Annotated in this window: 46 protein-coding genes and 5 pseudogenes (1 of these 51 running past the window's edge); 16 read left to right on the plus strand and 35 right to left on the minus strand. The window is 59.1% G+C overall.

Features of this window, described 5'->3' with window-relative positions:
* Window positions 1-73: 73 nt before the first annotated feature.
* The 7 genes and pseudogenes from ACZRJ6_RS21440 to ACZRJ6_RS21470 form a co-directional block, all read right to left on the minus strand.
* Window positions 74-547 (minus strand): annotated as a pseudogene (locus tag ACZRJ6_RS21440) (coiled-coil domain-containing protein); the annotation flags it as partial.
* Between the two features lie 49 nt (window positions 548-596).
* Window positions 597-1,349 (minus strand): hypothetical protein, encoded by a 753-nt coding sequence (locus ACZRJ6_RS21445; protein WP_463969986.1) that lies wholly within the window; start codon window positions 1,347-1,349, stop codon window positions 597-599.
* Between the two features lie 37 nt (window positions 1,350-1,386).
* Window positions 1,387-2,067: a C39 family peptidase gene (locus ACZRJ6_RS21450; protein ID WP_463969987.1), complete on the minus strand. Its 681-nt coding sequence runs from the start codon at window positions 2,065-2,067 to the stop codon at window positions 1,387-1,389.
* 62 nt (window positions 2,068-2,129) lie between these two features.
* A complete protein-coding gene (locus ACZRJ6_RS21455; protein ID WP_463969988.1) occupies window positions 2,130-2,888 on the minus strand; it encodes a hypothetical protein in 759 nt (252 codons plus the stop codon).
* Between the two features lie 67 nt (window positions 2,889-2,955).
* Window positions 2,956-3,516, minus strand: coding sequence for an adhesin (locus ACZRJ6_RS21460; RefSeq protein WP_463969989.1), 561 nt, complete (start codon window positions 3,514-3,516; stop codon window positions 2,956-2,958).
* Window positions 3,513-3,974, minus strand: a complete 462-nt coding sequence (locus tag ACZRJ6_RS21465; RefSeq protein ID WP_463969990.1) for a hypothetical protein — start codon at window positions 3,972-3,974, stop codon at window positions 3,513-3,515. Before ACZRJ6_RS21465 ends, ACZRJ6_RS21460 begins: the two co-directional genes overlap by 4 nt.
* 340 nt (window positions 3,975-4,314) lie before the next feature.
* On the minus strand, window positions 4,315-5,307 hold the full coding sequence (locus ACZRJ6_RS21470) for a FecR family protein (RefSeq protein ID WP_463969991.1): 993 nt from the start codon (window positions 5,305-5,307) through the stop codon (window positions 4,315-4,317).
* Window positions 5,308-5,613: 306 nt separating this feature from the next.
* Between ACZRJ6_RS21470 and ACZRJ6_RS21475 the strand changes: the two genes are divergently transcribed.
* The gene (locus tag ACZRJ6_RS21475) at window positions 5,614-6,651 is read left to right on the plus strand and encodes an Ldh family oxidoreductase (RefSeq protein WP_463969992.1); all 1,038 of its coding nucleotides are present in this window, start codon (window positions 5,614-5,616) and stop codon (window positions 6,649-6,651) included.
* A 45-nt stretch (window positions 6,652-6,696) separates the two neighbouring features.
* On the opposite strand, the gene ACZRJ6_RS21480 is transcribed toward ACZRJ6_RS21475, so the two are convergent.
* The gene (locus tag ACZRJ6_RS21480) at window positions 6,697-7,017 is read right to left on the minus strand and encodes an ElaB/YgaM/YqjD family protein (protein WP_350615579.1); all 321 of its coding nucleotides are present in this window, start codon (window positions 7,015-7,017) and stop codon (window positions 6,697-6,699) included.
* Window positions 7,018-7,180: 163 nt separating this feature from the next.
* Between ACZRJ6_RS21480 and ACZRJ6_RS21485 the strand changes: the two genes are divergently transcribed.
* A complete protein-coding gene (locus ACZRJ6_RS21485; protein WP_133103269.1) occupies window positions 7,181-7,432 on the plus strand; it encodes a hypothetical protein in 252 nt (83 codons plus the stop codon).
* 6 nt (window positions 7,433-7,438) lie between these two features.
* Here the strand turns inward: ACZRJ6_RS21485 and ACZRJ6_RS21490 are convergent.
* The 13 genes and pseudogenes from ACZRJ6_RS21490 to ACZRJ6_RS21550 form a co-directional block, all read right to left on the minus strand.
* Window positions 7,439-7,636, minus strand: a pseudogene (locus ACZRJ6_RS21490) (LysR family transcriptional regulator); the annotation flags it as partial.
* A 196-nt stretch (window positions 7,637-7,832) separates the two neighbouring features.
* Window positions 7,833-9,260 (minus strand): mannose-1-phosphate guanylyltransferase/mannose-6-phosphate isomerase, encoded by a 1,428-nt coding sequence (locus ACZRJ6_RS21495; protein ID WP_463969993.1) that lies wholly within the window; start codon window positions 9,258-9,260, stop codon window positions 7,833-7,835.
* Window positions 9,261-9,385: 125 nt separating this feature from the next.
* Window positions 9,386-10,888, minus strand: a complete 1,503-nt coding sequence (locus ACZRJ6_RS21500; protein ID WP_463969994.1) for a right-handed parallel beta-helix repeat-containing protein — start codon at window positions 10,886-10,888, stop codon at window positions 9,386-9,388.
* Window positions 10,889-10,904: 16 nt separating this feature from the next.
* Window positions 10,905-12,020, minus strand: a complete 1,116-nt coding sequence (locus ACZRJ6_RS21505) for a polysaccharide lyase (protein ID WP_463969995.1) — start codon at window positions 12,018-12,020, stop codon at window positions 10,905-10,907.
* Window positions 12,011-13,429 carry an alginate O-acetyltransferase AlgX-related protein gene (locus ACZRJ6_RS21510; protein WP_463969996.1) on the minus strand — a complete coding sequence of 473 codons (1,419 nt, stop codon included), beginning with the start codon at window positions 13,427-13,429 and terminating at the stop codon, window positions 12,011-12,013. The genes ACZRJ6_RS21505 and ACZRJ6_RS21510 overlap by 10 nt, the downstream gene beginning before the upstream one ends.
* A gap of 59 nt (window positions 13,430-13,488) precedes the next feature.
* Window positions 13,489-14,139: an alginate O-acetyltransferase AlgF gene (locus ACZRJ6_RS21515; protein WP_463969997.1), complete on the minus strand. Its 651-nt coding sequence runs from the start codon at window positions 14,137-14,139 to the stop codon at window positions 13,489-13,491.
* A 16-nt stretch (window positions 14,140-14,155) separates the two neighbouring features.
* Window positions 14,156-15,256 carry an alginate O-acetyltransferase gene (locus ACZRJ6_RS21520; protein WP_463969998.1) on the minus strand — a complete coding sequence of 367 codons (1,101 nt, stop codon included), beginning with the start codon at window positions 15,254-15,256 and terminating at the stop codon, window positions 14,156-14,158.
* Window positions 15,257-15,265: 9 nt separating this feature from the next.
* On the minus strand, window positions 15,266-16,693 hold the full coding sequence (locus ACZRJ6_RS21525; protein WP_463969999.1) for an MBOAT family O-acyltransferase: 1,428 nt from the start codon (window positions 16,691-16,693) through the stop codon (window positions 15,266-15,268).
* Window positions 16,694-16,707: 14 nt separating this feature from the next.
* Window positions 16,708-18,195, minus strand: a complete 1,488-nt coding sequence (locus tag ACZRJ6_RS21530) for an alginate export family protein (protein ID WP_463970000.1) — start codon at window positions 18,193-18,195, stop codon at window positions 16,708-16,710.
* The gene (locus ACZRJ6_RS21535; RefSeq protein ID WP_463970001.1) at window positions 18,192-19,631 is read right to left on the minus strand and encodes an SEL1-like repeat protein; all 1,440 of its coding nucleotides are present in this window, start codon (window positions 19,629-19,631) and stop codon (window positions 18,192-18,194) included. Before ACZRJ6_RS21535 ends, ACZRJ6_RS21530 begins: the two co-directional genes overlap by 4 nt.
* Window positions 19,632-19,641: 10 nt before the next feature.
* Entirely contained in the window at window positions 19,642-20,793 is a 1,152-nt protein-coding gene (locus ACZRJ6_RS21540; protein WP_463970002.1) for a PilZ domain-containing protein, read from the minus strand.
* Between the two features lie 16 nt (window positions 20,794-20,809).
* On the minus strand, window positions 20,810-22,342 hold the full coding sequence (locus tag ACZRJ6_RS21545; RefSeq protein ID WP_463970003.1) for a glycosyltransferase: 1,533 nt from the start codon (window positions 22,340-22,342) through the stop codon (window positions 20,810-20,812).
* Window positions 22,343-22,492: 150 nt separating this feature from the next.
* Window positions 22,493-23,800 (minus strand): nucleotide sugar dehydrogenase, encoded by a 1,308-nt coding sequence (locus ACZRJ6_RS21550; protein WP_463970004.1) that lies wholly within the window; start codon window positions 23,798-23,800, stop codon window positions 22,493-22,495.
* Between the two features lie 551 nt (window positions 23,801-24,351).
* On the opposite strand from ACZRJ6_RS21550, the pseudogene ACZRJ6_RS21555 reads away from it, so the two are divergent.
* A pseudogene (locus tag ACZRJ6_RS21555) lies at window positions 24,352-24,559 on the plus strand (IS630 family transposase); the annotation flags it as partial.
* Window positions 24,537-24,873 (plus strand): annotated as a pseudogene (locus tag ACZRJ6_RS21560) (nitrilase-related carbon-nitrogen hydrolase); the annotation flags it as partial. The pseudogenes ACZRJ6_RS21555 and ACZRJ6_RS21560, both read left to right, overlap by 23 nt.
* Window positions 24,874-24,883: 10 nt before the next feature.
* Here ACZRJ6_RS21560 and ACZRJ6_RS21565 read toward each other — a convergent pair.
* The 3 genes from ACZRJ6_RS21565 to ACZRJ6_RS21575 are packed head-to-tail and all read right to left on the minus strand — an operon-like array spanning window position 24,884 to window position 27,356.
* A complete protein-coding gene (locus ACZRJ6_RS21565; RefSeq protein WP_463970005.1) occupies window positions 24,884-25,432 on the minus strand; it encodes a GNAT family N-acetyltransferase in 549 nt (182 codons plus the stop codon).
* Window positions 25,433-25,451: 19 nt separating this feature from the next.
* Window positions 25,452-25,916 carry an LEA/WHy family protein gene (locus ACZRJ6_RS21570; protein WP_463970006.1) on the minus strand — a complete coding sequence of 155 codons (465 nt, stop codon included), beginning with the start codon at window positions 25,914-25,916 and terminating at the stop codon, window positions 25,452-25,454.
* Window positions 25,917-25,928: 12 nt separating this feature from the next.
* Window positions 25,929-27,356 (minus strand): nucleobase:cation symporter-2 family protein, encoded by a 1,428-nt coding sequence (locus ACZRJ6_RS21575; RefSeq protein WP_463970007.1) that lies wholly within the window; start codon window positions 27,354-27,356, stop codon window positions 25,929-25,931.
* A gap of 237 nt (window positions 27,357-27,593) precedes the next feature.
* On the opposite strand from ACZRJ6_RS21575, the gene ACZRJ6_RS21580 reads away from it, so the two are divergent.
* Both ACZRJ6_RS21580 and ACZRJ6_RS21585 read left to right on the plus strand, forming a co-directional pair.
* Window positions 27,594-29,219 carry a methyl-accepting chemotaxis protein gene (locus tag ACZRJ6_RS21580; protein WP_463970008.1) on the plus strand — a complete coding sequence of 542 codons (1,626 nt, stop codon included), beginning with the start codon at window positions 27,594-27,596 and terminating at the stop codon, window positions 29,217-29,219.
* A 400-nt stretch (window positions 29,220-29,619) separates the two neighbouring features.
* Window positions 29,620-29,724: pseudogene (locus ACZRJ6_RS21585) on the plus strand (outer membrane lipoprotein carrier protein LolA); the annotation flags it as partial.
* A gap of 178 nt (window positions 29,725-29,902) precedes the next feature.
* Here the strand turns inward: ACZRJ6_RS21585 and ACZRJ6_RS21590 are convergent.
* From ACZRJ6_RS21590 to ACZRJ6_RS21610, 5 genes are all read right to left on the minus strand, one after another.
* The gene (locus tag ACZRJ6_RS21590) at window positions 29,903-30,871 is read right to left on the minus strand and encodes a 2-hydroxyacid dehydrogenase (RefSeq protein ID WP_463970009.1); all 969 of its coding nucleotides are present in this window, start codon (window positions 30,869-30,871) and stop codon (window positions 29,903-29,905) included.
* A complete protein-coding gene (locus ACZRJ6_RS21595) occupies window positions 30,871-32,175 on the minus strand; it encodes an MFS transporter (protein WP_463970010.1) in 1,305 nt (434 codons plus the stop codon). The genes ACZRJ6_RS21590 and ACZRJ6_RS21595 overlap by 1 nt, the downstream gene beginning before the upstream one ends.
* Window positions 32,176-32,231: 56 nt before the next feature.
* Window positions 32,232-33,176 (minus strand): sugar kinase, encoded by a 945-nt coding sequence (locus ACZRJ6_RS21600; protein WP_463970011.1) that lies wholly within the window; start codon window positions 33,174-33,176, stop codon window positions 32,232-32,234.
* Complete coding sequence (locus ACZRJ6_RS21605) at window positions 33,169-33,951, minus strand: sugar phosphate isomerase/epimerase family protein (protein ID WP_463970012.1); 783 nt, start codon at window positions 33,949-33,951, stop codon at window positions 33,169-33,171. Before ACZRJ6_RS21605 ends, ACZRJ6_RS21600 begins: the two co-directional genes overlap by 8 nt.
* 79 nt (window positions 33,952-34,030) lie before the next feature.
* Window positions 34,031-35,125, minus strand: a complete 1,095-nt coding sequence (locus ACZRJ6_RS21610) for a LacI family DNA-binding transcriptional regulator (protein ID WP_463970013.1) — start codon at window positions 35,123-35,125, stop codon at window positions 34,031-34,033.
* A gap of 237 nt (window positions 35,126-35,362) precedes the next feature.
* On the opposite strand from ACZRJ6_RS21610, the gene ACZRJ6_RS21615 reads away from it, so the two are divergent.
* The 3 genes from ACZRJ6_RS21615 to ACZRJ6_RS21625 all read left to right on the plus strand — a co-directional run bounded on the left by ACZRJ6_RS21615 (window position 35,363) and on the right by ACZRJ6_RS21625 (window position 42,028).
* On the plus strand, window positions 35,363-37,348 hold the full coding sequence (locus ACZRJ6_RS21615) for a hypothetical protein (RefSeq protein ID WP_463970014.1): 1,986 nt from the start codon (window positions 35,363-35,365) through the stop codon (window positions 37,346-37,348).
* 172 nt (window positions 37,349-37,520) lie between these two features.
* Window positions 37,521-39,539 carry a hypothetical protein gene (locus tag ACZRJ6_RS21620; protein ID WP_463970015.1) on the plus strand — a complete coding sequence of 673 codons (2,019 nt, stop codon included), beginning with the start codon at window positions 37,521-37,523 and terminating at the stop codon, window positions 39,537-39,539.
* A gap of 215 nt (window positions 39,540-39,754) precedes the next feature.
* Complete coding sequence (locus ACZRJ6_RS21625) at window positions 39,755-42,028, plus strand: autotransporter outer membrane beta-barrel domain-containing protein (protein ID WP_463970016.1); 2,274 nt, start codon at window positions 39,755-39,757, stop codon at window positions 42,026-42,028.
* 97 nt (window positions 42,029-42,125) lie between these two features.
* Here ACZRJ6_RS21625 and ACZRJ6_RS21630 read toward each other — a convergent pair whose 3' ends face one another.
* The 3 genes from ACZRJ6_RS21630 to ACZRJ6_RS21640 form a co-directional block, all read right to left on the minus strand.
* Complete coding sequence (locus ACZRJ6_RS21630; RefSeq protein WP_463970017.1) at window positions 42,126-42,767, minus strand: DUF1345 domain-containing protein; 642 nt, start codon at window positions 42,765-42,767, stop codon at window positions 42,126-42,128.
* 97 nt (window positions 42,768-42,864) lie between these two features.
* Window positions 42,865-45,963 (minus strand): multidrug efflux RND transporter permease subunit, encoded by a 3,099-nt coding sequence (locus ACZRJ6_RS21635; RefSeq protein WP_463970018.1) that lies wholly within the window; start codon window positions 45,961-45,963, stop codon window positions 42,865-42,867.
* 19 nt (window positions 45,964-45,982) lie between these two features.
* On the minus strand, window positions 45,983-47,152 hold the full coding sequence (locus ACZRJ6_RS21640; RefSeq protein ID WP_463970019.1) for an efflux RND transporter periplasmic adaptor subunit: 1,170 nt from the start codon (window positions 47,150-47,152) through the stop codon (window positions 45,983-45,985).
* Window positions 47,153-47,408: 256 nt separating this feature from the next.
* On the opposite strand from ACZRJ6_RS21640, the gene ACZRJ6_RS21645 reads away from it, so the two are divergent.
* From ACZRJ6_RS21645 to nudC, 4 genes are all read left to right on the plus strand, one after another.
* Window positions 47,409-48,110: a response regulator gene (locus ACZRJ6_RS21645; RefSeq protein WP_463970020.1), complete on the plus strand. Its 702-nt coding sequence runs from the start codon at window positions 47,409-47,411 to the stop codon at window positions 48,108-48,110.
* Between the two features lie 4 nt (window positions 48,111-48,114).
* Window positions 48,115-49,413, plus strand: coding sequence for an ATP-binding protein (locus ACZRJ6_RS21650; protein ID WP_463970021.1), 1,299 nt, complete (start codon window positions 48,115-48,117; stop codon window positions 49,411-49,413).
* A 93-nt stretch (window positions 49,414-49,506) separates the two neighbouring features.
* Window positions 49,507-50,319: a crotonase/enoyl-CoA hydratase family protein gene (locus ACZRJ6_RS21655; RefSeq protein WP_463970022.1), complete on the plus strand. Its 813-nt coding sequence runs from the start codon at window positions 49,507-49,509 to the stop codon at window positions 50,317-50,319.
* A gap of 6 nt (window positions 50,320-50,325) precedes the next feature.
* Window positions 50,326-51,159: an NAD(+) diphosphatase gene (nudC, locus tag ACZRJ6_RS21660; RefSeq protein WP_463970023.1), complete on the plus strand. Its 834-nt coding sequence runs from the start codon at window positions 50,326-50,328 to the stop codon at window positions 51,157-51,159.
* Here the strand turns inward: nudC and ACZRJ6_RS21665 are convergent.
* Window positions 51,127-51,906, minus strand: coding sequence for a TSUP family transporter (locus ACZRJ6_RS21665; protein ID WP_149414213.1), 780 nt, complete (start codon window positions 51,904-51,906; stop codon window positions 51,127-51,129). The two genes, nudC and ACZRJ6_RS21665, sit on opposite strands and share 33 nt — an antisense overlap.
* A 158-nt stretch (window positions 51,907-52,064) precedes the next feature.
* Complete coding sequence (locus tag ACZRJ6_RS21670; protein ID WP_463970024.1) at window positions 52,065-52,760, minus strand: pirin family protein; 696 nt, start codon at window positions 52,758-52,760, stop codon at window positions 52,065-52,067.
* Window positions 52,761-52,990: 230 nt separating this feature from the next.
* Between ACZRJ6_RS21670 and ACZRJ6_RS21675 the strand changes: the two genes are divergently transcribed.
* Entirely contained in the window at window positions 52,991-55,459 is a 2,469-nt protein-coding gene (locus ACZRJ6_RS21675; protein WP_463970025.1) for a UvrD-helicase domain-containing protein, read from the plus strand.
* Between the two features lie 36 nt (window positions 55,460-55,495).
* Here ACZRJ6_RS21675 and ACZRJ6_RS21680 read toward each other — a convergent pair whose 3' ends face one another.
* A complete protein-coding gene (locus tag ACZRJ6_RS21680; RefSeq protein ID WP_463970026.1) occupies window positions 55,496-55,768 on the minus strand; it encodes a DUF1652 domain-containing protein in 273 nt (90 codons plus the stop codon).
* A 256-nt stretch (window positions 55,769-56,024) separates the two neighbouring features.
* On the opposite strand from ACZRJ6_RS21680, the gene ACZRJ6_RS21685 reads away from it, so the two are divergent.
* Both ACZRJ6_RS21685 and ACZRJ6_RS21690 read left to right on the plus strand, forming a co-directional pair.
* Window positions 56,025-56,849: an AraC family transcriptional regulator gene (locus ACZRJ6_RS21685; RefSeq protein ID WP_463970027.1), complete on the plus strand. Its 825-nt coding sequence runs from the start codon at window positions 56,025-56,027 to the stop codon at window positions 56,847-56,849.
* Between the two features lie 48 nt (window positions 56,850-56,897).
* Window positions 56,898-57,671, plus strand: partial view of an NAD(P)/FAD-dependent oxidoreductase gene (locus ACZRJ6_RS21690; protein WP_463970028.1) — the 5' portion only. 633 nt of this gene lie beyond the right edge of the window; the window shows 774 of its 1,407 coding nt (coding positions 1-774); the start codon lies at window positions 56,898-56,900; its stop codon lies off the right edge, out of view.

Genomic DNA, 57,671 nt, shown 5'->3' on the forward strand with positions numbered 1-57,671 from the left:
TTAGTTTTTGTTGGTGTGAGAGCTTACATTTTCTAAGATCCTCGACTCCTTTTCCAGCCGGTCAGATTTTTTCTACACCCTTAAATGCGAAGAGCCCGTTAAGCGTCAACTGACGGGCATCGTAGCGGGCGTAGGTAATGCCGGTTTCAAAGCTGAACTTGCCATTGCCGAAGAAGCCGCTGGCTTCGTCATACAAGTTGCTCACGCTTTGCGCAGGGGCCGAATCGTCCTTGAGGGATTGCCCATAGGAACTGCCACCTGCCGCCGCGCCAGAACCGCTGGCAGCAACGGTACTGCCGCCTTTCTTGAAGTCCGCCGGTGATTTGGCCAGGCGTTTGGGCGCAGGTGTAGCAGGCTGATCTTCGACCTGGCGAACCCGCTGTTCCAGTACCGCCAAGGCTTTTTGCTGTACATCGTAGCGTTGCTTGAGCTCTAACAGTTCCTGTTTTAGGGTTGCAATGTCGGCGTCCGGCGCGGCGTACAGTATGGTCGCGGGCAAGAGCGTACTTAAACAAACAACGGCGCGTAGCGATAACGATCGATGCATGAAGTAAGCCGTCCTTTTCTAATGCGTAGGTGTCGAGGGTCAGCGTAGTTCAATAACCGAGAGTACGTAGGCCCTTGAGTTGATCGAGATTGCAGTTCAGAACGCCGCTGTTGAGGCCACTGTTATTCATCACCACATTGAGGGTGGTGGTATTAAGTACCTGGTTGATATTGCCCGTCAGGCGTACGGCTTGTTGCATGCCGCCCTGGGCAATCCTTTGCAGGGAATCGCCCTGGCCGTTGCGGGCCTGGATTGCCATATTGATGCCGCCACCGGCGTTGGAAATGCTGACCTGACCTGCGCCGCTGGAACCGCTGAGGGTGCCTCCGGCCATCAATACCTGGCCTGAGTGCACGACATTGCCCGGAGCCAGGCCGTTTTCGCTGATGTTGATGCCGACATTGTTGTAGGCGCTGTTGCCATCCCCAGCCGCGCGTACGCTCTGGGTTACGCCCGTGCCGCTGCCCAGGCCCGCACCGCCGACCACTGTGCCGCTGCCGATGGTTGGATTCGAAGTCGGACCCTTGCCGGAGTCTCCGGTGGCGGAGACATAAAACTGTGGGGTAATGGTGGATGCGTCGATGTTCATGCTGGCTTTGCCGGTAATGCTGTCGCCGGCAGCGTTGGTCCAGGTGCTGCTCATGACAATGCCGAAACTGATGATCCGCCCGGGCATCACAAAACGACCGCGCAGCTCGGCAAGTTCCGAGTCTTTTATTTCTATCGGCTTAAACACCGATGAAGCATAAGCGGGCATCGAGGCTGCCAGGCACATGACCGTCAGCCAACGGAAAGTGTTCATCATTCGCTCCTGGAGCGTCCTGCCCCTTATTGCGCTTCTAGAAGAAGTCGCTCTGGATGAAACCGAAGTCCATCAGCTCTGAATCCCGGACAGGACTGAACTCGTTCAGTTTGTTCTTGGCGGTCAAGGGAGTAGGCGGGTCGAGCAGGGCATTGGCTTTGTCGTAACCTTCACCGAGCACGGCGAATACGATGCCGTTCCAGCCCTTGATGAAGTCGTCATGGGAATAGCGTTTGTTGCCCAAGACAGAGTCGCCGATATAAACCCAGTCCTTGTCAGCCCGCTGCATCACCACGAAGTGTTTGTAGCCGCGAATTTCCAGCAGCACCACGACGGGGACTCTCACTGTGACCAAGGTTTCTGGCGCTATCCGATAACCTTTCGCACGCATGCCGATGCTTTCGAGGTAGCGCTTCATGTCCAGCATGGAGAAACCCTGGGTTCGCACCAGGTCCTGATCGGCGTTGATCAGCATGCCTTTGATGACGTGAGCCTCATCGACGTCCAGCCAAAAGGCCTGGCGCAGGATGGTTGCCAGTGCCGCGGCACCGCAGCTGAAATCGGTTTTCTGTTCCACCAGGTTGGCGAACCGGCGCTCGCGGATGCTCTCGACCTTCTTGAAGATCACCGCACCGCCGGGCATGGCAGAAATCGCCATTTGCCCTGCCCAAGTCGGGCCGGCGAGCAGTAACAGGACGGTGAGGGTGGCGAGGCGCATGATCGAATGACCTGATGGACACTGGAATTAAAAAGGGCCTTGTTGCCAAGGCCCTAGTTGGATCAGAAGCTCAGTTTGCTGCCGCTTGGGCATGTAGTGCAGCCGCTGCCCAGAGACAAGGTGTTGCTTTGTTGGTTGCCCGAACCCGCGGCAACGTTGATCCCGATGTTGCCGGAAGCGTTGTTGCCAGAGTTTTGCAGGCTGGCGTTGTTGTTGACGTACTGAGACTTGCCGTAGCCGAAGTAGCCGTGCTTGGTAGCCGCCTGGTTGAGGTAGTTGTTGTTCAGCGATTCTTGCTCGGTGTTTGCCACAGAGGCAACCGAGGTGCCATCGGCCACCACGATAGTCAGGTTGTTTTTCTGTTGGTTACCTTGACCGGCTGCGACGTTGACGCCCACGTTACCGGAGCTGTCGTTGGCCGAGTTTTTCAGGGATGCATTGTTTTGCGTCCCTTGGTTTACAAAGTTGTTGTGTTGGCTTTGCTGGAAGATATCGGCCTCGGAGAGGACGAACCAGGCTTTCCCGGCACTGCTGGTGATTGCGGCCGCATTGTCTTGCTGGTTGCCGGTGCCAGAGGCCACGTTAGCACCCAGGTTGCCGTTGCTGTCGTTCAGCGATTTGGTAGCTGATGCATCGTTTTCGGTTTTTGTATCACCGAACTTGTTGTTTTTACTGACTTGAGAGTCAGTCACCACCGCAGCGACAACACCACCGGCTGGAGTTGGAGTTGGTTTGTATTTGTTGCTATCCGCTTGTGCAGCAACAGCCATGAGCGCAGCCAGAGCAAAAACCAGTGGTTTAAGAGCCATTGTAGGTTTCATGGTGTATCTCCTTGCTTCTAATTAGTTGGTTAAGTGTTGGTACGGTGTTGCACACAACCATCAGGGGTTACCTGATGTTAACGTTTAGGGTGTTAGCCAATCGGTTCCCCACCCCGGCACTCTGGTTCACCTGAGTCACACCCCGGCTGCCGGTGAAGGCCTGGTCGCTGGTAACGACCTGGCGGCTGCCAGTGGGTGAGGTGAGCCCTGAGTCTGGTAACAGCGTCGTGTTCTGTTGCGACAGGACGCTGTCATCGATGCCCTGCGGGCCAGCACTAATGCTGATCCGCACGGCATTGATCATTTGGTTGTTGGCCCCGGCCGACTGGTTGACCCCCAGTACACCGCTGCCATTGCTGAAAGAAGATCCCTGGATCGCCGCCTTGGCATTCAGGGATGGATCGGCCTTGCCGTCGAGTTTCTGGATGAGCGCACCGCCGACCTGGGCATGGGCACCGATGGCGATGGCGCGGCTGTTGATTTGTTGTTGCTGATTGCCGGCGGCCTGGTTGACTGAGAGATTGCCGCTGTACTGTTTGCCGGAGTTATCGATCACGGCATTGTTGTTGCTGTCGGCTATGACTGATGAGCAGCCCAACGCGAGAAGAATCAACCATGAACGGCTCATTGCTGCGCCCCCATCATGCTGCCGATATTGCTCAACGGGGCCATGCCACGCTGGATCGAACCGTTGATTTGCCCGGCGATGCTGCTACCGCCGCCGCCATGACCCGCCGCTGCGCCAGCACCCAAGGTGGACGAACTGGTTCCGTGGGAAGTGCTCAGCCCGGGAAGGTTGCCGTTGGGCAGAATGGCGCGAGTGATGGTGGAACCGCTGCTGACCCCGGCGATATCGTTATCGCTGAGTTCGCCGCTGGTGGCTTGCAGTACTTGTGCAGCGGGGTTGACGTTAACGGTGGTTGGATAAGGGTCGGGAGCGAATGAGGAACGGCCAGCCATATGACCCTGCACGTTGCGACCAGTGACGATGACACCGTCACCCGCGAGGGCCGCAAGACTCACACTGGCGCTAAGTACACAACTGATCAGCAGTAGGCTCATCGAGCCTGTATTGAGAGTGACCACGGCAGCATTCCTTGTTTTTAACGCTGACCCTAAACAGCGTTATCAGGAACAGAGCAGGAGCTGTGCCGTTTTTTATTTTTATATATTATTCAATGAGTTGGATTTGATCATCGCGATGCGGGCAACCCGTGTGTATCAGCGCTGAGACAACAGTACGTTGATCTGCCCAGCAGCCGCCCCAGCCGGGCATGGGCACGCCGCGGGGCGTTACCTGTATCAGCGATGAAACACGTTGGATAACAAAACAATGAACCCGCAGCCAGTGGACGGTTCAGGCAGGCCCAGTGTCTCAAAAGTGGACACTGTGCCTATGGCGAGGGGTGTGTGCCGCAGGGGCAGCTCAAGTCTTGGGCGCTTTGCCCGGTATCGAGTTGAGCACGGGGTTGCCGTCCTGGTTCTGGGTCAGGTAGACCGGCAGGACCTTGGGCAGCGAGGCGACGAGATTGTTGACTTCATGGATGTTGTAGATCCCGCCAATGCGAATGGCGCCGGTGCTGGCGTCTGCCAGCATCATCGGTTTGCTCAGGTAACGGTTGATCAGCGGCAAGGCATCGGCGAGGGCCAGGTTGTCGAAAATCAACTTGCCCGTACGCCACGCCAGGGCGCAATCGTCTGGCGCGATCGGCTTCACATGAGGGCGGGTGTCGCCATGGTCGTAGCGGGCCTGCATGCCAGGGGACAAGCTCAGGCCACTGTGGCCCACATCGCTGGTGACTTGCACCGAGCCTTCGAGCAACATGATCCGGACCTGGTCTTCGTATTTCCAGACGTTGAACTGGGTACCGGTAACCCTGATCCGCCCATCACCGGCCCGGACCACAAAAGGGCGCAGGCGGTCATGGCTGACGTTGAAGAATGCTTCACCTTTTTTCAGGGTGACTCGACGCTCGTCCTTGTAGTTGCTGTAGACCAGTTCGGTGCCCAGGTTCAGCTCCACCTGGCTGCCGTCTTCCAGGGTGACTTGTCGCAGTTCGCCCCCGGCCTCGTAATGTTTATACGAGTTGGGCAACCAGCCGGCTTCCCAGCCCGTGAACGCGACCAACGGCAACGCCACCAGGCATACCGCAGCGGCTATGGCATAGGTACGCAATAGGCTGCGCGGTGCGATTTGTGCCACCGGCGCTGTTTCGCTGCGAGGTAAATGATCGGCGACGTCCCAGATTTCCAGCATGGCTGCGTATTCGAAGGCGTGCAGCGGATGTGCATCATGCCACTGTTCAAAAGCCTGGCGTTCGGCAGTCGTGCAATCGAAAGCATGCAGACGCATACACCAGTGCGCAGCGGCATCGGTGATGGCGTCATATTCGGCTTCTGAAAGGGACTGCTCGGTCATTTGCTCTTCCTGGTTTCCTGCATTCTAACCTTCCCGGCACGGTGCCGAGAACAGTCATCATGGCGAATGAACATCAATGTGGAACTAATTCCTGCCCCAGGCACCCTGAAAATCAGGATCTGTAAGTCATTCTCTCTCAAGCCTGGGAGTCCACCCAGCCCAGGAGTGAGTGGTGTAAAGCCTGCGTTAAATAAACAGCGTTGTACCGAAACGGGTGGTTGACAGGCCACTCGCTCGGCGTTGTTTAATCAAGAGGCTGAATCCAGCAGGCTGTTGCCCCCTCCAATAATTACTCTGGAGCTTCAGATGTCAGCCACGCCCGTTATTGCTGCAAGTGACTCGCAGACTATTGCCTTTCCCGAACTGGTTAGCTTGCTCAAGCAGATTTTCCTCAACCACGGCACCTCGCCTGACGTCGCCGCCGTGCTGGCAAACAACTGTGCCAGCGCCCAGCGCGACGGCGCCCAGAGTCATGGGGTATTCCGCATGCCCGGTTACGTATCGACCCTGGACAGCGGCTGGGTGGATGGCAAGGCCGTACCGATTGTCGAAGATGTCGCCTCGGGGTTTGTCCGGGTAGATGCCTGTAATGGCTTTGCCCAGCCAGCCCTGGCCGCCGCCCGCCCGTTGCTGGTGGAAAAGGCCCGCAGCGCCGGTATCGCAGTACTGGCCATCCGTAACTCACATCATTTTGCAGCGCTGTGGCCCGATGTCGAACCCTTCGCCGACGAAGGTCTGGTGGCCCTGAGCGTGGTCAACAGCATGACGTGCGTGGTGCCCCACGGTGCTGATCGGCCACTGTTCGGTACCAACCCGATTGCCTTTGCCGCGCCACGGGCCGACGGCCCGCCGATTGTCTTTGATCTGGCCACCAGCGCCATCGCCCATGGTGATGTGCAGATCGCCGCGCGCAAGGGTGAGCGTGTGCCGCCCGGTACCGGGGTCGATAGCCTGGGCCAGCCGACCCAGGACCCCAGGGCCATCCTCGAAGGCGGCGCCTTGTTGCCGTTTGGCGGGCACAAGGGCTCGGCGTTGTCGATGATGGTCGAGTTGCTGGCGGCAGCACTGACCGGCGGGAATTTTTCGTTCGAGTTCGACTGGTCCAATCATCCTGGTGCCAAAACACCGTGGACCGGCCAGTTACTGATCGTCATCGACCCCAGCAAAACCGCCGGGCAAAACTTTGCCGAGCGCAGCCAGGAGCTGGTGCGGCAGATGCATGCTGCGGGGTTGCGGCGTTTGCCGGGCGATCGTCGTCATCGCGCACGTGCGAGGGCCGAGGAGGAGGGGATTGTTATCGAGGTGGAGGAGTTGGCGCGGTTGCGGCGGTTGGTGCAAGGTTAACTCGGCCGACTGTGGAGCGAGCAAACTCGCTCCACAGGGAAAACCTCAGTTACGACGACCCAACAGCAGGCCGACCACCAGGCCGAAGCCTGCAGAAATTGCCACGGTCTGCCATGGGTGACCACCGATATAGGTTTCGGTAGCGTCCACCATTGGCTTGCTGCGCTCACGCACGCTGGACACCGAGTCCAGGGCCTGCTTGAGCTTGAGGGCTACCTGCTCGCGCAGGGTTTCACCTTCTTCGCCCACCAGGGAGGCGCTGCTCTTGAGCAGCTTGTCCGATTCCTCGATCAGCGCCTGGAGTTCGCTGAAGGCTTGATCCTTGATTTGTTCTTCGACGGCTTGCGCGGCAGTTTTGCGGGCCATTGGGTGACTCCTTGCAGGTGAATGTGACAGCGAACAATGGAGTATTCGCCGGCTGAAAAAGTTGCAGCTTTTTTTCCGCTGGCCTGGCCTGAGCAAAATCCAGAGCGGGAAATTTCGACCTACAGTGTAAGATGTCACCTATTTGTACCGCAGGGAATTCCACATGAGCTTCAATCTGGCCAACAAGCCCCTTGCCGAGCGCGCTGAGCTCGAAGATGAAAAGTCCCGTCTGTACGACTTGTGGCAAAGCAACCTGGGCAAGGCCAAGGGCGAGGGCGCCCGCTTGTTCGGCGAGCGCGCCAAGCGCAAGGGCAAATGGGCTGAATGGGTGCGTTCGGAGCTGGACGGCATGTCGCCGCCGGAGTTCGCCAACATGGTGCGTAGTGAAGTCAATCGGTTGATGGCGGCCAAGTAACTCGCTTCATGTAAAACACGCCAGCACCGCGTCCCTTGCCTTGAGCAGCATCGGGTCTAACTGGGCCTGGGTGCGCCAGCCCATTTCCACCGGATAGCGTGGCAAGGCCAGCGGGCAGGGCAGGACTGTCAACCCGGTCATCCGGGCGATGGCCTGGGCTGCGTGTCCGGGAATGGTCGCCACGGCCGCACTGCCCTTGAGCAGTGGCCGCGCTCTATCGCTACATTGCCACGACGGCTTCGCCAGAAATTGCCCAGCGTTATACCCACACCATCGTGACCCATTGCGAAGAGCTACAGACGTTCCGGCACTGAGGGAACCCGCGGGCGATATACGCCCTGGGCTGTGTATCACGAACTATCGCAAGTACTTTTAAAAAATCGTCTACAGCGCCAATGTCCTAAATGTCCTTTTTGGCCAAACGCCCGTAGCGGTCCTCGAAACGTACGATATCGTCTTCGCCCAGGTAAGCCCCGGACTGCACTTCGATCAATTCCAATGGCACCTTGCCCGGATTGGACAGCGAATGCTTGACCCCCAGCGGGATATAAGTGGATTGGTTCTCGGAAAGGATCAATTCGTTGTCGCCACAGATCACCCGAGCAGTACCAGACACTACAATCCAGTGTTCGGCGCGATGGTAATGTAATTGCAGCGACAGGCATTCGCCTGGCAGCACGCAGATCCGCTTAACCTGATAGCGCTCACCCTTATCAACTGTGTCGTAGTGGCCCCACGGACGATTAACCAGTGGGTGGGTGATAAACTCGGCGCGCTCTTCGACCAGTAGACGCTTCACCACGTCCTTGACCTGCTGGCTGTCGTGCTTGTTGGCGATCAGTATTGCGTCCTTAGTTTCGATGACGATCAAGTCATCAAGACCGACGGTGGCCACTAGACGGTGATGCGATTGCACCAAGCAGTTGCGGGTATTAATGGCCATTACGTCGCCTTCAAGGCGATTTTTGTTAACGTCGTGCGGGCCAACATCCCAGATCGCAGCCCAACTGCCAAGGTCGTTCCAACCGGCATCCAGCGGCACCATCAGACCTGTGGCGGTGTTCTCCATCACGGCATAGTCCACCGACTCATCGGCGCACAACGCGAAATGCTCAGCCTGCAAATGCAGGAAGTGGCTGTCAGGTTCGGCGTGTTCCAGAGCAAAGTGGCATGAGGCCAGAATTTCCGGGCGATGCTGCCGCAGTTCGGCCAAGAACACCGAGGCACGAAACATGAACATGCCGCTGTTCCACAAATAAGCACCCGAAGACAGATACTCCTCGGCCATTTCTGGCGAGGGCTTTTCCTTGAAGGCGGCGATAGCGAAACCACCTTGTTCGATGGCAGCACCGCACTGGATGTAACCAAAGCCGGTTTCGGCGTGGGTTGGGGTGATACCGAACGTCACCAAATGCCCTTTCTCCGCATGAACCTGAGCCTGACGCACAGTGTCACGAAAGGATTCTTCGTTATGGATATGGTGGTCGGCAGCTAGTACTAGCAGGATCGGATCGCTGCCGTCGGCAGTGGCTTCCAGCGCAGCCAAAGCAATGGCGGGCGCGGTATTGCGGGCCAGCGGCTCAAGAATGATCCGACGGCTGGTCATCTTCGCTACCCGCAGTTGCTCGGCAACGATGAAACGGTGCTGCTCGTTGCTCACTATGACAGGGGGTGAATACTCCAGGCCCTGCAGCCGAGCCAACGTACGCTGAAACATCGTCCCCTGATCCTGGCCATCGAGGGCAAGGAATTGCTTGGGAAAGCTCTGTCGTGATAAAGGCCAAAGACGCGATCCATTACCGCCAGCAAGGATTACAGGGGTGAGCATAGCAACTCCATTGATGTGCCACGTGCGCGCATGGTGGCGCAAGTTGGCTTTTCCACTACAAGCGATCAGGAAAGAACCAGCCGGTGCCACCTGGGCCACACAGCTGCTCCTACATTAGGGTGTTGTTACCGGGCAAGGGCGCTGTCGGTGCACGCGAGTGCCGCGGGCTGCCCGACGCCTGGGATGCGGCGGATCTGCACCATGCAACCCTGGCGCACGGTGGCATCGAGCAGCAAGCTTTGCACCGGCATCAGATCGCCGACCAGCAAGTTCTGCAGCAACGGCTTGCCTTGATATTGGTTGTGCCCCAGCACCACGTTGTCGATCCCTTCGACCCGCACTACGGCCTTGCCAATGTTGCCCAGGCGGTTGCCGGTCAGGGCCAGTTCGCCCGGCAGTGGCAGGGCGTTGCGCAGACTGATGGCGTACTCGGGGCTGGTGCTGATGCGGTTATCGAGTATCGACAACGACTGCACTTCACTGCCGTCGATGGCGCTGCCCTGGCTGTTGCTGATCAGGTTGCCAACAATCATCAAGGCGCCGTCTTTGCCGGCCAGGCTGCGCAGTTGAATGCCATTCCCCTTGGAGTCGCCAATTCGGTTGCCGGTGATCAGCAGGGCGCCGTTTTGTTCGTTGACTTCAATGCCGGCCTTGGCGGTGGTGAGGATCAGGTTGTCCTTGACCAATGCACGGGTTTGCCCGCGCACGCGGATGCCACTGTTGTTTTCGACGCCGCGAATACTGTTGCCGACCAGCTGTGCCTGGCTGTTGTTGAGGTCGATGGCGTACTGCTGTTGCTGCTCAAACGTTGAATGCTCGATCTGCGCCCGGGCATGCTGCAGGTTCACGCCCGTGGACAGCTCGGTAAAATGGCTGTTGCGGATCAACACATTGGAGGGTGGCGTGCTGGGCGCCTGTTGGGTGCTGATAGCGGTGCTCAGGCCTTGTGACAGGTTGGCGCTATAGCCCAGGCGGTTGAGGGTGGAGTCCAGGATCTGCGTGGAGCTGCCGGCCCAGGACACCACGAACGGCCGATAGGCACGGTCGGTGTCGCTGGTCTTTCCCCCGGTCCAGCCTTCCAGCCGGGATTGGTTCAGGCTCAGCAAACCCTGATTGATCAGCGCGGTGCCGGAAAAGTTGTACATATAGAGGCTGGTGCCTTCGAGTATCAGCCCGCCACTGGCGGTGATCATCAGCGGGTAGCTCAACAGGTAACCGTCCTTGTGGCGGCGCAGCACGCGCGGGTCGTGCAGGGCGTCGGCCAGTTGCGCCAGGGTGATGCTGCCGCCACTGATTACTACCGCTTGCGGGTGATGCGACTGGTACCCGGCAATGGCGCGGAACAGGCCATTGTTGACGAACGGCTCGAATGGCCAACTGCCTTGCTGGGACGAAAACATCGGTTGCAGGCTGACCTGGGCGCGTCCGGCGGGCCTGCGGATGGTCACGTCGGCCATTTGCACGGCCTGGCGGGTACGGTTCAACAGCTCGGCCTGTTGGTCACGCTGCTGTTGCGCGGGGATCACGCTCAGCGCACGGTCCAGGGGCAACGGTTGGGTCTGGGCCTGGCAGGCCAGGGTGCTGGCCAGCAAGGTGGCGAACAGACCGATACGAATGAATGGCGGCATAGTAGTCATCCTTGGCTCAGTGGCCGATGGAGTACAGCGGCTTGAGCGGGCCGCCGAGCTGGCTGTAGTTATCGACGTCACCGTCCAGCGAGTCATACAGTTTGCGAGACAGCTCATGCTGCGGGCTGCGCTGCAGAAACGGGATCAACCATGCCATCTTGTAGGGGGCGATGTCGGCCTGGGACTGGCCTTGCAGCTCTGGCAAACCGTGGGGGTCGAGCACGCTACGGGCGGCGAAATTGGCCAGCAGCTCTAGGCGCGACTGGTCATCGGCTGACCAGCTCAGGTTGTTGCTGCGCGCGGTCTCGGCCAGCATCACCAAGGGCACCATGGCGTACTGGCTGTAGCTAGCGGCCAGCTTGCCGCGGGCCACCTCAAGCGGCAGGTAGGCGTAGTCACCCGCGTTGGACAGCGTGGCCTGCTGCAAGCCACGGCGCAGATTGCCGTCGCCCCAGCGGATGAAGTCGTCGCGCTGGATCAGCATGCCGGTAGCTGACACGGCCCAGCCAGCCCAGTAGTCGTGGTTATTGAAGAAGGCAAAGCCTGGCGCATGGCGGGGTTGGTACTCTTCGATGATCAGCGCGCCGAGGCGGGCGAGCCAGTCTTTCTGCACCGGCGACAGCACGAGTTTTTTGTCCGCCATGGCCTCAGTCATCAGCAGGGTGCCACTGATGGCAGCCACCGCCCACTTGCGCGCGGCCATACCGCTGCCGCTGGCGTCTCGGTTGAGCAGGGCACCGGCTTTAGCCCAGGTTTCCAGCCACTGGTCCTGGCAGGCCAGGGCCATGTTCGCCTGTTGCGGGCTTTTGGCCCGCTCGAACTGCTTGGTGGCGTAGATCAGCCCACCAATGAAGGCCTTGACCTGTTTGCCGATCTCCTCGGTGCCCTGGTTGGGGTTGGTGGCCAGAGTCGATTTACTGGCGTCGCTCTGGTCGTACTTGCTTTTGAGCTGCAGACTGCCAGTGTAGGGCGGTGGCGGCTCCTTCACACAGGTCAGGGTGCGGTAATCGGCAATCATCGCCGAGGTGGCTGTGGCCCGTGCCGGCCAGATCGAGATGGTGGCGCTAGCAGCGGCCAGCTGCAGGCAACCAGCGGTGCTGAGCAAAACCAGCAGCAAGGACTTCAAAGGCATAATCTGGTGTCCACTTGGGTCGCGCCACTGGAAGGTTTGGTCGGCTCCATGAACACCGACAGCAGGTTGGCGCCCTGGAACTCCTTGGCTTTGCTCAATTCCAAGTAGTACTGGCCACCAGTCACGGCTGCTTCACGGCGGAACCAGACCTTGTCGCGCAGGCCATTGTCGTAATACACAATGATGTAGAAGTCTTTGACGTTCTTGTCGCTGATCTTGATGTCCAAGAAACCTGTCGGGCCCTTGAGGTTACTGCGGTTTTCGCCGGCATTGCTCAGCAGCTCGATACGGTCGCTGACCTTCAGCGCTGGGTGGTCCAGGCGATTGCTCAACAGTGTTTGCGAGGTGGCACAGCCGCCCTTGATCGCCGGCACCAACTGCCGGTACATCTGCGGCGACTCCAACTGGTAGTTGGCTGGCAGTTCCCAGATCACCACCTTGGGCGGAGCCGCGGGTTTGTAGCTGTCCGACAGCAGGTACTCCAGCAACGAGCCGTCCTGCCCGGCGCCGGGCAGGGCGAAGTTGAGGATGTCCACGTCCAGGTACTGCTTGAGGTAACCGTCGAAGTTGAACTGCTTGCTTTCGTCTTCCCGAGCAGCGGCGTTACTGTCGCCCACTAGGATCACTTGCGAGTCGGGCGTTTCGTTAAACAAGGCGTCGGCGCTATTGGCCATTGGCACCGTCTGGTAGCCGCGCACGTATTGCATGCCAAAGTTGTTACCACACAAATAGGTCAGCCCCAGGTTCATGGTGCCGTCCTTGGGCACCACCACGCCGGGTTCGGTGCGGTATTGCGTTTTGGTCAGACCTGCATAAAACGGCTGGCGGCGTATTTCGTCGGCCACCACTTGGGCTGTGGCCTGGGCGCCGGCCGGGGTCCAGTGGTGGTCGCGCCGAAAGAAGTATTCGCCGGCTGGCGGCTTGGCCACCAACTGCATCACGTCGGGCACTACCGCGCCGCCTGCGCGCATCTGTTGCAGGTAGGCACTGAGGTTGCGATTGGCGCGGGCAAACTCAAAGCCCATTTCCTGGCCGGGGCGCAGTTTGTCGCGGTGCATCAGCCCGCGGGTCGGCTGGATGGCCATGACCACGTGGATGCCCTGGCGCGCGAAGGCCGCCATCAGCCGTGCGTATTCGCTGCGCATGTTGGCCGGGATGCCGAAGTCATTGGTCAGATCGACCTCGGAGCGAAACAGCCAACGGTCCTTGCCGGGTACGATCTCGCGCAGCAGTTTCATGCGCCCCTCGGCGTAGTTTTGCTGGTCCTTGAGCGCCGGGCAGATCAGGCAGTCCAGGCCTGTGCATGCGGGGGCGTTCTTGGCCGCGACAGGCTGGGCTTGGGCGGCGAGCGCGGGCAGGCCGAACAGCGAGAGCAATACGGCGAAGCCGAAATGTAAGGGTATCTTCATGGGCGCAAACTTCATCATCCTGTTGATTGGGGCGTGCGAACTACCGGTGCAACGCGTCCTCACTCGGTGGGGTCGATGCCGTTGGCCAGGCTCATGCTCTTGTAGCCACTGCCCTGAGGCAGCAGCACGTAGCTGTAGGAGCGGCCTTTTTTCAGGAACAGCTCGTCAAAGTTGGCCACGTTCTGTTCACCCACGTAGGCGGCAAAGCCGATCTTGATCTCGTTGACCATGCGGCTGCCGGTCTGGTCTTTGCCCAGCGGGTCGACGATCAGGTGCTTGCCGTCCACGGTTTTCAACGCAGCCTGGGTCGACGTCAGGTTGTAGAACGCCACCTGGGCTTTCTTCGGCTCGTTGACGTATTTGTCGGCGATCAGGTTCAGGGTCTTGCCGTCGTATACCACCGTGCTGGCGGCATTGGCCGCAAGGGTCGGCTGGATAGACTGGCCGGCCACGGCGATGCTGTGCTTGCCCGGGGTGGTGAAGCGGTAGCCGCTCAGTTGCCCGGCGGCGACTTTCTGCGGGTTGGTCTTGCCGCTCAGGCTCACGTCGATGCCACTGTTACTAAGGTTCAGCACCCGCACAAAGGTAGAGTCGGCCGGGGCCACAGCGTCGTATAAGTCGGCATTGCTTTCGGCGGCCAGCGCGTGTGCGGTGATCAGCAGCAGGCTGGCGCCGCCGAGTAGCCGTTGGATCAGGGTAGAGGCAGTCATGGTTAACTCCTTAAACTCAAAAATGGACAGATAGAGTAGGCAGGCTGGATGAGCTGGCGCGGTGGGCCAATACGGTTCGCAGCGGGAATTCCCAAATCACCGTGTCCAGGCTGTCGTTGGTCAGTTGGTCGCTTTTGAGGAACTCATTCATCGCCTCAAACGGACCACGGGCTTCCACCGCCACGCTGAACAGGTCGGTGCTCAGGGCTTCTTTCAAAAAGCCGCTGAAATTCCAGTCATCAATCTTTGTGTAGCTGGTGCCCACCAGGGCGATGCGCTGCGGCTCGTCGCCAAAGAGGCTGGAATCGCTGACGGCCTGACTGGCCTTGAGGGTCTCAAACAGCGCGATGGTGCTGGCGCCGTACGCCGGCGGCTCGTTGCGCTGGTCGAACTGGATGTAGTTCATCAGGTCGCCCTTGATGGTTTTCTGCGCCACGGACTGGGAGGCATAGGCCGTGCTGCCGATCAACTCCGGGTGCTGGAGGGCCAACTCACGGGCGGCTTCTCGGGCGCCCTGTGGGGTCCAGTGAGTGTCGGACTTGAGGAACAGCGGCACCTCGTTTCGCACGGCCATAAAACGTGCACGTAGTGGCACCACGGTGACTTTTTGCTGTTGCAGTTGCTCGACAAAACGGTCGTACAGGCTTATGGCTCGCAGGTCTGCAACGCGCAGAGTGTGCTCGGCGTAGATGTCCAGTTTCATCGGCAACGGCAGCACGATCAGGCGCTTGTTGTGGGCCATTAGGCGCGCCTGCACTTCGCCGATCTGTGCCAGTTGCAGGCTCAGGTTGTGCTCCAGGTTGTTAGGCACGCGGTATTCCTGATTGGTGAACAGCCAGCCATCACGACCCAGCACCACTCCGCTGGTGCCTTCATGAAACAGCTGGTACTGGACATCGGCCCACAGCTCAATCGAAGGTTCGCGCAGGAAGAAGCGCTTGTCGTAGACCTGTTCAAATTTGCGTAACAGCTTGCCATCCATGAACAGTGAGTAGGCGTCGGACTGGCTCTTGCCGAAGCTGAACACCACCGGCAGCGAGTACCCGAACATGCCCAGCAGCAACACGCAGAACAGCAGCCCATTGAGTTTGCTCGCCGAATTCATCACGGGGTACATGGGTGCCTCCTAGAACTGAAAGTACAGAAACGGTGAAAAGGAATGTGCGGCCAGGCTGCTCAGCGACAAGGCAAAGCCTGCCCAGAGCAAGAGCATCTTCATGCCGCCCACATGACGCATGAAATACTGCTGCTTGTTGCCGGCATAGAAACGCACGTTGTTGATGCCTGAGAGGATCAGCCACGCCACCGCGACCAAGGCGAAGGCCATGGCCATTTTCGAGGCGCCCAGCACGTACAGATCCAGGCTGCCGGTACCGTTGAAACCGAGCATCGCCTTGTAGATTTCAAGGCTATGGGTCAGGTTGCTGGTGAAGAACAGTGGCATGCTCAGCGTGATCAGAAAGACGGTGCGCAGGTTGCGCAGCAGCTTGTAGGGGGTGGTGATCTTGGTCGCGATGCCCAGCTTGCGCTCAGTCACCATGGCCAGGCCGAAGAACAGCCCCCAGCAGATAAAGGCAAAGCTTGCGCCGTGCCACAGGCCCGACAGCAGCATGGTGTAGACCAGCGCGGGCATGGCGCCGGCAATGCGCTTGCGCACCAGCGGCATATATACGTAGTCGCGCAGAAAGTGCGCCAGGGTCATGTGCCAGCGGGCCCAGAACTCTGTGACGCTCTGGGACACATACGGTTGGTTGAAGTTTTCCGGAAAGCGAAAGCCCATCATCAGTGCCAGGCCCAGCGCCATGTGGCTATAGCCGGCAAAGTCGAAGTACAACTGCAGCGTCGACACCACCAGGCCGAACCAGGCATCGCCCATCTGCAAGGTGCCTTCGCTGATGAACAAACTTGCGATGGGAGCCAGTTGGTCGGCGATCAGCACCTTCATGATAAACCCGAGCATGAATCGGCACACACCCAGGCTGAACAGCTCTAGGGAGTGTTCGCGATGGCGAAGTTGCGGCGCGAGTTGGCTGTAGCGCAGGATCGGCCCGGCCACCAGATGCGGGAACAATGCAACGAAGGCGGCGAAATCGATGAAGCTATTCGTCGGCGTTGCGTCCTTGCGATAAATGTCGACGATGTAGCTCAGGGCGTGGAACACGTAGAACGAAATACCCAGGGGCAGGAAAATCGTTTCCAGGGTGAAGGTGTTGATGCCCAGCGGTGCCAGCAGGGTGGCGAGCACATCGGCGCCGAAGTTGGCGTATTTGAAGTAGCCCAGCGTCGACAGGTTGCCGATGATACCGATCCACAACAGGCGAAATGCCCAGCGCTTGTCGCCCGCCTCGAGTCGCGCCTTGATGCGCAGGCCGAACCAATAGTTCCAGTAAGTGATACCGACGAACAACAGCAGGAAGTCCGGGCGCCACCAGGCATAGAACAGGTAGCTGGCGGCTACGATCACCGTGGACCGCCACTGCGGGCGCGACAGAAAGTACACCAGCAGGAACACCGGCAGGTACAGAAACAGGAACACGTTGGAGGCGAAAATCATGGGCAGTCCCGTCCTTAGTAACTCATCACGACGCCAAACGAAATCTGGTAGTCGTCGCCGCTGGTCAGCGCGTTGCCGGCGTTCAGGTAGCTGGCGGTGATCAAACCATTGACGTCGAAACGCTTGCCTTCATAGGCCAACGGAAACATCTTCCAATAGTAATTGACGTCATACATTTGCCCCACAGAGCGCCCGCCGGTATTGCCGCCGCTGTTGATCTGGGCGTTACGCTTCGAACGCTGGTCTGCGTCGATACGAATCGGCAGCGCACCGTTCTGGTCACGCAACTTGAGGTCGGTGACGCGAAAGTCCAGGTTGCTGCGCGCAGTGGGGCGGGTTTCCAGGGCCGCGCCGTAGTACTGCAGGTTGCGCAAATCCAGGCTGACGAAGGAGCTGACCAACCGGGTACTGTATGAACCGGGTTGTGTGATGCGGTCGGACTGGATGGCATTCAGGCGAAAGCCGTCGGTGTCGTCGTCGGTCTTGTCCGTCAGACCACCGCGCAAGGCCACGCGTGGTGTCCAGGCCAGGTTATCGAAGCGCTTGCCGACCTCGCCTAGCACGGCCCAACCGTTGCTGTGGTTATTGTGCGTGGTGATTTTCGACGACGGGTCCCTGGAGTTGGTCAGGCTGGTGCGGTCCATCTTGCCGTTCAGCGAAACCATTTCCAGGTGGTAGTCGCTCAGCAGCGGCGTGAACGTCAACTGATCGCCCTTGAAGAACAGGCCACTGCGCACGCCCGTAAAATCGTAACGGTCGTTGATGTCGTGGTTGCTCTTGTCGTCCTCGTACATCAAACGCGCGCCCGCCCAGTTGTGCTCACTCCAGCGGTAGGCGTATTCGCCCATCGCATAGAAGGTGTTTTTCTCGGTGTCGTCCAGCGTATTGATGTCGGTGTTGTAGTTGTGGAATTTCTGCGCCACGGCGACAAAACCGTGGGAGAAGGTGTCGGTGTAGTTGAAGCGCACCGACTCGATGCTGTCGTCCCACCAAATGCCGTACTTGTCGCTGAAGCGCTGGCGCCCGGCCGACGCCGAGAAGCGCGGGTCGTCCCAAAGCAGGTTGCGCTTGACGTACAGTTCGCGGAACTCGGCGTAAAAGCCTTCGGCCTGTTCGCGGCCGCTGGCGTTGTTCTGATTGGTTTCGTTCTGCACCAGGCTGGCCGATTGGCTGGAGTCGTAGTCCAGCCAAACGCGGCCGTACACCTGCCACTTGGCCCAGCGTTTTTCCGGCGAGTACCATACGAACGAAGGCTCGTAGCGCAGGCTGTAGAACGACTCGCGGCCGTTGCCTATTTCGGAGTTTTCCGGGCCGTAGCCACCTTGCAGGGTCAGCTTATTGAAGAACTCCGAGGTAATCGGCGGCTGGCTGCCGTCGGCCGGGGCAATGCGTACCGGCTCGCTGCTGTCGGCCTCAGGGCCGGTCACTTCTTCGGCTGCAAGGGCCGCGCCGTTGCAGGCCAGGATCAGTAGGACGCTGTACAGAGGTGGGCAGGGCTTCACAATTGAGCTTCCTTCATGAGGTCGGCGCGGGCCACCTGGGCCCGGTCGATGTCGTCCTTGTTCAACACCCGGTCCAGGCGCTTGATCAGCCCGCGTGCGCGGTTTTCACCCAAGTCCACGGCCACTTGGGCATAGGCATAGGCCTTGACCTGGTCATGGCACAGCGCACGGGCGCGGAAATAGAGGGTTGCGATGCGGTAGTAGGCGGCGGTGGAGCCCAGGCGCGCCTGCTCCTGGTAGATCTGCAGAGCTTTTTCCTGATCGGGCTGGTCCAGGCCGCCCTTGCTGTACAGCTCACCCAGCAGCAACTGTGCGTCGCGGTAGCGCATCTCGATCAGCTCGTTGATCAGTACCTGGGCCTTTTCCGGGTCCAGGGTCAGCCAGTTGGTGACCATGTAGAACGACGCCTGCAAGGCCTTGGCCCGGGTCGGGTCGAGGGCCTGCACGCGGTTGATCAGGGCCTGGGTTTCTTCGGCATTGTGTTCGGTAGGGTTGCTGACCATGAAGTTGACCTTCGACACCAGTGCCGGTACGTAGCCGCGCTCGGCAGCGTTGTCGAACCAGCCTTGTACGCGGGCGGTGGCGGCAGCCATGGCCTTGTCGGCGGCGATCTGTTCGGGCGTCGGCGGTGCTTTCACAGCCTTTGGGCCCATGCCGCTGGCCAGGCGATCGTCCTTGTCGGCCTCTTCGTCGATTCGCTGCAGGCTGGTGATGCTGTCGAGCAGCGCTCCGATGCGATGCACGATCTCCACTGGTAGGCTGGCGCGCTGCGGTTCGAGCGTCAAGGCGAAGGCCTGGAACAGGCTGTCCTGCTGCTCACCGAGGAAGCGGTAGTAGCGGTCCACTGCGCGCACATCGAGTTTAACCGCCGCCTGGTAGTGACGGTCAGCCTCTCTGCGGTTGCCTTCGCGCTCGGCTAGCACCGCCTGGTACAGATCGAAGTGGCAGTTAAGCAGGCAGGATTGCTGGTACAGGCTGAGCAGTTGCCGGGCATCGGCCACGCTGAAGTCCCGGGGGTACACCAGGAACACTTCGAGGGTGGTGTTCAGCGTGCGCGGGTCCTGGGCGTGGGGGTAAAGCGTCAGCGCCCGGGTCACGTAGCCGTGCTGTTGATCGCGCAGACGCGGGTTGCGATCGAGCAGGCGGGCCATCGAGGTCAACGCCAGGATTTCACCGGTGCCGTCGGCAAAGGCGTCCTTGTACAGGCCCAGCACTTCGTCGAAGTTGACCGTTTCCGAGTTCGAGAGAACGTCACCCAGCAGTTGCTTGGAGGCGCGGTCGCCCCGTGCTGACAGCTCGCGCAGGTCGGCCACGACGTTGGTATTGGGGTCCTTGTACAGGGCGTATCGTACCTGTTCCAGGCTTTGCCCGGCGTAAACCGGGCTGGCCAGCCACAGGGCCAGCAGCAACAATGACGGGCGCGTCGGCAATTTCATCGCGGCATCCTTACAGCGACAGGTTGAACGGCAGGCCCAGGTACAGGTCCACCGCCACAGGCTGTTGGTAGGCTGAACGGGGCAGCGGGCTGTCGGGCTGGATCGTCAACTGCAGGTTGTGGTTGTTCTCGTCCACCTCGGAGCCGACGACCTTGCCGCTAAACGGCTGCTCGATACCGAACACCTGCATGTTCACCGAACGCACCCGCGAAATGTCGGCTAGGCGCGCGAACGGCACATTGGCCTTCACGAACAAGCCTTCATCACTGGGTAGCAGGTGCACCAGCGGTGCTTGCTTATAGGCGTAGCCGTCGAGCGGCTTGCTTGGGAAGTAGACTTCGCAGCTGCACGGGCTGGCGATCACGGTCTCGATGGTTGCGCGGCCCAGCAGGGTCTGCAGATCACCGGGCGAGAGGTCTGCCACGGCCTTCATGTCGGCCGGGCTGGTAAAACTGGTGGCCAGTTGCGTAGACACTGTGGCAACGGGCTCGCCGACGCTCACCTGTGTCTGCCCCGGCTTGAGCATGAACTTCAAGTAGCCGTTGTCGGGCATGCTGATGACTTGCGCGTTGGCGCTCACTAGAGCCTGGTCTGCGGGGATGCGGAAGAACAACATGTAGCTCTTGTAGGCCACGAACGCCACGGCCGCCAGGCCCAGCACCAGCCACGCCAGTGTGCCGATCACCGCGCGCAGGCGGTCCAGCGAGCCACGGGCGATGGCGTATTTGTGCTTGCGTTCCTTGATGTAGTTTTCGCGCTGCATCACGTTGAACAGGCCATTGATGTCGGCGATCTCGCCAGACATGTAGGCCGAGATGATGTAGCGCAAGATGTCGCGTTTCTGCGAATCCAGTTCGACGAACTCGGCGCCCACGTTTTCGCCGCGCTGGGAGACGATCTTGATCTTGGCGTCGATCGCCAGGTCCATCTGGTTCAGTCGCAGCTTGATCGATGCGTTGTAGAGGCTGCCAATCGTCAACGGCTCGGCATGCAACAGGCCGAGGCCGCCCAGGGAAATGTCCTGGATATCGCTCTCGAACGGAGGCTGGCTACTGCCGTCGAGCTTGACCTTGGCGTTGATCTTGGTGCGCACGTACTGGCGTTCGTCGATCGCTTCATGGACCACATTGGCCGGGAGTACAGATGTCGGTGAGCTACTCATGGCAGGCGCCTTTCCTTTAACGTTGCGTGAGTTCGAGCAGAACTGAAATGACCCCGAAGAACACCGCGATGGAAGAAAACATCATCGCCTTCGAGGACCAGCGGTTCATGGCGGCATCGAAGTTGACGCTGCCGTTGCTGAGAGTGGTTTTTTGACGGGTCCAGCTCTGTTGGTCCATGTGAAACATCGCGTACACCTTCATCACCGAGCCAACGATCTGGTTGTAATACAGAACGAAGGGGTAGGCCGGGCTTACCGGGTGGCCGGAGAATATGAACATCAGCGTCACCAGGGTTCGCGACAGCAAGACCCAGAACACGTACACCAACAGGTACTGCATGCCGAAGATCAATCCTGCGAACACCGAGGCGGTCAGTCCCATCAGGCAAGTCCACATCGATACCCGCTGGTCGTACAGCACGTACAGGGTGAACAACCCCAGGTGTGCGCGGCCCAGCAGGGTGGTGGCACGGAAGTTCTGGCGTAGCGAGTTGCCGTACCAACGGAACATCAGTTGCCGAGTAGCCCGAAAGAAGTTGCTGTCGGGCGGATGCTCCACCGTCAGCGTATGGCTGTCAGGCACGTAGAAGGTGTCCCAGCCGGCGCGCATCAGGCTCAACCAAGACGACTTGTCATCACCGGTAAGGAACTGGAAGCGGCCCAGGCGCCAGTGATCGAGAAAGTCGGCCTCCACGTCCTTGATGAAGTCGGGGTCGATCATCACGCTGGCGCGGAAAAACGACAGCCGCCCGGTCAGGGTCAGCACGCGGTGTGACAGGGCCATCGAGCACATGTTGATGTGCCGCTGCACGAAGCGCATCGAGTGCCACTCGCGCATCAGCGTGCTACCTTCCACCTCGCAGTATTCGTTGGTGGTCAGGCCGCCGACGTTGGGCAGGGCGGCGAACAGCTTGACCGCGCGCTCCACGCAGTGGGGCAGCATCATGGTGTCGCCGTCGACTACGCCCACTACCGAGTTTTCCAGTGGCATCTGCCGCGACAAGGCTCGGAACGCATGGGCCAGGCCATCGCGCTTGCCGGTGCCGCGGGCTCGTACGATGATCAGCTTGATGTCGTCTCGGCTCTGCACCTCGTTGCGCATGATGGTTTTGATGAACTGCTCGTCACCCTTTTCCACGATCGAAGCGATCACCGTGCAGGGCACGTTGAGCCGCTTCACTTCCTGGAACACCGACTGGTAGACCTTGAAGGTGGTGTGGGTGGGGATGCGAAAGCTGGTCACCACCATGTACATGTGGTCCGGCAGCGCCGCGTCCCCCATGCGGTCCACTAGGCGGCGCAGGCGCGGGAACTTCCAGTACAGAAAGTACATGCCGCGCAAGTAGTGGACGATAGCATTGCCATAACGCCACATACCGATCGTACCAATGATGAAAATGAACTTGGCGTGGTCCGGATTCAGGTACTCGGGCGCGATCATTTCTGAGGCCAGTGCAATCAGGGCGAACAGGCACGCCCAGGCGCAGAAACGTGCAAAGGACGGCTTGTTGAAAACCCCACTGACCGCACTGCTAGCGTGTCGATCCATCTGCTGTTGACTCCTTAAATATATATTTGCCGACCGCCTGACCGCTTCACGCGCTTACACTGCCAGCCTGGGCTTGTGCCTGGGGTGATCAGTTATGTGGGCGTGACGCAGACAGTCAGTCCTTGGGGTGCTTCACCACGAACGGGTGAATTACCAGCAAATCCCTTCCTGGGTGTCGTTGGTGCGATGGCTCATGAAACCCACCAGGTCGACGATCTGTTTGTCGTCGTTGCCATCCAGCACATCGGCGAAGTGAGGGTCGTTGTTGCCCAGGATCAACAACTCAGCGCCCTCCACCACGCGGGCAAGGTCGGCGCACAGCAGCGATGACACGTGGGGGATCTTCGATTCGATGTATTCCTTGTTCGAACCGAATACGCGGGCGTATTCGACGTTGGCATCATAGATGCTCAGCTCGAAGCCCTTGCCAATCAGCATCTCGGCCAGCTCCACCAGAGGGCTTTCGCGCAAATCGTCGCTGCCGGCCTTAAAGCTCAGTCCCAGCAGACCGATCTTGCGCTTGCCATAGCCACTGATGATGTCGAAGGCGTTCTGCACCTGGCTGCGGTTGCTGTTCATGATCGAGGCGAGCAAGGGGTGCTCGACGTCCAACTGGCTGGCACGGTAGGTGAGGGCGCGCACATCCTTGGGCAGACAGGAGCCGCCGAAGGCAAAGCCTGGGCGCAGGTAGTAACGTGAAAGGTTGAGCTTGTGGTCCTGGCAGACCACGTCCATCACTTCGCGGCCGTCCACACCCGAGGCCTTGGCGATGTTGCCGATCTCGTTGGCGAAACTGACCTTGGTGGCGTGCCAGACGTTGCAGGTGTACTTGATCATTTCAGCGACTTCAATCGACTTGCGGATCACCGGCGCATCCAGGTCGTGGTACAGCTCTTCGAGCATGTCGCCAGACAGTGCGTCAAACTCACCGATGACCGTCATGGCCGGGAAGTCGTAATCCTGGATCGCAGTGCTTTCGCGCAGGAACTCAGGGTTGGTAGCCACGCCGAAGTCTACGCCGGCCTTTTTCCCCGAGGCCGCCTCCAGCAGTGGGATGACCACGTTTTTCACGGTACCCGGCAACACGGTGCTGCGCACGACCACGGTGTGGCGGTCGGTCTTGTCACGCAGCGCCGCGCCGATTTGCTCGCATACCGCTTCTATATAGACCAAGTCTAGGTCGCCGTTTTTCTTGCTTGGAGTGCCGACGCAGAGCATCGACAAATCACTGTCCAGTACCGCCTGGGCAACGTCGGTGGTGCCGCGCAACAACCGAGTGGCAATACCTTTGGCAAGCAGTTCGCCTAGGCCCGGTTCGACGATGGGCGACTGGCCCTTGTTGATCATATCAATCTTGCTTTGCGAGATGTCGACGCCAATGACTTTATGTCCCCGGGAGGACAAACAGCCAGCACAAACAGCGCCCACATAGCCCAGTCCAAATATACTGATGCGCATAGATCCCTCTCCCTGAGTGTGCTTAAGTGCAAACTCAATCAGCTACTTTGTAATTTTAGTGTAACTAGCAGGCGCAAACAGTTGCTCAAGGTTAAGTCTTAAATGGAGGCGTTCTTCGAATTAAGCATATCGTAGAGATGTGGAGTTAACTGCGCAATAGGGTGGAGCAAGGCTTATTAAATAAATATTAATATTTGGACATAAATGAAAAATACCCTATTAAATCAATAAGTTAAAGTTTGTATTTTTATGGCGTCAAAAAATAAACAGCTGTTAACTGTCATTACTATGGCGCCATTTTTATACGCTTGGCGCCAGCTTTCAGGCTCCTTCTCGCGACTTTAATGTTTGCGGAGCTGCCTATTGCTCAACCTTTACAGGCACTTGGAGGCGTCAGCGAGCCTTGCAATACACTTTGTTACATAAGCAGAGACTACTTTTGTATTAATGCTAATGGCCACTGCGAGTAACTGATTCTAGTGTCCTGTATTCGAAACAAGTTTCTAACCTGAGCTATGCTTCTGTGGTCAGTCAGTGTTTGTAGTGATCATATGAACTCTCAGGACATCATGCTCAGTGAAGACGAACAAATAGAACTGAGTCGGCGTATAAGATCCGCCACGATCAGTCAGCGCGACGGTCGTCGGACGACGGTGATTTTACTGGCCGCTTGAGGTTGTTCGCGTAACGATATTGCCCAGTTGACCGGTCTCTCCGTTGTTTCAGTCACCCGCTGGTGCAAGCGTTTTCAATTGTTGCTGCGCTGCAGATCGGCTCCTTGCCCGGCGGCAAGGGCGAAACCCTGGAACAGATCCTCTCCTACGAGGACGAAATCAAACGCAGCGGCGCGCAACTGGTGGTCATGCCCGAAGCCTTGCTTGGTGGCTACCCCAAGGGCGAAGGTTTTGGTGCGCAACTGGGCTATCGGCTGCCTGAAGGTCGCGAAGCCTTTGCCCGCTACTTCGCTAACGCCATCAATGTGCCTGGCAGCGAAACCCAAGTGCTGGCTGGACTCTCGGCATCGCACCGATGCCAGCCTGGTAGTGGGGGTGATCAAGCGCAGTGGCAGCACGGGTGTGCGTTTTATCGCTGACTAAGCAGCCATTCCTCACGGGTCATTTCCCAGATATCCCGAGGAAAGTTACCTTCGACGAATCTGCCTTCGTCGCTTCTGATCAAGCGCATGCCGGTGCGCTCGGAAAGCCGCCGCGACGCCAGGTTAGGCGCGGCCTTGGGCACCCGCATCAGCGGGCGCTTGAGCACGTCGAACCAATACTCGGTCACTGCTGCACTGGCCTCGGCCATCAAACCCTGACCTTGCCAGTGCGGGCCCAACCAAAAACCACGGTTGTTGTCGACCTCATCCATCAGGCTGACGTTGCCAATCAACTGCTCAGGTGCGGTTTTAAGACGGATCGACCAATGCCATTCGCGACCCACAGCGATAGCGGGCAGGGCGACTTTTTCCAGGTAGGTTCGAGCACCATCGGCCGGGTAGGGCCAGGGCACCATGGCGTTGAGGTAGCGCACCACTTCCCAGTGAGGAAACTGCTGCTGGATACCCTCGGCATCGTCCAGGGTCAGGGGTTTGAGGATCAAGCGTTCGGTGTACAGCGTCGGTAGTACGTCCATGCAGTGGTGACCTCCTTGTTTACCAGGTAGCGGCCGCGTTCGGCAGGTCGAGGGTGCCGCGATCGACAAAGCGCATGGTCCCGAACAGCCCGCCCGCCAGCTTGCCCCGCAAGACGTAGGGCAGGTTGTTCAAACTCTGGGTCTGGCTCAGGCCCAAGGTCTGACGTAACACAGAAAACGCTGAAACACTCACCGGCACGGTCAGGACGGTCTCGGAAAAGCGTGGGATGGAACCCTGCTGATCACTGACCCCAGCTGCCAGCGGCCGGCCATTGACCTCCAGGTCCAGGGCCACGCCGTTGTAGTCGATGGCGGTTTCGTTGGGGTTCTGTACCCGCAGTTTCACCGCGAAGCGCACTTCCAGGTCCTGACTTTGCAACGGCTCGATACCCACTACATTGATGTTCACCGGGTCGCGATTGGGGAATAACGTGCAGGCGCTCAGGGTAAACAACAGCAGGGACAGGACAACGAGGTTGCGCATGACAAGGTGCTCCTATTTCGTGACGTCCGGATCCTGCATAACCTTGAGGGTCGACGACTCCGGATCAAATTCATCTTCTTGTAACGTTATGAACTCCTCGGGCAGGAAGATGTTCAGCAAGATAGCGCAGAACGCTCCGACGGTGATCGGCGACTCAAAGATGTTGTGCAGCGCCTTGGGCAGTTCGCGCAGCACTTCTGGCACTGCCGCGACGCCCAGGCCCATCCCCAGGGAGATGGCCACGATCAGCATATTGCGCCGATGCAGACCGGCCTCGGCGAGGATCTTGATACCGGCCACTGCTACCGTGCCGAACATGATCAGCGTCGCGCCGCCCAACACCGGTTTGGGCATCAATTGCAGCACCGCGCCAATCATCGGGAACAGCCCCAGCATTACCAGAAGGCCGGCAATGAAATACGCCACATAGCGGCTGGCCACGCCGGTCAACTGGATCACACCGTTGTTCTGCGCAAACGTCACCATTGGCAGGCTGTTGAAGGTGGCGGCCATCACCGAGTTGAGACCGTCGGCCAACAGCCCGGACTTGATGCGCTTGATATACAGCGGGCCCTTGACCGGCTGTTGGGAAATCATCGAGTTGGCGGTCAGGTCACCCGCTGCCTCGAGGGGCGAAATCAGGAAGATCACTGCTACCGGGATAAACGCTACCCAGTCGAAGGAAAAGCCGTACTTGAACGGCACCGGCACGCTGATTAGCGGCAGTTGGGGCAACGCTGCCAGGTCGACGCGCCCCATCCACCAGGCAACTACGAAGCCCAGGGTCAAGCCGATCACAATCGAGCCCAGGCGCAGGAACGGATTATTGAAACGGTTAAGCACCACGATGGTCAGCAACACCAGCGCCGCCAATCCCATATTACTGGCCGCCCCCAGGTCGCTGGCGCCAAAGCCACCGGCCATGTCGGTGACCGCCACCTTGATCAGCGACAGGCCCATCAGCGTAATGATGGTGCCGGTGACCACCGGGGTGATCAGTTTGCGCAACTTGCCGATGAACTGGCTAAGCACCACCTCGATAAAGGCCGCGAAGAAGCAAATACCAAAGATCGTCGAGAGGATTTCATCGGTGCCGCCACCTCGGGCCTTGACCATGAAGCCGGCGCTGAGGATCACGCTGATAAAGGAAAAACTGGTGCCTTGCAGACACAGCAACCCGGAACCCACCGGGCCGAAGCGTCGTGCCTGGACAAAGGTGCCCAGCCCCGAAACGAACAGCGCCATGCTCACCAGGTACGGTACCTCGCTTTCCAGGCCCAGTACGCCGCCGACAATCAGGGTCGGAGTAATGATGCCGACAAAACTGGCTAGCACATGCTGCAGCGCGGCAAACATTGCCGCGGTGAAGTGCGGCCGGTCTTCGAGGCCATAGATCAGGTCAGATTTATAGCGGGGGCGCGGGGCTTGAGCGTCAGACAAAATTCAGGCTCGGGTCAGAAAGTGGAGGCGCAGGATGCCAGAAAGCGTCAACTGTCAAAAGTGTGAAAATATATTTCTCCGCTAACTGCATAAAAAGCTCAAGCCTGCCGATACCTCTTATTAGGCCCACACACTAATGATAACAGTGGCGCCGAACGGTCATTGGTAGCGCGTTGACGCTCGATGGCCGTGTCGCGGCAAGGATGCGCGCAGCCATCACCTTCTGAGAGTCGTCCTATGTCCCTGCGTAATCTGAATATTGCACCTCGAGCCTTTCTCGGTTTTGCGTTCATTGCGTTGTTTGTCATTGTCCTGGGGGTGTTTGCGGTCAACCGCATGACTCTGATTCGCCAGATTTCGGTGGACATGGGGGCCAACCAACTGCCCAGCGTCGGCTTTCTCGGCAACATGACCGAAAGCGTCCTGCGCCTGCGGATCTTGTCATTTCGCGTATTGGTCAATCGCGAGCCCGCCGCGTTGCAGGAAGCTCAGACGCGCATTGGGGTGCTGCTGGATAAGCTCAGGCAGGCACAAACCGGCTACGCGGCGATGCCTGCCGGTTATGAAGAGGCGGCGCTGTACAAAACGTTCGTCACCACCCTGGATAACTACCTCAAGGCCCAGGCCGAGATGCTGGCACTGTCCCAGCAGAACAAGGTGGAAGAGATGCGCGCCCTGATCAACGGCAGGATCAAGGACGGCACCGACCAGATGGGCGAGCAGTTGAACAAATTGGTTGCCATCAATGTCGCCGACGCAAGGCAGGCTGGTGAAGATGCAGGCCAAAGCTATCGGGACGCCATCACTGGCATCATCGTGGTATCGGCTGCGGCGGCGCTGATGACCATACTGCTGGCTTGGCTGCTGACCCGTAGCATCGTCACCCCGTTGCGCAAAGCAGTGGAAGTTGCCGAAACCATCGCCGCTGGCAACCTGACCAAAGCCATTGAGGTCGACGGCAAGGACGAACCGGCCCGCCTGCTCGGCGCCTTGGCCTCCATGCAGACCAATCTGCGCCAGACCATCCAGCACATTGCGGGCTCTGCCACGCAACTGGCCTCCGCTGCCGAAGAACTCAGTGCCGTCACCGAAGAAGCCTCCAAGGGCTTGCAGCAGCAGAACAACGAAATTGACCAGGCCGCCACTGCGGTCAACGAAATGACCGCCGCCGTGGAAGAAGTGGCGCGCAACGCCGTATCCACCTCCGAGGCGTCGAGCCAGTCGAACCAGGCCGCGCGGGAAGGGCGTGATCGCGTGGTGGAAACCGTCGGCGCGATCCAGACCATGACCCAGGACGTGCAGAACACCTCAGTCATGATCGAAGGCCTGGCCACTCAAGGCCGTGATATTGGCAAGGTGTTGGATGTGATCCGCGCAATTGCCGAGCAGACCAACCTGCTGGCCCTCAACGCGGCGATTGAAGCGGCGCGGGCCGGTGAAGCAGGACGCGGCTTTGCCGTGGTAGCCGATGAAGTCCGGGCGCTGGCGCATCGCACTGCGCAGTCGACCCAGGAAATCGAAAAAATGGTCGCCGGTATCCAGAACGGCACCGGGGAAGCGGTGCAGTCCATGCAGCAAAGCAACCAGCGCACCCAAGAAACCCTGGTAATGGCCCGTGCTGCCGGGGTGGCTTTGGAGCAGATCACCCAGTCCATTAGCCTGATCAACGAACGCAACCTGGTGATCGCCAGCGCTTCGGAAGAACAGGCCCAGGTCTCCCGTGAAGTGGACCGCAACCTGGTGAATATTCGCGATCTTGCGACCCAATCGGCGGCGGGCGCCAACCAGACCAGCGCCGCCAGTCATGAACTGTCGAGGCTGGCGGTGGATTTGAGCGGGATGGTTGCAAGGTTTGTGATCTGACCTGATCTGTAACGTACGCAGGGTGAGTGTGGGCTGGGGGCATATCCGTTATTTTGGTTAGGGCGGATTAGGGTTACGCCCTTACGGCGTGTCACTTTGCAAAAGCGGCAAAGTAACCAAAGCGCTCTTGCCCCACCACTCGGTGCCTCGCTGTGGCTCGGCATGCCTTCACTCCGGCATTGCTCCGTGGGCCGCCGCGATGGGCCATCCTTGGCCCAGCGCGGCTAAACCGGCGTCCTGCCGGTTTACCCACGGATCAATGCCTGCGTTCAGCCATCGTGGTTAACGGGGCGCCTTAGATCAAGATCAAGATCAAAAGCACGGCGGCCTGGTAGCCGACCTGAGTGGTGAGAAGCAAGAGCGGATTCAACTGCCACCTGTAGGAGCTAGCTTGCTCGCGATGGTCGTTAACGATGACGCTGGCTTCCTGAATCACCGCGGCGCCCTCAGGTTCTTCGCGAGCAAGCTCGCTCCTACAGAAAAACGGGTGGCTCTTGATCTGCCTGCCCATAAAACCAGAGGCCGAACGCAGGTGTTGCGCAGTGGGTAAACCGGCAAGGGTGCCGCTTTTGCAAAGTGACACGCCGTAAGGGCGTAACCCTAAGCTGCCGTTACCGCAGCAACGGATATGTACTCTACCCAACTCCTTGATTTACTACGTATTGTGCCTGGTGTCAGTGTTTTCAAGCGGCTTCGTTAACCAGATTCTTCGGCCGCTCTCCCGCCAGCGCCGCCAGTAGGTTGTCCACCGCACATCGCGCCATTGCCTCCCGTGTTTCATGGGTGGCCGAGCCGATGTGTGGGGTGGCGACCACGTTGTTCAGGTGCAGCAGCGGCGAATCGTGGTTCAACGGTTCGCGCTCGAATACATCCAGCCCGGCAGCGCGGATCGTGCGTTGTTGCAGGGCTTCGATCAGCGCCGCTTCGTCCACCACTTTGCCGCGAGAGATGTTGATAAAGATTGTCTTCGGGCCCATCAGTGCGAACTCTTTAGCACCAATCAACCCCCGGGTTTCAGCGGTCAGCGGCAACGTCAGGCAAACAAAGTCGGCTTGTTCCAACAGCTGCGGCAGGCTGCGGTACTGCGCGCCGAAACGTTGCTCCACCAAGGGTTTTGGCGAGTGACTGTGGTAGATCACCGGCATGCCGAAACCGAAATGCCCACGCTGGGCCAAGGCTTCGCCGATGCGGCCCATACCGATGATGCCCAGGGTCTTGCCGTGCACGTCGCTGCCGAAATGCAGCGGGCCAATGTTCTGGTTCCAGTTGCCGGCGCGGACCATATTGGCCAGCTCCACCACCCGTCGGGCGGTGGCCAGGATCAGCGCGAAACCGGTGTCGGCGGTGGTTTCGGTGAGCACGTCAGGGGTATTGCTGAGCAGGATGCCGCGCTGGGTCAGATAGTTGATGTCGTAGTTGTCGACACCCACAGACACGCTGGCCACTGCCTCCAGGTGTGGCGCCAGGTCCAGCAACTTTGCGTCCAGGCGCAGACTGGCTCCCAGCAGGCCCTGGGCGCTGGGCAAGGCGTCGCGTAGCTGCGCCAGGCCGCCTTCGTCGAGTGATTCAATCAGCGTGACGTTTGCCTGTTCATGCAGGCGGGCCATCAGTGGCGCGGAGAGTTTTTTGTAGAGCACGACATGCTTTTTCATCAGGTTCTTACCTTCAATTCGAGGGGGCGCAAAGAAGCCGCCTGAGGCTGTTCACGGTCACTGGCACCGGGCTTGAGAAAAATCGTCAAGATCACCGACAGCATCAATGCGCCGCTCATCAGCAGGTACGAGGCGCCAGGGGAGCCGGTGCTGCTGTTGAGATAACCCACCAGATACGATCCGCCAAAGGAACCCAGCGCCCCCATGCTGTTGATCAGCGCCATGGCGCCGCCGGCAACGTTGGCCGGGAGGATTTCCGGGACGATGGCGAAAAACGGTCCATAAGGCGCGTACATGCAAGCCCCGGCGATCACCAGCAGCGTGTACGACCACCAGAAGTGCTCGGCGCCCAGGGCGTACGAGCCATAGAAGGCAATAGAGGCAATCAGCAGCGGCGGCCAGACAAAACGTTTACGTTTTTGCAGCTTGTCCGACGCCCAGGACACAGCCAGCATCGCGATCACTGCGGCCAGGTATGGCAAAGCCGACAGCCAGCCGGCCTCGACCATGTCCATCTGCAAACCGCTCTTGAGGATCGACGGTAGCCACAGCACAAAGCCGTAGACGCCAATACTCCAGCAAAAGAATTGCAGTGCCAGGATGATCACCTTCGGCGAGCGGAAGGCCTCGGCGTAGTTTTTCACTGCCTTCATCCCCACCTGTTCGGCGGCCAGGGCAGTTTCCAGGTCTTTTTTCTGTGCGTCGCTGAGCCACTTGGCATCGGCCGGGCGGTCGTCGGCCAGGCGCCACCAGATAAACGCCCAGAGCACCGCCGGCAAGCCTTCGATGATGAACATCCAGCGCCAGCTGTAATGCTGCACCAGGTAGCCCGACACCACCGACATCCAGAGCATGGTCACCGGGTTGCCGAGGATCAGAAAGGTATTGGCCCTGGAACGTTCGGCGCGGGTAAACCAATGGCACAGGTACACCAGCATCGCCGGCATCACGGCTGCTTCCACCACGCCGAGCATGAAGCGGATGGCGATCAGCATGTAGGCGTTGGAGACCACGCCGGTTAGCGTCGCTAGGCCACCCCAGAGGATCAGGCTGACAAAAATCAGCTTCTTGACGCTGTGTTTTTGCGCGTAGATCGCCCCTGGTACCTGGAAAAAAAAGTAACCGAGAAAGAACAGCGCACCCAGCAGCGACGACATGCCGGGGGTGATCATCAAGTCTTCGGCCATCCCGGAGGCTGCGGCAAAGCCATAGTTGGCGCGGTCCAGGTACGCCAGGCTGTAGGTGATAAAGACGATGGGCATGATGTACCACCAACGACGGGTGGCTAGTTTCAGCGTTTGCATGAGGGTGCTCCTGAGCTTGTTGTAGTTGTGGCAACAGGTAACTTGGGTGTTTTTGACTAACCGGCTTTTTGTGAAAGGGGCAGGTCAGCCCGCATCGGCAACCCCTCCATATCTCCTCGACTCTGCACGGCACGGCTGCCGATCCAGTTGCCGCGCTGTACGGCCTGGGCAAAGCTGAGGTTTTCCAGCAGGGCGCTGATCACGCCCACGGCAAAGCCATCGCCGGCGCCCACGGTGTCGATCACCTTGGCTACCGGTACGGCGGCGACAAATCCTTCGTCCAGTTGGGTGCGGTAATAGGCACCATCAGGCCCCAGCTTGATCACCACGGCTTCCACGCCTTGGTCCAGGTAGAACGCGGCGATGTCCGCCGGGTCTTCGAAACCGGTCAGCAGGCGGCCTTCACCGAGCCCCGGCAGCACCCAATCCGCCAGGCAGGCGAGGGCGTTGATTTCGCTGATCATGCGCTGCTCACTGGCCCACAGGGTCGGGCGCAAATTGGGGTCGAACGAGACGCTGCGCCCGGCCTCGCGCATTTGTGTCATCAATTGGCGGGACAGATCTCGGGTGGCATCCGACAGCGCTGGCGGGATACCGGTGGCGTGCAGATGACGCGCTTGCAGGAGTTCGGGACGGATCGCCGCCACCGACAAATGACTAGCCGCCGAACCACGGCGGAAATACTCCACCTGCGGATCAGCACCCGTGTCTTCCCGTGATTTGAGCTGAAAGCCCGTGGGGTGCAGCGGGTCAATCGCTACATGGCTGCAGTCCAGGCCTTCGTTCTGCAGGGTGTCCACCACGAAACGCCCAAGGGAGTCGTCGCCCACCCGGCTCAGCCAGGCCACGTTGAAACCCAGGCGTGACAGGCCAATGGCGACATTGCTGTCGGCTCCGGCGATGCGTTTGTGAAACTGGCCAACCTGGGCCAGGTCGCCGGTTTGCTCGGCGACAAACATCGCCATGGTTTCACCAAACGACAGAATATCGATCTCAGACATGAGCGTTCTCCAGGCGGGGCTGGCCAAGGACAGTAAGGGCAGCGACCTGTTGGGCGGTGACCTGTGTCAGGTCTTCGCCTTGCAGGGGAAATTCCACGGCCCGGGTAATACCTTGGGGCATGTGGCGCAGCAATTGTTCCCATAGATGCAGGTCTGCGGCGCCCGGCGGCAGTGCTACCAACTTGCCATCCGCGCGGCGGGCCACGGCCTTGCAGTGCAGGTAATCGACATGCCGACCCAACAGGCGGGCGGCCGTGGCGGCCGATTGGTCCTGCCATTGCCAGTTGCCGATATCAAAGGTCATTTTCACCGGCACGGCGAGCCGTTCGGCCTCGTTGAAAAAGCGCTGCATTGGCTCGATACGTCCGCCGTGCAGGGTCTGGTCATTTTCCACCAGCAAGCGAACAGGGTGACGGTTGAGCAGGGCCGCCAGGCTTTGCAGGTCGTTGGTATCGGTGAAATAACCGAGGGAGACTTTCAGCCAGCGAGCCCCGAAGGCCTGTGCGCGGTCGAGAGTGGCAGCCAGTTCGGCGTTGGGCTGCGCGCGGCCGGCGACCCAAAGCTCCAGTGGCGAGGAAAATACGCATTCCAGACCTTGGTCTGCGGCAGTTTGCGTCAGCTCGGCCGGTTGCTCGGTGGTCAGTAACTCTTCTCGCCATTCGATACGTTGTGCGCCGGCATCCGCCAACACCTGGACAAAACTCAGTTGGCCACGCTGGCGGACGACGTCCGCGCCGTAGCTGGAGAGGCTGATGGAAACGGGGTATTTGTGCATTATTATTGACCTCTGAAACCGGTTTCATTTTTTGACAAAAGTTAAATTTTGGAGCCCTGCATTCCGCGATAGGGTCCTGTCAGTCGATCTCTTTGGTGACTGATACACTGCCATCGCGGGCAAGCCCGGCTCCCACAGAGAGTTGCGGCGTTTTGAAGAGTGAGCGGGTTGACCCGCGGACAATCAGTTGCGGCAGGAAATCCAGGGTTCGCGCCGGCGAATCGTCACCACGCAAGCGCTTGAGCAGGCAGTCAAACGCACTGGCACCAATGGCCTCGGTGGGCTGGGCAAGGGCGGTGATGCCACTGCCTACCAGCGGGTACCAGTCCAGGTCATCCAGGGCAATCAGGCCGATATCGGTGAACAGAGTGCAGCCCAGTTCCTGCAGCGCTCGCGTGCAGGCCAGGGCGGCAATGCCGTTGGCGCAGAACAGCGCCTTGGGACCGTTTTGAGGATTCATCAGGAAGCTTTGCAGCTGACTGTTCAAGTGCGCATCAATTTCCAGCACGGCGCCGCGCAGGCTTGTGCGCTGGTTGATCTGGGCCTTGAAGCTGTCCAGGCGTTCAACCCGTGAGCTGGTGCCATCTGCCGCTTCGCTGACCAGCAGCAGGTCACGATAGCCTTGCTGCTCCAAGTGTTCGACAGCCATGCGCACGGCAATCGGGTTATCCAGCCCCACCAGGTCGCTGTGCAGTGGCTCGACCTTGCGATCCACCAGCACCAGGGGCATTTCCCGCTGCAGCTCCAGCAATTGGTCGAGGTGATGGCCGAGGGTGTTCACGATCAGGCCTTCGATATTGTACGAGCGCAGCGCAGCCAGATGCTGGCGCTCCTGCTCGTCATCACGGTCGGTGTTGCACACCACCAGGCTGTAGCCATGCTTGCGGCAGGCAGTTTCCACACCATGCATCACGGCAATCGAATAAGGGTTGCGGATATCGGCCACCAGCATGCCGATCAGGCGGGTGCGCCCACGTTTCAGGCCACGGGCCATCTGGTTGGGGCGGTAGCCCAACTCATCAATGGCTTGTTCGATGCGCAAGGCAATGGCGTCGGACAGCAATGTGCGGTCATCGCCGATAAAGCGCGATACGCTGGCTTTGGACACACCGGCGCGCTCGGCCACGTCAAGCATGGTTACACGGCGGCGCTGGGCGGCGGAAAAGGTTGTCACAGTGGCGGGCCTTTCTTATTGGATTTATGGGGTGTCAGTACTGAATCACAGCACTGAAACCGGTTTCAGGAAACACCAGACGCGCAAATTCGTCAAGCGATTGTCGAACAAGGCAGCGTGGAAGCAGGGAGGGCAAAACCGACGAGTGGCGGGCCTTACCTGTTAGTTTTGACAGTATCGAAAGGAGAAATTTAGGCATTTAATTCTTCCCAAACCTTGTGAAGGAAGGAAGCCAAAATGTATCGCTCTGACGCGTCTGCCTCCCACATCACCGTTCTGTCTCGCAGGGCCGAAGGGATTAACATGCACGGAGACTTTGCGGAGATCGTCGGCGTTGACCCAACCGATGCCGAAGGGTTGATTCCACTCGCTATCTCATTGCAACCGTTGGAGTGTCGTATTCCCCAATGGATACCCGGGCCGTCACCGGGCAGGGTCGAGACCCTCAAGCTGTGGTGGAGAATTCAGGGCATTGACGTTGAGGCTGACTCTGAGCCTTTTCCCGGTCCGCTGAGTCCTGCGGACTTTCCTTATTCACTGTATGTGCCAGTGGATTACATGAGGGAGATCGATGCAGTAGTACAAATCTACTTCACGATTGTGGATGAGACCGGTTTCTCTACTCCCTCGCTTCCCCTTACGTTGACGGTGGACAACAACCCACCCAGATTTCAAGACCCGGATGACAAGGCGCAGTTCGTTGATCCGGGTATCGAGGCGACAGGCATCACCGAAGAGGTGCTAGCAAACAATCCCTTTATCGAAGTCCTTGTCCCTGATTTCATTGGTCGAGCCGGGCGTGACCGTGTTGGCTACTATCTTGATGACAATGCCCCACCAGTTCCCGCGATACAGAAAGGTATTCAAGAGTTCACTTTTATTGATGAACCCCTGGTTCTGAGGATACCTGCGGACGATTTCCGTTCACTGCCAAACGGTACGGCTCACCTGCAATACCGCCTTTATGATCGCGCCGGCAATTTCTCCGGGTTCAGCGCGCCATTGTCTTTTCAGGTCAGTTTGATTGCGGGCCCGAGCAATCTACCCGCTCCTCAAATACGTCCTCCGGCCTATAACGATTTTCTCATCAAGCGTGACGATGCGCGGGCGATCGTCGCGGCTGTCATCCCGAATCAATACGATGGATTTGCACCGGGAGACCGTGTCGTGATGCGTTGGGACGGTCGCGACGTGCTTCCACCGCAGATCATTACCGGCTTTCCGTTTACGGTATTGATACCCTGGGACACTCTGCGTGGCCCGACTCCCTTGGTTCGCGAACTGGTGGAAGTGAGGTACGCCATTCAACGCACTGGTCGCCCGGATGTTCCTTCACCGTCTGGTTTTTTCTGGGTTGACTTGACGATCGCCGGGCAAGACCACGCGCTTGCGCCAGCGAGGCTCAACCAGACATTGTCACGAGTGGACGTTTTCGGTTTAGGCTCCGGATTGCACAACGAACTTGATTTGCGGGATCGCGACTTGGGCGCGCAGGTGTGGGTGCGGCTATATGTCGGCCCTGTTGCTGGAGAGCGATTGGAGCTCTATTGGAGCGGCGCAGGGCCGGTTGCGCATTATGACGTTCAGCCAGGTGATGTATTCGACCAGCCAGTCAGATTTACCGATGTGCCCGGCAGTGTCATTGTTGCCGGAGGCAACCACCCGCAACTTCCAGTCTTTTACATCACCAGTAATGGTGTGAATGAACAAGATGCTCGGAACACGCTGGTCAATGTTCATGTTGAGCCGTTGGTGCGTCTGAATCCCCCCGTGATACAACACAGCCTGCATGGCGGGGCCAATTATCTTACTTGTGATTCTATTCCGGCTATTTGTCATGGTGTGATTTGGTGGGTGCGCCCTGACCCTATTTTTCAATTAAATGACATCATTCAATTTATTTGGCAAGGCTACTCCAAGAACAACTGGGAGGACCCCATTGACGACACGGACTTTTCATTTTCTCTCCCGCTTGACGCCGACCACCTGAACGCTGGTGTATATATAACGGTTCTGCCTTGGGACACGAAAATAGAACCTATGCGCAGTTTTGCTTCAGCAACTTCTGGTTATTCACTAGTGCGCAACGGAGCTCTCGTTGGAGAGTCAACGCCAGGCCGCGTCAGAATAGACCGCAAGTTTTCCGGCTCCGGAAAAGTTTGCCAGCCAGGCGATGAAGGGTTTTGCGATAACGTGCAGGGTGATTGTTCGGGTAACCATTGATAAATAAAAAACATGGTACGTAACACGTTAAGGCGTGCTTGCTTTTTTGATAGGTGATAATTCCAATCGCCATGAAGGCTTCTGTAAGGCGAAGTGCGTATTGGCTAGGGGCGTGCGCGTGTGTGCATTAATCGGTAAGGCGAACTACTTAACAATAGCGAGTGAATAATCGATGAAAAACATCAATCGTACCAAGATAAAGTCAGGCGCGGACATACAGGCGGTGCCTATCACTTTAGATGATCCTGTTATCGATGGTCTGGTGGATGACGTCAACTATCCGGGCCTGATTTTCCGCGATAAGGCAGACGCTCTTTTTTTGGAGGTGAATATTCCTACCTCTAGCTGGGTTCCGACACCCACCAATCCAGGTAGGCCAGATGTTCTGGACACGTACCTTGACGATATCGGGGATTTTCAGAGCGGCCTCATCCTTAGCGAGGCGGTTTTTTTCCCTGGCATTATTCCAGCCTCCTATGCAACAAGAGTCCCGCTAAGGTTGCTGACAGAGGGGAACCACCATTTCAGTTACAAAATCACCTCGGGCGGGCTAGGGGGGAATGAGTCAGGCTCACCCCAGGTGCCGCTGGTTGTCGACCGTACGGCACCTTACGACAGCATTCCCGATGGCCCGCGTATGTTAACGCTGCCAGCGGGTTGGCCGGGGAGCCTCACAGAGGTGTTCATGGCTTCCCACGACGCTGCCGGTGGTGTTCCGTTTGGAATCCCTGATTATGCGGCAGAGGGTGCAGACCCAGGTGACAGGTGGCGTCTATTTGACGGCGAGTCCGACGTCCCTGTTGCAGAAGGCCCGGCGTTTCCCGATAGGGTCGTGCGCTATAGCAGAGCGCTGGCCGAGGTGTCGGACGGGTCAAAAAAACTGCAGTACCGCCTGGTTGATGTCGCGGGCAATATCAGTGAGCGCTCGTTCGAGTTGCCAATATCTGTCGCGCTCAACCCAGCCCCAACGCTTGCTCCGGCGGGCGTCAGGGATGCCGTGTCACTGACTGGCATTGGCGACCGGCTGATCGATCGTGCAGACACCGCGGTGTCCTCCGGGATGTTTGTGATCATCCCTGACTATGATGAGGACCGTGCAATAGATCAGTTTCATGTCCGCCTGACCACCACTCATGGCATACGTGAACTGGGCCCTTACCCTTTGGGTGGCTCTCAACTGCCCTATAATTTTCATGTGGATTTCCCAACGCTTTTAGCGTTGTACGGGACCAGCACCGGTAAGCTCAACCTGGCAGTGGAGTACGCAGTGAACCGCCACGAGGTGCTTAACTGGGTACCGAGAGCCACCAATATCGAACTGGAGTTAGAGGTGGGTGGCCCGACAAACCCCCATGATCCCGACCCGATCAATATCACCCTGCTGTTACCCGTCCTGACAGGGCGAGGTTCAGGCAAGGTAAATGAGCTTGATGATGACGATAATGGGCTGGATGCGGATGTCGAGGTGACGTTGTGGAGTGCTACACCACTTCCGTCAGCCCGCGCATTCGATATCGTTCTGTACTACATGAACGAACAGGTCGATAGAAAACCTGTGGACCCTACCACCGCGATGCCGGGTGACACGGTCGCCATGACGGTACCGTGGCCCTATATCCAGCGGCACTCCAACGGGTTGATTCCGCTGCGTTACGAAATTGCGGTCGCCTCCACCCACAACCGAACCTCATCGCCGCCCCAGGATATCAACGTTAATGCCAACGTGACTGCCTTCCTGGCGCCCAGCGTCACAGGAGCCTTGCCCGCCGTACCCGGACCACCACCATTACCTGGGGAAATACGTTGCGGGGCGTTACTAGTGCCGGCGAGAAACGCCCGTGTGTTTGTGCCGCCCCATCCTTTGCTGACGCAGGGCATGATCGTCACGGTGAACTGGACCGGCTGCAGCGATGATGCCGGTGCGATGCCAATTGCGGGGGCCACCGGGACGTTTCCTTATGGCCCTATTTCGTTCCAGGAGGCGCAAATCGGCTTCACGGTGTCCGTCGGGCCTTATGCGACCTACATCAAGCCCATCAATCTGGCTAACCATAGTAGGGGCTCTGTGCACATCACCTATACCGTACCAATCATTGGTCCTTCTCCTGTCGTCTCGGGCGAGGCCGTTCTATTGGTTCGTGGTGTCGTAGCGGGTCCTGCCTATTGCGATGGCTCGCCTTGGCCGACGTAAAAAACGCTATGTGCAAAGGAAAAGAGGAGCGTAAAGCTCCTCTTTTTTATCAGCCCTACCTCTTTCGTCCATTCGTTCAGTCATTACGTGCAGATAAGTCCTACATACCCATTCTCCCTCCGTCCCTAATCTTCGGCCCGTCGAGGCCTGGTCCCATCTCGCTGGGTGCCGGTCAATTCGTTCCTTTGGGAAGTCTATGTACGGGTATGCATGCAATGAGTATCAACGCACTTTTTAAAAAACATCCGCTGGCAATCGCGCTTCAGGTGCCTGTAGTCAGTTTCCTGATGTTGACTACGCCACTGGTGGAGGCTCGCTCCGAGCTCCATCCAGGCATGGAACGCACCATCGACCAAGGCCATAGGGAGGACGACTGGGTCATCGGAGAGAACGCTCACTTGACCTCCAACGGCGCCACGCTGAGGCAGTCCAAGGTCACGGCTGGCAAACTGACCCTTAATACGGGCACCACCGCGCAGGACATTCATGCCGCGCGGGGTTCGCAAGTCACTCTGAACGGCACGACAGTCGTGGCGAGAAGCTCGGCTGCATCTGCTATCAACCTGCAAGGCAGTCAAGCTGATATTCATGGTAGTACGATCACTCACACCAACGGCATAGGCATTTCTGCTGCGCGTAACTTCCTCACCAATGATGGCTCTACTGTCAATGTCTTCGACAGCATCATCAAAGGATCTACCCGAGGGGCGTTTGCCACAGCGTTCAGCCAGCTCAACTTCACCGACTCGCAGGTTATCGGTACCGACGAGGATGGTGTTGGCATATTGCTGTGGGGCGCCGAAGCCAACGTAATCAACAGCCATATCATAGGCGGCGAAAATGGCGTACGCCTGAGTTATGAAAGTGAGGATCTGAATACCAGCACCCTGGTGCTGGACCGCACCAGTGTTGAAGGTCGTAACGGCGCCGCTCTGCTGGTTGAAGGTGACGCCTATGGAAGCACTGAGGCGAACATTCAGGTACACAATGGTTCGACCCTGACCGGCGGCAACGGCAATATTCTGGAAGTCATCGGTGGTTCCACTGCCAATATGAACGTCGACAACAGCTCGCTGGTGGGCGACGTTGTGGTTGAAGAGGGCAGTACCGCCAAGCTGCAGCTCAACAACGGCTCCTGGCTGACCGGGCAACTGAAGAATGTTGCGGAGCTGAGCGTCAACGAGGCTTCTCATTGGGTGCTGGTAGGCAACAGTGAAGTAGGCGACCTGAAAATGGGCGGCGGTACCGTGCACTTCGGCGGGGCGGATGAGTTTTATCAACTGGACGTCAAAAGCCTGTCCGGTGAAGGCACTTACATCATGCACACCGACTTCTCCAACGGCCAAACCGACTTCCTCAACGTCGAAGGCCAGGCCGAAGGCCGCCACAGCCTACTGCTGGCCGCCACCGGCTCGGAGTTGTCCAACGCCCAACCTGTTCACGTGGTTCACACCGAAGGTGGCGCTGGCAAGTTCTCCCTGGTCGGCGGCACCGTTGACGTGGGTGCCTTTGCCTATGGGCTGAAACAGGAAGGCACCGACTGGTTCCTCGACCCGACCCGCAAGGGCACCAGCACCAGCGCCCACTCGGTACTAGCCTTGTTTAACACCGCACCCACCGTGTTGTACGGAGAAATGACCAACTTGCGTACCCGCATGGGCGAGTTGCGCTTCAGCGACGGCAAGAGCAACGGCCTGTGGATGCGCAGCTACGGCAACAAATATGACGTGGCGGCCAACAAGAATGGCGCGGGCTACTCGCAAACCCAGAAGGGCTTCACCATCGGTGCCGATGCTCCATTGTCCGGCGGTGACGGCCAATGGCTGGCCGGTGTGATGGCCGGTCACAGTACCTCTGACCTGAGCCTGACCCGTGGCAGTAGCGGCGAGGTCAAGAGCTACTACGTCGGTACATATGCCACCTGGATTGATGCCGAAAGTGGCCTGTACTTCGACGGTGTGGTCAAGCTCAACCGCTTGCACACTGACAACAACGTGACCATGAGCGATGGCAAGAAAGCCAAGGGCAACTACGCGCAAAACGCCGTGGGTGCTTCTGCAGAGTTCGGTCGCCACATCAAGCTGGCCGATGATTTCTTCGTTGAGCCCTATGCGCAGTTGGCGACGGTAATCACTCAGGCCCAGAGCTATGACCTGGACAACGGTCTGCACGCCAAAGGCGATCGCTCAAGTTCAGTGATTGGCAAGGTGGGTGTGACGGCGGGCAAGAATATCCAGTTGGACAGCGGCAGTGTGTTGCAGCCGTATCTGCGTACCGCGTTGGCCCATGAGTTCGACCAGAGCAACAAGGTGTTCATCAACGGCCAGAGCTTCAACAACGACCTCTCGGGTTCGCGGGTTGAGCTGGCTGCGGGTATGGCGGTATCAATGTCGAAAAACCTCAAGCTGCATGCCGACTTCGAGCACAGCAAAGGCAAGGCCATCGACCAGCCGTGGGGTGTCAACGTCGGTATTCGTTACGACTTCTAAAATACTCAGCTAAATAAAAAAGGAAGCTTCGGCTTCCTTTTTTGTGGGTGTGAGTTGGCTTACACCAGCACACTCAGGCCAGTAGAACCGAGCAGCCTCAACTGAACAACCCCGCCGCGATATTGATCGAGAAGCCCAGGATCGCCGTATTGAACAGAAACCCGATCAACGATTGCCCTAACACCACCTTGCGCATACTGCGGGTGGCCACGCCAACGTCGGAAGTCTGCACCGCCACGCCGATAGTGAAAGAGAAATACAGAAAGTCCCAGTAATTGGGGTTTATCGGGCCTTCGGCAAAACGCAACGCCGGTTCCTTGCCCTCACAGGTGTAATACAGCCGTGCGTAGTGAACGCTGAAGATCACGCCGATCAGCAACCACGACCCGATCACCGTTAGACCGGTAAAACCGTAATGCAGCAGGCGTGCAGTGGTGTCCAGGTCCTTGCTGCCCGCCAGCCCGAAGGCGATGGTCGCCAGGCTCGCGATGGCCGCAATGCAGACCATGAACAGCACCAGCCCGGCGTTTTCATCCTCGACCTCGGCAATGCGCTTCACATCCTCGGCCTTGGCACGGATCGTTAGCCACAGCATCAGCACCAGATAAGTCCAGACGCCGGCGTTCCAGCCCATAAGGATTTTGCTGAGGATTGAATCTGTGGGAGCCAGGATGCCAACCGCCAGGCCCAGGACGGCGGCGGAGGAAAGGCGAGGGTGGGTGCGGGCGAGGAAGGGCATGGTGCTCACAAATTCGGGATTTATGAGCACCATAGCAGGAGAGCCAGCTTCAAGCTTCAAGCTGTAAGGGGGCTGGCGATTTCTTGCGGCTTGAAGCTTATGGCTTGTCGCTGCGCTTGCGCACCAACCTCATCACCACCACAAAGAACACCGGCACAAACACCACCGCCAGCGTCGCCGTGATCATCCCGCCAATCACACCCGTACCAATCGCCTGCTGGCTTGCCGAACTGGCGCCGGTGGCGATGGCCAATGGCACCACGCCGAGGATGAACGCCAGGGACGTCATGATGATCGGCCGCAGACGCAGACGCGCGGCCTTGAGGGTGGCGTCGATCAGGTCTTCGCCCTGGTCGTACAGGTCCTTGGCGAACTCGATGATCAGAATCGCGTTTTTCGCCGACAGACCGATGATGGTGATAAGCCCGACCTTGAAGAACACGTCATTGGGCATCTCGCGCAAGCTCACCGCCAACACGGCACCGAGCACACCCAACGGCACCACCAGCAGCACCGAAGTCGGAATCGACCAGCTTTCATACAGCGCTGCTAGGCACAGGAACACAATCAGCAACGACAGGCCCAGCAACAGTGGTGCCTGGGAACTGGACAACCGTTCCTGCAACGACAACCCAGTCCATTCCTGGCCCAGGCCGGCCGGTAATTGGCTCACCAACCGCTGGATTTCCTCCATGGCCTCGCCGGTACTGTGCCCAGGCGACGCTTCGCCGGAAATGGCAATGGCCGGGTAGCCGTTGTAACGGGTCAACTGCGCCGGCCCCTGAATCCAGCGGGCCTCGACGAAGGCCGACAGCGGCACCATCTTCCCGGCGTTGTTGCGCACATGGATCTTCATCAAGTCAGCCACCTGGCTGCGCTGATCGCCTTCGGCTTGCACCACCACCCGCTGCATGCGGCCCTGGTTGGGGAAGTCGTTGATATAGGCCGAACCGATGGCCGAAGACAGGATATTGCCCACATCGGCAAAGGAAACCCCCAGCGCATTGGCCTGCTTGCGGTCTACTTCCAGTTGTACCTGAGGCGCTTCGGCCAGGGCGCTTTCGCGCACATTGGCCAGGATCGGGCTTTTCTCTGCGGCGGCCAGCAACTCGGTACGCGCCTCCATCAGTGCGGCATGGCCGACACCGCCACGGTCCTGCAAACGGAACTCAAAACCACTTGAGGTGCCCAGGCCATCCACCGGCGGCGGCAGGATCGAATAGGCAATCGCATCCTTGAGCTCGGTAAAGGCCATGGTCGCGCGGTCGGCAATAGCGGCGGCGGAATCGTCGCTGCTGCGCTCAGACCAGTCCTTCAACGTGGTAAACGCCAGCGCCGCGTTCTGCCCGGAGCCGGAGAAGCTGAAGCCCATGATCATCGTCGTGTCGCCGACACCCGGCTCATTGGCGTTGTGCGCCTCGATCTGCTCGGCCACCTGCACCGTGCGGTTCTTGCTGGCACCCGGCGGCAACTGGATATCGGTGATGGTGTAGCCCTGGTCTTCCACCGGGAGGAAGGAGGAGGGCAGGCGACTGAACAACAGTCCCAGACCCACCAGCAGCACCAGGTAAATCAACAGATAACGCCCTGTGCGCTTGACGGCATAGGCCACCCAACCTTCATAGCGGTCGGTCAGTTGTTCAAAACGCTTATTGAACCAGCCGAAGAAGCCGCCCTTGGCATGGTGGTCGCCCTTGGCAATCGGCTTGAGCAAGGTGGCGCACAGAGCCGGGGTCAAGGTCAGGGCCAGAAACGCCGAGAACAGGATAGAGGTGGCCATGGACAGCGAGAACTGCTGGTAAATGACGCCCACGGAGCCTGGCATGAACGCCATTGGCAGGAACACCGCCACCAGCACCAGGGTGATACCGACAATCGCGCCGGTAATCTGGCCCATGGCCTTGCGCGTCGCCTCCTTGGGTGACAGGCCTTCGGTGACCATGATCCGCTCGACGTTCTCCACCACCACAATGGCATCGTCCACCAGGATGCCGATGGCCAGCACCATGCCAAACATGGTCAGGACGTTGATCGAGAAGCCCAGCAACAACATGGTGGCGAAGGTGCCCATCAGCGCAATTGGCACCACCAGCGTCGGGATCAGGGTGTAGCGGATGTTTTGCAGGAACAGGAACATCACCGCAAACACCAGCAACATCGCTTCGCCCAAGGTGTAGACCACCTTGGTGATGGACACTTTGACAAATGGCGAGGTGTCGTAGGGAATCTTGTATTCCACATTGGCCGGGAAGTAGCGCGACAGCTCATCCATCTTCGCCCGCACCAGGGTCGCGGTGCTCAGGGCATTGGCCCCTGGCGACAACTGCACGCTGACGGCGGTGGAGGGCTTGCCGTTCAGGCGCGTGGAGAACTGATATTCCTGGCTGCCGATTTCGACCCGCGCTACATCGCCGATGCGCACGGTGGAGCCGTCCGGATTGGCCTTGAGGACAATGTCGGCAAATTCGGCAGGCGTCGACAACTGGCCCTTGACCAGGATCGATGCGGTAATTTCCTGGGTTGCAGGGCCTGGCAAATCGCCGATGCTGCCCGCCGATACCTGGGCGTTTTGCGCGGTAATCGCAGCGTTGACATCAGCAGGCGTCAGGTTGAAGCCGATCAGCTTCTGCGGGTCGATCCAGATGCGCATGGCACGCTCGGCGCCATATAACTGGGCCTTGCCGACGCCGTCCAGGCGCTTGAGTTCGTTCATTACGTTGCGTGCGAGGTAATCGCTGAGCGCCACGTCATCAAGCTTGCCGTCGCTGGAGGTCAGGGTCACCAGCAACAGGAAACCGGCGGAGACTTTCTCCACCTGCAAGCCTTGCTGGGTGACCGCCTGCGGCAGGCGAGGCTCTACGGCCTTGAGCCGGTTTTGCACATCCACCTGGGCCATTTCCGGGTCGGTGCCCGGCTGGAAGGTAGCGGTGATGGTGGCAGTGCCCAGGCTGCTCTGGGATTCGAAATACAGCAAGTGATCAGCGCCGTTAAGCTCCTGCTCGATCAGGCTGACCACGCTTTCATCCAGGGTCTGGGCGGACGCGCCTGGGTACACCGCGTAGATTTCGACTTGCGGTGGCGCGACGTTGGGGTACTGGGCCACCGGCAACTGCGGGATGGCGAGGGCGCCGGCCAGCAGGATAAACAGCGCGACCACCCAGGCGAAGATCGGGCGATCAATAAAGAACTGTGGCATTGTTTGTTATCCCTAATCTTTACTGGGCAAAAGCCTGGCCAGAAGCGCGGGCAAGTGGCTCGGGGCTGTCGTCGACCTGGACTTTCTCGCCGGGTTTGGCGTGTTGCAAGCCTTCAACGACGATGCGGTCACCGGGCTTGAGGCCGCTGCTGACAATCCAGCGATCATTGATCACTGAGCCCAGTTCCACCGGCTGCAGGCTGACGTTTTGCTCGGCGTCCAGCAGCAACACCATGGCGATGCCGGCACTGTCGCGGGTGATGGCCCGTTGCGGCACGCTGATGCCTTGCTGGTCTACGGCTTGTTCCAGGCGTACACGTATGAAACTGCCGGGCAACAGGTCCAGGTCAGGGTTGGGGAATTCGCTGCGCAGGATGATCTGGCCGGTGCCTGGGTCGACGGAAATCTCCGCGAACAGCAGCTTGCCCGGCAGCGGGTAAAGGCTGCCGTCATCCTCGATCAGTGTGGCCTTGACCTGGTCCTGGCCGATCTGCTTCAAGTGCCCGGCGCGGAAGGCGCGGCGCAGGTCATTGAGTTCACGGGTGGATTGGGTGAGGTCGGCGTGGATCGGGTCCAGTTGCTGGATCACAGCCATCGGCGTGGCTTCGTTCTGGCCCACCAGCGCGCCTTCGGTCACCAATGCGCGGCCAATGCGTCCGGAAATCGGCGCGGTAACCGTGGCGTAACCCAGGTTCAACTTGGCCCGCTGCACCGCGGCCTGATTGGCGGCTACATCGGCGGCGGTTTGCCGGGCGGCAGCGCGAGCGTTGTCGTATTCCTGGCCGCTGATGGCATTGCCTTCCACCAGTTGGCTGTAACGCTGCTCTTGCAGGCGCGCCTGGAATGCGTTGGCCTCGGCCTTGCGCAGGCTGGCCTGGGCGCTGTCCAGATCGGCCTTGAATGGCGCCGGATCAATGCGGAACAACACGTCGCCCTGTTTGACGTCATGGCCTTCCTTGAACACCCGCTGTAGCACCACGCCGGCGACCCGTGCGCGCACTTCGGCAATGCGCGGTGCGGCAATCCGACCACTCAGCTCGCTGGTGATGGACAGGGGCTTGGCTGCAAGGGTTTCGATCCGTACCTTGGCCAGCGGCATTTCCGGGGTGCTGCTTGCGGACTTGTCACAAGCACTCAAGGCCAGTGTCAGTGCTAACAGGCAAAAAGGCGCAAACAGATTCTTCGACATGCTTATATCCCAATATTGACTGGCGCATCCTACGGGCGCCTCCGCCACAGTGCTGTGAAGCTGTGTAGGTGGTGTGTGAAGAAATGTAAGGTGCAATGCACGTGATGCGCGCGGGCGTATATCCTTCACGGCTAGCAAACCAGGGGAGCCGGGCTTGCCCGCGATGCAGGCGACTCGGTATATCTGAAAAACCGCGGTGATGCTATCGCAGGCAAGCCAGCGCCTACAGAAACCGTAATCTCTGGAAACACCTTCAATGCCCAACATCCTCCTGGTCGAAGATGACGCTGCACTCTCCGAGCTAATTGCCAGTTACCTGGAACGCAATGGCTATCACGTCAGCGTCATCAGCCGTGGTGACCACGTGCGTGAGCGCGCCAGGCTCAATCCGCCGGACCTGGTGATCCTCGACCTGATGCTGCCGGGCCTGGATGGCCTGCAAGTCTGCCGCCTGTTGCGGGCCGACTCGGCGAGCTTGCCGATTCTGATGCTCACCGCTCGCGACGACAGCCACGACCAGGTCCTGGGCCTGGAAATGGGCGCCGACGACTACGTGACCAAACCCTGCGAGCCGCGGGTGTTGCTGGCCCGCGTGCGCACCCTGCTGCGCCGCAGCAGCCTCACTGAGCCCCAGGTTGCCAATGACCAGATCCTGATGGGCAACCTGTGCATCGACCTGTCCGAGCGTTCGGTCATCTGGCGCGATCAGGCCGTGGAGTTGTCCAGCGGCGAATACAACCTGCTGGTAGTCCTGGCCCGTCACGCCGGTGAAGTACTCAGTCGCGACCAGATCCTGCAACGCCTGCGGGGCATCGAGTTCAACGGTACCGACCGCTCGGTGGACGTGGCGATCTCCAAGCTGCGGCGCAAGTTCGACGACCATGCCGGCGAAGCGCGCAAGATCAAAACCGTATGGGGCAAGGGCTATCTGTTCAGCCGCTCCGAGTGGGAATGCTGACACCATGCTCCGGGTTCTGATCCGCCTCTACCTGCTGACCATCATCACCTATAGTGCGGCGATCTACTTGATTCCAAAAGGCATCATCGAGGTCTTCCACGCCCGCTACATGAGCTACAACATCGAGCAGTCCCGGGGCTTGCAAAGCCTCATCGTCAGGCAGTACCACGCCGTGTCGGTAGAGCACTGGTCCGATGTCACCGAACAGCTGGGGCGCGATTTCGCGCCGTTGAAAGTGCAGTTGCTGCACCGCCAGGACGCCAGCTATACCCCGGCCGAAGAACAGTTACTGGAGCAAGGCAAACCGGTCATCCGCCTGGGGGAGTGGGGCTGGATGGAGCAGATCAGCTCGCCGCTCAACCAGCAGTTGGCGGTCAAACTGACCATCCCGCCGGACCCGCTGGACATGAACCTGTTGTACTGGACCATGAACGTATTGATCGGCGCAGCATTGCTGGCCTGCCTGCTGTTCTGGCTGCGTCCGCACTGGCGAGACCTGGAGCGGCTGAAAACGACGGCGGCGCAACTGGGCAAGGGCAACCTCGGTGAACGCACGCAGATCCCCCCCAGTTCCAATATCGGCAGCCTGGCTGCCGTGTTCGATACCATGGCCAGCGACATCGAACACCTGCTCAACCAGCAGCGTGACTTGCTCAATGCGGTCTCCCACGAACTGCGCACACCGCTCACCCGCCTGGACTTCGGCCTGGCCCTGGCGCTCTCCGATGACTTGCCGGCCCCCAACCGCGAGCGTTTGCAGGGCCTGGTGGCACACATCCGTGAACTGGATGAACTGGTGCTGGAATTGCTTTCCTACAGCCGCCTGCAAAACCCGGCACAACTGCCGGAGCAGGTGGAGGTGGTGCTCGACGAGTTTATCGACAGCATCCTGGGCAGCGTCGACGATGAACTGGAAAACCCCGAGATCGTCATTGATGTGGCGCTCGATTGCGCTGTGGAACGCTTCACCCTCGACCCGCGCCTCACCGCCCGCGCCCTGCAAAACCTGCTGCGTAATGCCATGCGCTATTGCGATCAGCGAATTCAGGTGGGGGTCAAGGTGTGTCCCAAGGGCTGTGAAATCTGGGTGGATGACGACGGCATAGGTATTCCCGAAGATCAACGCGAACGAATTTTCGAACCGTTTTACCGGTTGGATCGAAGCCGTGACCGTGCAACCGGTGGTTTTGGGCTGGGGCTGGCAATCAGCAGGCGGGCACTGGAAGCGCAGGGTGGGACGTTGCAGGCCCAGGCATCGCCGTTGGGCGGAGCGCGGTTCAGGTTGTGGTTACCCACTGTGTAGTCCCGCTTTTGGCCGATGCACAGCCTTACCCCCCATCACACAGCCTTGTTATAGTTCGGCCCTTATCTCAGCCGCCAGTCAAGGATCACTGCCATGTCCGAATACCAAGCCTTTGTTGTCGAACTCAACGACAACATCGCCCATGTGCAGATCAACCGTCCGGAGAAGATCAACGCCATGAACGCGGCGTTCTGGACCGAAATCATCGACATTTTCCAATGGGTCGAAGACACCGACGCCGTGCGCGTGGTGGTGCTCAGCGGTGCGGGCAAGCATTTTTCCTCCGGTATCGACCTGATGATGCTGGCCTCGGTGGCCAATGAGTTTGGCAAGGACGTCGGCCGCAACGCGCGCCTGCTGCGGCGCAAGATCCTGCAACTGCAAGCCTCGTTCAACGCTGTCGACAACTGCCGCAAGCCGGTACTGGCAGCGATTCAGGGCTACTGTATTGGCGGTGCCATCGATCTGATCAGCGCCTGCGATATGCGCTACGCCGCCGACGATGCGCAATTTTCCATCAAGGAAATCGACATCGGCATGGCCGCCGACGTCGGCACCCTGCAACGTCTGCCTCGGATTATCGGCGACGGCATGCTTCGTGAACTGGCCTACACCGGCCGCACCTTCGGCGCCGAAGAAGCGCGCAGTATTGGCCTGGTCAATCGCACCTACAGCGATCAACAGAGCCTGCTGGCCGGGGTGATGGACATTGCTCGGGAAATCGCCGCCAAATCGCCGATTGCCGTGACCGGCACCAAGGCGATGATCAGCTATATGCGTGATCACACCATCAATGACGGCCTGGAATACGTTGCCACCTGGAACGCAGCTATGCTGCAATCGAACGACCTGCGCGTGGCCATCGCGGCCCATATGAGCAAGCAGAAACCCGAATTCGTGGATTGACTGAACATGACCCCAGGCTGGATTACCACAACGTTGCTGGACAATGACACGCCTGGCGGCTGGGCCGTAGCCCGTAGTCGCGAGGGCTTTCTGCGCGATGACAACGGGCCGCTGTTCCCCAGGGAATGGCTCAAACGCCAGGACTTGTCAGTGTTTGCCGAACACGGCATCGGTCATCTGAACGGCGAACCTGTGTACCTGCTGGAACTCAACAGCCCCAGCGACGTGCAGGGCTGCAGTTGGCAGGGCTTGCGGGCCTTCATGCTGCAAGGCGATCACACCCTGTACAAAGTCCTGGGTTATGCCGCGCAAATCGGCACCTGGGCCCGTGAACATCGCTTCTGCGGCAGTTGCGGCCAGGCTATGGCCCAGGTTCCACGTGAGCGGGCGATGTATTGCCAGGCTTGCGACCTGCGCAGTTACCCGCGTATTTCGCCGAGCATGATCGTATTGGTGACCCGTGGTGACGAGATCCTACTGGCCCGTTCGCCGCGCTTCGTCACGGGCGTCTACAGCACCCTGGCCGGGTTCGCCGAGCCTGGGGAATCCGCCGAAGACTGCTTGATCCGCGAAGTGCGCGAAGAGGTGCAGGTAGAGGTAAAGAATATCCAGTACGTGGGCAGCCAGTGTTGGCCGTTCCCGCACTCGATGATGCTGGGGTTTCACGCCGAATACGCGGGTGGCGATATCGTGCCTCAGGCCGATGAGATCGAGGACGCGCAATGGTTCAATATCCGCGAACTGCCACCGTTGCCAGCATCCCGCTCGATTGCCCGTTACCTGATTGACCTCTACCTGGCCCAGCGTTTAGGCCACGCTGAACCAGTGCTGCCAGGCTAGGCGCACGGTAAGGCCCAGGACCACGGTGATAAACACCGGGCGAATGAATTTGGCGCCGCCGCTGATGGCACTGCGGGCGCCAAAGAACGCGCCCACCATCACCGAAAAGCCCATGCTCAAGCCGACAACCCAGTCCACCGAGCCGTTGAAGATAAACACCGACAAGGCCGCCGCGTTACTGACGAAATTCATGCTGCGGGCCACGCCGCTGGCCTTCACCAGATCAACGGGATACATCAGCAGGGTGCTGACGGTCCAGAATGCGCCCGTACCCGGCCCGGCCACACCATCGTAGAACCCCAGGCCAAAGCCCTGGGTCGACTGCCATTTCTTCTTGATCGGCGCATCAGCGTCCAGCGGCGCCTTGGGTGTGCCGCCGAACAACAGGTACACGCCGCAGCCGAAGACGATCACCGGCAACATCTTGTTCAGCCATTCGGCCGGCAGGTAGTGGGCAACGACGGCCCCAACCAAGGCGCCGATCAAAGTGCCGACGATGGCGTGTACCCACTGGCGTGGATGAAATAGCTTGCGGCGGTAGAAGGTGAAGCTGGCGGTGGCCGAGCCGAAGGTCGAACTCAACTTGTTGGTGCCCAGCACCATATGGGGTGGCATGCCTGCAGTGAGCAGTGCGGGGGTGGTTAACAGGCCGCCACCCCCGGCAATGGCATCGATAAAACCGGCGACAAAAGCAACAACGACCAAAATGGCCAGGGTGGTGAGGTCAACGCTGAGTTCGAAAGGCATGGAGGCGACTTATTTTCGGCGAGGCGCAGAAAAGTGCTGCGCGAAAGGCCGATATCTTACCTATAACCTATTCCTGCGGCGACTGTTCCGGGCTTGCCCGTGATATGCATGGGTATTTACACCGCTCTTAAGGTTGCTGATAGCGTTCTAGGGGGCGATCAGGCCAGATCCACCAACACAATCTCGCTGTCCTCCACCGCCGTCACCCGCAGCACCTGCTCGTCCTCAACCGCGATACCGTCCCGAGCGTGTGCACGCAAGCCATTGACTTCAATCACCCCGCTAGCCGGCACCAAATACGCCCGGCGCCCGCTGTCCAGCCGGTACTCGGCACTTTCCCCGGCTTTCAGGTTGGCCGCCACCAGGCGAGCGTCGGCACGAATACGCAGGCTTTCACTGTCGCCGGCCTTGCCGCTGGCCAAGGTCACAAATCCTTCGCGATTTCCCTTTGGAAACGGCTTGGCACCCCAGGACGGCGGGGAACCAGCCTCATTGGGGATGATCCAGATCTGGAATATCTTGGTGGGCGTGGCTTCCTGGTTGTATTCGCTGTGGGCGATGCCGGTGCCGGCACTCATTACCTGCACGTCGCCGGCTTCGGTGCGGCCGCGGTTACCCAGGTTGTCTTCGTGGCTGATGGCGCCTTCACGCACGTAGGTGATGATTTCCATGTCCCGGTGCGGGTGTTTTGGGAAGCCGGTGCCAGGGGCAATGATGTCGTCGTTCCACACCCGCAGGTTGCCCCAGTGCATACGCTCGGGGTCATGGTACTCGGCGAACGAAAAGTGGTGATGGGCATCGAGCCAACCGTGGTTGGCGCCGCCCAGGGAGCTGAAAGGTCGAAGTTCAAGCATGATCGTCTCCTGTTGATACCGGCAATCATCCACCTACTCACAATCGATAAAAAGCGTAAAAAGTGCCTGAATTCGATCGGTTATTTCGATGTTTGTACCGGGTGATGACTTATGGCTGAAGCTTCACTTCATCGCCTAACTGCATGAGCACAAAGCAATTGACTAGAACTGATAGCGGATTCCGGCGACCATAGGCTTCCCGTCCGTATAAAGCCGTCGCAGGAGTCCGCGTGCCGCAACACACCCCCGATCTTCCTCCCGAACTGCGGCCCCTGGCCGAAATGCCCCTGTTGAAACGCCTTGCCGCCCGCTTGTTCGGTCACGGCCTGACGCGCCTGCGCGCCCAGCACCGCTTCTCCTGGTTGCATGGTCAGGCAGACGGCTTTCGCAGCGGTCATACGGCGGGCGTGGAGTACGGCTATCAGGAAGGCAAGCTTGACGGCATCGAGGAAGGCCGGCAGGTCTTGCTGATCCGTGACTTTCGCCCCGACGAGCATCGTGCTCCAGGCGTCGACGACAGCCTGTTTGACGATTGGCGGCTGCCTCTGACGGCGGAACTGAAAAAACGCATCAAGGCTGACGTTGCACGATTGCTGCCGGCTCACGCCCAGCCGAGCCTCGCTCAGTGGAAGATGATTTTCAGCGATACGCCGTCCACGTCGGTGATTGCCGGAGCAGGCGCGGGTAAATCGACCTCGCTGGTGTTGCGTATCTTGCTGTTGACCCATTACCTGGGCTTTGAGCTCAGTTCAATGACGGTGGTGACCTTCACCCGCGAGTCACGCAAGGACTTCATCAGCAAACTCATGGAAGTTCTCAACCTTTGGGGCCAAACCATTGGAATCAAAGAGGCCCAAGCGGTGGTGCGCACCTTTCACTCGCGCATCCTGCCGATGGTTCGCAGTCTGCCGGGCTTTGAGCGACTGCAAGCGTTTGAAAATCTCAATGTGCGCATAGAGGCGGGTTTTGATGAGGTTGACAGCAACCCCTTTGAACTGCGCATCAACGACACCCAGCGTCAACAGCTGAACGCCTGCTATCACGGGCTTTACGGGCGACACGAGCGCTTTCGCGAGCTGATTGCACCACTGGCTCGCCATGCCCTGCAACTCAAGGAACTGGAGCGAGACCACCCCGACGTGCAAAAGCGCGTGGCGGTGACGGAACTGGCGGCCAAGCGCGACGAAGAGCTGTGCGATGTGATTGAAGACCTGTGGTTCAGGGCCGGCGCCTGGCCGATCAAGGGTATTGAGCCGAATCGCCAAGTGGTTGAAATCAACGGCGCGCGGTTCCATTGCCATGGCTACGTTGCCGAGTTGGACGCCTGGGTGGTGCTGGGCTTCGATCCTCGGGAGAATGCCCAGATCAGCCGTCTAGGCGCCAAGTTGTCGGTGCGAGCGGAGTGGGCGGTAAAGCGCACCCTGTTTCAAGCTTTCTGTCGTAAGCCATTGATATGGCTTGAAAGTTATGAGTCTTCAAAGCGTCTTTTAAGCAGCCTTGCCGGGGATGCTACTGCCGGGCCGGGCTTCGATTACAAGGTCAAGGGCGAACTGGCATCGGCGCCGCTGCTGGACAGTTTTGTCACCGCCGCCGGGTTTATCGAGAACCTGGGCCTGGATGTGCCCACCGCCGTAGGCCAGATGAGTTTTGCCAAGGACGACCCGGATCGCTTCTTCTTCGAAGCCCTGAGTGTTTTCTGGAAAGCCCTGGAAGACCACCTGCTTGACCAGTCGCCGCCGGTCATGACCTATAACCGGATGTTCTCGCTGTTTGGCGAAAACACCCCGGAAAACCTCAAGTTGCTCAGCGACGGGCTGCTGCGGCCGATGTCGCACCTGATGATCGACGAGTTCCAGGACGTCTCGCCGCAGATCGTCTCGTGGGTCCGTGCCAGCCTGCGAGAAATTCGCAGTCGCGGCCCGGCGATGCACGTCGGCCGCGGTGCCCAGCACTCCTCGTTGTTGTGTGTGGGGGACGACTGGCAGTCGATCTATGGCTGGCGCGGCAGTTCGCCCAAGTATTTCATGGAGTTCAGCAAGGAATTCCCGTCGCCCAGTACGACGCGGGTGATGCTGGGGGAAAACTACCGCAGCCATCAGCACATCATCGATGCCGCCGAGCACATCGTTAAAGCTGCGCCAGCTATCAGCGGCAAGAAGGCCAAGGCCAGCGGCGCGCCCAAGCCACTGGTGCCGGTAACGGTGCGTGAGCGGGATGATGCCAGCCTGGCAAGGCAGCTATCGGCGCACTATCAGAAGGGCGATTCTGTATTAATGTTGTATCGAAAAAGCAGCGATAAACTGTTGATTCAAGAGCATATTCAGTCTGTAGTTAATCTTGATTCTAGCTTGCCGCCAGCGGCGCGGCGGCTTAAGCAACTGACCTATCACAGCGCTAAGGGATTGCAGGCAGATGCGGTTTTCCTGTTGGGGGATTGCCAGCATTTGACCCGTTCGCCTTACAAGAACCAGGTCTATCGCATGGCGGGTTTGGGCAAGGATGGCGATATGGAGGCCTATGACACCGCGCAAAAGGATGAGGTGCTGCGCCTTGCCTATGTCGGGATTACCCGGGCGGTGAGCCATTGCTATTGGTACATCGAGGGGCAGGACGGCCAAGGGGCGAATGTGCCTAAGGCATCGGATCGGGTTGCTGGAGACAAGCCGTTTTTTGATGATCAGCGCGGATCAAAAGCATAGGAGCGAGCTTGCTCGCTCCTGAAATATCGGTGGAGTTCAGGCCCGCAGAGACGCCGGCGGCACAAACGACTCCAACTCGTCCTCGATCGCTTCGATGATGCGCTCGACATCCGCCGCATTCATTACCGTGGCGCAGGGCAGGCCGGCGATGGCAATCAGGGTTTCGCCGCTTTCCCGGTTGAACAGGCGGGCGATCATGCTTGCCTGGGCGTCCATGCTCCCTTCAAAGCCCAGTGGGTGAAAATGCCAACGCATCAGCTGGCAGGCGTTGGGGAACGTCACTTTATTCATGTTGCCCACCTTGTTCATTGAGCGCTTCCTTTAGCTCGCGACAGGGGCGCCAGGTCCTTCTATGGTCCTGACCATTAAGGGTTAAAAATAGCACTCACTCGCAACACCGAGGCAGTTTTTTGTGCCCGTTCGGCAGTTGTTTTCCATTATTTTGACGTAGGTCATGTTCCACAAAAAATTAGGCAAAAGGCCATTAGTCGGAACCGCCCGTTTGCCATTGAAGGCGCCTGTAAAGTTGGGCAAGCTCCAGGCTTTACCTGCATTAGAGCGTTGTATGCCCGACACCGTCCCGGACGATACCCACCAACAGACGCAAGCCACCGGCGAGATCGTCCTGCGTCATCACCTGTGCTGGAAACGGCGGGACCTGGATGGCGTGATGGCGCACTATCACCCGGATATCCAATACAACGACTTCTTCCAGAACCGCGTAGTTGGGTTCGCTGAGCTGCGCGAGTACTTGCACGCGAGCATGCCCCGCGACCCGGACGAAGCCATTGAGCACAGTGACCGCATCCGCGTGGACGGCGACACGGCGTTTATTCAGTACCGCGTGACCTTGCGTGGCGGCCAGGGCCTGGTGTCATTTCGCACCAGTGAAGCGATCACTGTGCGCGATGGTTTGATCTGGCGGGTCAATGAATATGCATCACTGGTGCATGAGCAGCCCACCAGTCGTTCCCGCGACCAGGCCCTGCGCCCGACAGTCAGCCGCCTGGGTTTATCGCCCCAACAGTTGAGCTACCTGGCCAACGATTTGCAGCAGTACTTCCAGCACCAGCAACCTTATCTCGACCCCGAGCTGGACCTGCAGCGGGTGGCCAAGGAGTGCGGCTACAGCCGCAACCAGATTTCCTATCTGTTGAACCAGGTGCTGGGCCAGAGCTTTTACCGCTACGTCAACCAGGCGCGTTTGCAGCATTTGCTGGCAGCCCTGGATAAAGCCACACCGCCGATTCGTATCGACGAGTTGGCCTTTGCCGCCGGCTTCAATTCCCTGTCGGCTTTCTACAGCTGTTTCCGCCAACACACCGGCTTGTCGCCCAAGGCCTACGTCAAGCAAATTTCTTTGCGTGCACGCGCGCAAGACGCTCCCTGATATCAGGCACTAGGATCACGCCATCGACGTTTGGTGGTGGAGTTCGGCATGCCGGCATGGCGCAATATCAGTTTATGGATGGACCAGTTGGCAGAACCGCTGGTGGCACGCCCGTCCCTGGAGCAAGATCTGGACGTCGACGTGGCCATCATCGGCGCTGGTTATACCGGACTGTGGACCGCCTATTACCTCAAGCGCCAGGCGCCGCAGCTGAAAATCGCCATCATCGAGGCGCAAACCGCTGGTTTCGGTGCATCAGGCCGCAATGGCGGCTGGCTGATGGGCAATCTGCTGGGGGAAGACCGCTTGCTCGCAGGCCTGAGCGCCGAGCAGCGTCGCGCTTCTTTCGACCTGCTGCATGGCATCCCCGACGAAGTGGCGCGGGTGATCGAACGTGAAGACATCGACTGCGACTACCGCAAGGGCGGGGCGCTGTACTGCGCAGCGCGCTATCCCGAGCAGGAAACAAGCTTGCGCCAGTATCTGGGCAAGCTCCATGCGCAAGGCCTCACCGACGACGACTATCGCTGGCTGAGCCCTGAGCAATTGGCCGAGCAGATTCGCATCGCCAAGCCCTACGGCGGCATCTATGCGCCCCATGTCGCGACCATTCAACCGGCCAAACTGGTGCGGGGGTTGGCGCGGGTCGTCGAGCACATGGGAGTCCAGATCTACGAAAACAGCCCGGTGACCCATTGGCAGTCCGGTAGCCTGCGTACCGACAAGGCTCAGGTTCGCGGCTCCTGGATAGTGCCGGCGGTTGAGGGTTATGCCACCACGCTGGCGCCATTGGGGCGCTATCAACTGCCCGTGCAAAGCCTG

The sequence above is a fragment of the Pseudomonas sp. C321 genome, assembly GCF_055407105.1.

What these genes read in the sequence shown, in the direction of transcription:
- ACZRJ6_RS21445 (WP_463969986.1), bottom strand. Translation starts at nt 1,349, where the DNA reads ATGAACACTTTCCGTTGGCTGACGGTCATGTGCCTGGCAGCCTCGATG.
- ACZRJ6_RS21450 (WP_463969987.1), bottom strand. Translation starts at nt 2,067, where the DNA reads ATGCGCCTCGCCACCCTCACCGTCCTGTTACTGCTCGCCGGCCCGACT.
- ACZRJ6_RS21455 (WP_463969988.1), bottom strand. Translation starts at nt 2,888, where the DNA reads ATGAAACCTACAATGGCTCTTAAACCACTGGTTTTTGCTCTGGCTGCG.
- ACZRJ6_RS21460 (WP_463969989.1), bottom strand. Translation starts at nt 3,516, where the DNA reads ATGAGCCGTTCATGGTTGATTCTTCTCGCGTTGGGCTGCTCATCAGTC.
- ACZRJ6_RS21470 (WP_463969991.1), bottom strand. Translation starts at nt 5,307, where the DNA reads ATGACCGAGCAGTCCCTTTCAGAAGCCGAATATGACGCCATCACCGAT.
- ACZRJ6_RS21475 (WP_463969992.1), top strand. Translation starts at nt 5,614, where the DNA reads ATGTCAGCCACGCCCGTTATTGCTGCAAGTGACTCGCAGACTATTGCC.
- ACZRJ6_RS21480 (WP_350615579.1), bottom strand. Translation starts at nt 7,017, where the DNA reads ATGGCCCGCAAAACTGCCGCGCAAGCCGTCGAAGAACAAATCAAGGAT.
- ACZRJ6_RS21485 (WP_133103269.1), top strand. Translation starts at nt 7,181, where the DNA reads ATGAGCTTCAATCTGGCCAACAAGCCCCTTGCCGAGCGCGCTGAGCTC.
- ACZRJ6_RS21495 (WP_463969993.1), bottom strand. Translation starts at nt 9,260, where the DNA reads ATGCTCACCCCTGTAATCCTTGCTGGCGGTAATGGATCGCGTCTTTGG.
- ACZRJ6_RS21500 (WP_463969994.1), bottom strand. Translation starts at nt 10,888, where the DNA reads ATGCCGCCATTCATTCGTATCGGTCTGTTCGCCACCTTGCTGGCCAGC.
- ACZRJ6_RS21505 (WP_463969995.1), bottom strand. Translation starts at nt 12,020, where the DNA reads ATGCCTTTGAAGTCCTTGCTGCTGGTTTTGCTCAGCACCGCTGGTTGC.
- ACZRJ6_RS21510 (WP_463969996.1), bottom strand. Translation starts at nt 13,429, where the DNA reads ATGAAGATACCCTTACATTTCGGCTTCGCCGTATTGCTCTCGCTGTTC.
- ACZRJ6_RS21515 (WP_463969997.1), bottom strand. Translation starts at nt 14,139, where the DNA reads ATGACTGCCTCTACCCTGATCCAACGGCTACTCGGCGGCGCCAGCCTG.
- ACZRJ6_RS21520 (WP_463969998.1), bottom strand. Translation starts at nt 15,256, where the DNA reads ATGTACCCCGTGATGAATTCGGCGAGCAAACTCAATGGGCTGCTGTTC.
- ACZRJ6_RS21525 (WP_463969999.1), bottom strand. Translation starts at nt 16,693, where the DNA reads ATGATTTTCGCCTCCAACGTGTTCCTGTTTCTGTACCTGCCGGTGTTC.
- ACZRJ6_RS21535 (WP_463970001.1), bottom strand. Translation starts at nt 19,631, where the DNA reads ATGAAATTGCCGACGCGCCCGTCATTGTTGCTGCTGGCCCTGTGGCTG.
- ACZRJ6_RS21540 (WP_463970002.1), bottom strand. Translation starts at nt 20,793, where the DNA reads ATGAGTAGCTCACCGACATCTGTACTCCCGGCCAATGTGGTCCATGAA.
- ACZRJ6_RS21545 (WP_463970003.1), bottom strand. Translation starts at nt 22,342, where the DNA reads ATGGATCGACACGCTAGCAGTGCGGTCAGTGGGGTTTTCAACAAGCCG.
- ACZRJ6_RS21550 (WP_463970004.1), bottom strand. Translation starts at nt 23,800, where the DNA reads ATGCGCATCAGTATATTTGGACTGGGCTATGTGGGCGCTGTTTGTGCT.
- ACZRJ6_RS21565 (WP_463970005.1), bottom strand. Translation starts at nt 25,432, where the DNA reads ATGGACGTACTACCGACGCTGTACACCGAACGCTTGATCCTCAAACCC.
- ACZRJ6_RS21570 (WP_463970006.1), bottom strand. Translation starts at nt 25,916, where the DNA reads ATGCGCAACCTCGTTGTCCTGTCCCTGCTGTTGTTTACCCTGAGCGCC.
- ACZRJ6_RS21580 (WP_463970008.1), top strand. Translation starts at nt 27,594, where the DNA reads ATGTCCCTGCGTAATCTGAATATTGCACCTCGAGCCTTTCTCGGTTTT.
- ACZRJ6_RS21590 (WP_463970009.1), bottom strand. Translation starts at nt 30,871, where the DNA reads ATGAAAAAGCATGTCGTGCTCTACAAAAAACTCTCCGCGCCACTGATG.
- ACZRJ6_RS21595 (WP_463970010.1), bottom strand. Translation starts at nt 32,175, where the DNA reads ATGCAAACGCTGAAACTAGCCACCCGTCGTTGGTGGTACATCATGCCC.
- ACZRJ6_RS21600 (WP_463970011.1), bottom strand. Translation starts at nt 33,176, where the DNA reads ATGTCTGAGATCGATATTCTGTCGTTTGGTGAAACCATGGCGATGTTT.
- ACZRJ6_RS21605 (WP_463970012.1), bottom strand. Translation starts at nt 33,951, where the DNA reads ATGCACAAATACCCCGTTTCCATCAGCCTCTCCAGCTACGGCGCGGAC.
- ACZRJ6_RS21615 (WP_463970014.1), top strand. Translation starts at nt 35,363, where the DNA reads ATGTATCGCTCTGACGCGTCTGCCTCCCACATCACCGTTCTGTCTCGC.
- ACZRJ6_RS21620 (WP_463970015.1), top strand. Translation starts at nt 37,521, where the DNA reads ATGAAAAACATCAATCGTACCAAGATAAAGTCAGGCGCGGACATACAG.
- ACZRJ6_RS21625 (WP_463970016.1), top strand. Translation starts at nt 39,755, where the DNA reads ATGAGTATCAACGCACTTTTTAAAAAACATCCGCTGGCAATCGCGCTT.
- ACZRJ6_RS21630 (WP_463970017.1), bottom strand. Translation starts at nt 42,767, where the DNA reads ATGCCCTTCCTCGCCCGCACCCACCCTCGCCTTTCCTCCGCCGCCGTC.
- ACZRJ6_RS21635 (WP_463970018.1), bottom strand. Translation starts at nt 45,963, where the DNA reads ATGCCACAGTTCTTTATTGATCGCCCGATCTTCGCCTGGGTGGTCGCG.
- ACZRJ6_RS21640 (WP_463970019.1), bottom strand. Translation starts at nt 47,152, where the DNA reads ATGTCGAAGAATCTGTTTGCGCCTTTTTGCCTGTTAGCACTGACACTG.
- ACZRJ6_RS21645 (WP_463970020.1), top strand. Translation starts at nt 47,409, where the DNA reads ATGCCCAACATCCTCCTGGTCGAAGATGACGCTGCACTCTCCGAGCTA.
- ACZRJ6_RS21650 (WP_463970021.1), top strand. Translation starts at nt 48,115, where the DNA reads ATGCTCCGGGTTCTGATCCGCCTCTACCTGCTGACCATCATCACCTAT.
- ACZRJ6_RS21655 (WP_463970022.1), top strand. Translation starts at nt 49,507, where the DNA reads ATGTCCGAATACCAAGCCTTTGTTGTCGAACTCAACGACAACATCGCC.
- nudC (WP_463970023.1), top strand. Translation starts at nt 50,326, where the DNA reads ATGACCCCAGGCTGGATTACCACAACGTTGCTGGACAATGACACGCCT.
- ACZRJ6_RS21665 (WP_149414213.1), bottom strand. Translation starts at nt 51,906, where the DNA reads ATGCCTTTCGAACTCAGCGTTGACCTCACCACCCTGGCCATTTTGGTC.
- ACZRJ6_RS21670 (WP_463970024.1), bottom strand. Translation starts at nt 52,760, where the DNA reads ATGCTTGAACTTCGACCTTTCAGCTCCCTGGGCGGCGCCAACCACGGT.
- ACZRJ6_RS21680 (WP_463970026.1), bottom strand. Translation starts at nt 55,768, where the DNA reads ATGAACAAGGTGGGCAACATGAATAAAGTGACGTTCCCCAACGCCTGC.
- ACZRJ6_RS21685 (WP_463970027.1), top strand. Translation starts at nt 56,025, where the DNA reads ATGCCCGACACCGTCCCGGACGATACCCACCAACAGACGCAAGCCACC.